The organism is Rhodospirillales bacterium (genome assembly GCA_016872535.1).
Lineage (GTDB): Bacteria > Pseudomonadota > Alphaproteobacteria > Rhodospirillales > 2-12-FULL-67-15 > 2-12-FULL-67-15.
Map to the genome: position 1 here is coordinate 1 of VGZQ01000004.1, position 53,784 is coordinate 53,784.

General features: G+C 66.7%; 59 protein-coding genes and 1 pseudogene (1 of these 60 only partly in view). 35 read left to right on the forward strand and 25 right to left on the reverse strand.

Going from position 1 to position 53,784, the window contains the following annotated elements; all coding sequences use genetic code 11:
• The 4 genes from FJ311_01590 to FJ311_01605 all read left to right on the forward strand — a co-directional run.
• On the forward strand, positions 1–1,017 hold a 1,017-nt coding region (locus tag FJ311_01590), incomplete at its 5' end, for a cytochrome C552 (GenBank protein ID MBM3950130.1).
• Between the two features lie 8 nt (positions 1,018–1,025).
• A complete protein-coding gene (locus FJ311_01595) occupies positions 1,026–1,436 on the forward strand; it encodes a copper-binding protein (protein MBM3950131.1) in 411 nt (136 codons plus the stop codon).
• Positions 1,437–1,600: 164 nt separating this feature from the next.
• Entirely contained in the window at positions 1,601–3,232 is a 1,632-nt protein-coding gene (locus tag FJ311_01600; GenBank protein ID MBM3950132.1) for a nitrite reductase, read from the forward strand.
• A gap of 149 nt (positions 3,233–3,381) precedes the next feature.
• The gene (locus FJ311_01605; GenBank protein MBM3950133.1) at positions 3,382–4,578 is read left to right on the forward strand and encodes an NnrS family protein; all 1,197 of its coding nucleotides are present in this window, start codon (positions 3,382–3,384) and stop codon (positions 4,576–4,578) included.
• Between the two features lies 1 nt (position 4,579).
• Here the strand turns inward: FJ311_01605 and FJ311_01610 are convergent, their stop codons facing one another.
• The 8 genes from FJ311_01610 to FJ311_01645 all read right to left on the reverse strand — a co-directional run bounded on the left by FJ311_01610 (position 4,580) and on the right by FJ311_01645 (position 11,525).
• Positions 4,580–5,314 carry a Crp/Fnr family transcriptional regulator gene (locus tag FJ311_01610; GenBank protein MBM3950134.1) on the reverse strand — a complete coding sequence of 245 codons (735 nt, stop codon included), beginning with the start codon at positions 5,312–5,314 and terminating at the stop codon, positions 4,580–4,582.
• Between the two features lie 48 nt (positions 5,315–5,362).
• The gene (locus tag FJ311_01615; protein ID MBM3950135.1) at positions 5,363–5,764 is read right to left on the reverse strand and encodes a bacteriohemerythrin; all 402 of its coding nucleotides are present in this window, start codon (positions 5,762–5,764) and stop codon (positions 5,363–5,365) included.
• Positions 5,765–5,782: 18 nt separating this feature from the next.
• On the reverse strand, positions 5,783–6,286 hold the full coding sequence (locus FJ311_01620) for a hypothetical protein (protein ID MBM3950136.1): 504 nt from the start codon (positions 6,284–6,286) through the stop codon (positions 5,783–5,785).
• Positions 6,283–8,463, reverse strand: a complete 2,181-nt coding sequence (locus FJ311_01625; protein MBM3950137.1) for a hydrogenase iron-sulfur subunit — start codon at positions 8,461–8,463, stop codon at positions 6,283–6,285. The genes FJ311_01620 and FJ311_01625 overlap by 4 nt, the downstream gene beginning before the upstream one ends.
• The gene (locus FJ311_01630) at positions 7,854–8,693 is read right to left on the reverse strand and encodes an SCO family protein (GenBank protein ID MBM3950138.1); all 840 of its coding nucleotides are present in this window, start codon (positions 8,691–8,693) and stop codon (positions 7,854–7,856) included. The genes FJ311_01625 and FJ311_01630 overlap by 610 nt, the downstream gene beginning before the upstream one ends.
• Positions 8,694–8,788: 95 nt before the next feature.
• Positions 8,789–10,483 (reverse strand): cytochrome C oxidase subunit I, encoded by a 1,695-nt coding sequence (locus FJ311_01635; protein ID MBM3950139.1) that lies wholly within the window; start codon positions 10,481–10,483, stop codon positions 8,789–8,791.
• Positions 10,484–10,492: 9 nt separating this feature from the next.
• A complete protein-coding gene (locus FJ311_01640) occupies positions 10,493–11,038 on the reverse strand; it encodes a cytochrome C oxidase subunit II (protein ID MBM3950140.1) in 546 nt (181 codons plus the stop codon).
• Positions 11,039–11,339: 301 nt separating this feature from the next.
• On the reverse strand, positions 11,340–11,525 hold the full coding sequence (locus tag FJ311_01645; protein MBM3950141.1) for a hypothetical protein: 186 nt from the start codon (positions 11,523–11,525) through the stop codon (positions 11,340–11,342).
• A gap of 89 nt (positions 11,526–11,614) precedes the next feature.
• On the opposite strand from FJ311_01645, the gene ald reads away from it, so the two are divergent.
• The 6 genes from ald (at position 11,615) to FJ311_01675 (ending at position 15,508) form a co-directional block, all read left to right on the forward strand.
• Positions 11,615–12,730 (forward strand): alanine dehydrogenase, encoded by a 1,116-nt coding sequence (gene ald, locus FJ311_01650; protein MBM3950142.1) that lies wholly within the window; start codon positions 11,615–11,617, stop codon positions 12,728–12,730.
• Between the two features lie 8 nt (positions 12,731–12,738).
• Complete coding sequence (locus tag FJ311_01655) at positions 12,739–13,587, forward strand: D-amino-acid transaminase (protein ID MBM3950143.1); 849 nt, start codon at positions 12,739–12,741, stop codon at positions 13,585–13,587.
• A 542-nt stretch (positions 13,588–14,129) separates the two neighbouring features.
• On the forward strand, positions 14,130–14,393 hold the full coding sequence (locus FJ311_01660; GenBank protein ID MBM3950144.1) for a type II toxin-antitoxin system ParD family antitoxin: 264 nt from the start codon (positions 14,130–14,132) through the stop codon (positions 14,391–14,393).
• 12 nt (positions 14,394–14,405) lie between these two features.
• Positions 14,406–14,753 carry a type II toxin-antitoxin system RelE/ParE family toxin gene (locus FJ311_01665; GenBank protein MBM3950145.1) on the forward strand — a complete coding sequence of 116 codons (348 nt, stop codon included), beginning with the start codon at positions 14,406–14,408 and terminating at the stop codon, positions 14,751–14,753.
• Positions 14,754–14,939: 186 nt separating this feature from the next.
• Positions 14,940–15,206 carry a type II toxin-antitoxin system ParD family antitoxin gene (locus FJ311_01670; GenBank protein ID MBM3950146.1) on the forward strand — a complete coding sequence of 89 codons (267 nt, stop codon included), beginning with the start codon at positions 14,940–14,942 and terminating at the stop codon, positions 15,204–15,206.
• Positions 15,206–15,508, forward strand: coding sequence for a type II toxin-antitoxin system RelE/ParE family toxin (locus FJ311_01675; protein MBM3950147.1), 303 nt, complete (start codon positions 15,206–15,208; stop codon positions 15,506–15,508). Before FJ311_01670 ends, FJ311_01675 begins: the two co-directional genes overlap by 1 nt.
• A gap of 222 nt (positions 15,509–15,730) precedes the next feature.
• Here FJ311_01675 and FJ311_01680 read toward each other — a convergent pair whose 3' ends face one another.
• The gene (locus FJ311_01680) at positions 15,731–16,837 is read right to left on the reverse strand and encodes a C4-dicarboxylate ABC transporter (GenBank protein MBM3950148.1); all 1,107 of its coding nucleotides are present in this window, start codon (positions 16,835–16,837) and stop codon (positions 15,731–15,733) included.
• A gap of 698 nt (positions 16,838–17,535) precedes the next feature.
• Here FJ311_01680 and FJ311_01685 point away from each other — a divergent pair.
• Both FJ311_01685 and FJ311_01690 read left to right on the forward strand, forming a co-directional pair.
• Positions 17,536–18,318 (forward strand): annotated as a pseudogene (locus FJ311_01685) (DUF2437 domain-containing protein).
• 30 nt (positions 18,319–18,348) lie between these two features.
• On the forward strand, positions 18,349–19,356 hold the full coding sequence (locus FJ311_01690) for a 2-dehydropantoate 2-reductase (GenBank protein MBM3950149.1): 1,008 nt from the start codon (positions 18,349–18,351) through the stop codon (positions 19,354–19,356).
• Positions 19,357–19,360: 4 nt separating this feature from the next.
• Here FJ311_01690 and FJ311_01695 read toward each other — a convergent pair whose 3' ends face one another.
• Both FJ311_01695 and FJ311_01700 read right to left on the reverse strand, forming a co-directional pair.
• Positions 19,361–19,684 (reverse strand): hypothetical protein, encoded by a 324-nt coding sequence (locus FJ311_01695; protein ID MBM3950150.1) that lies wholly within the window; start codon positions 19,682–19,684, stop codon positions 19,361–19,363.
• A 6-nt stretch (positions 19,685–19,690) separates the two neighbouring features.
• Positions 19,691–20,434 (reverse strand): RNA pseudouridine synthase, encoded by a 744-nt coding sequence (locus FJ311_01700; protein MBM3950151.1) that lies wholly within the window; start codon positions 20,432–20,434, stop codon positions 19,691–19,693.
• Positions 20,435–20,523: 89 nt separating this feature from the next.
• On the opposite strand from FJ311_01700, the gene FJ311_01705 reads away from it, so the two are divergent.
• Both FJ311_01705 and FJ311_01710 read left to right on the forward strand, forming a co-directional pair.
• Complete coding sequence (locus FJ311_01705) at positions 20,524–20,934, forward strand: hypothetical protein (protein ID MBM3950152.1); 411 nt, start codon at positions 20,524–20,526, stop codon at positions 20,932–20,934.
• 211 nt (positions 20,935–21,145) lie between these two features.
• Positions 21,146–21,925 carry an RNA methyltransferase gene (locus FJ311_01710; GenBank protein MBM3950153.1) on the forward strand — a complete coding sequence of 260 codons (780 nt, stop codon included), beginning with the start codon at positions 21,146–21,148 and terminating at the stop codon, positions 21,923–21,925.
• Here the strand turns inward: FJ311_01710 and FJ311_01715 are convergent.
• Together FJ311_01715 and FJ311_01720 are read right to left on the reverse strand one after the other, a co-directional pair.
• Positions 21,900–22,919: a HAMP domain-containing protein gene (locus FJ311_01715; protein ID MBM3950154.1), complete on the reverse strand. Its 1,020-nt coding sequence runs from the start codon at positions 22,917–22,919 to the stop codon at positions 21,900–21,902. The two genes, FJ311_01710 and FJ311_01715, sit on opposite strands and share 26 nt — an antisense overlap.
• 537 nt (positions 22,920–23,456) lie before the next feature.
• Entirely contained in the window at positions 23,457–24,185 is a 729-nt protein-coding gene (locus tag FJ311_01720; protein ID MBM3950155.1) for a response regulator, read from the reverse strand.
• Positions 24,186–24,383: 198 nt separating this feature from the next.
• Here FJ311_01720 and FJ311_01725 point away from each other — a divergent pair, with 198 nt between their 5' ends.
• The gene (locus FJ311_01725) at positions 24,384–24,845 is read left to right on the forward strand and encodes a hypothetical protein (GenBank protein MBM3950156.1); all 462 of its coding nucleotides are present in this window, start codon (positions 24,384–24,386) and stop codon (positions 24,843–24,845) included.
• 60 nt (positions 24,846–24,905) lie between these two features.
• Here FJ311_01725 and FJ311_01730 read toward each other — a convergent pair whose 3' ends face one another.
• Complete coding sequence (locus FJ311_01730) at positions 24,906–25,937, reverse strand: ABC transporter substrate-binding protein (protein ID MBM3950157.1); 1,032 nt, start codon at positions 25,935–25,937, stop codon at positions 24,906–24,908.
• A 201-nt stretch (positions 25,938–26,138) separates the two neighbouring features.
• Between FJ311_01730 and FJ311_01735 the strand changes: the two genes are divergently transcribed.
• Positions 26,139–27,209, forward strand: a complete 1,071-nt coding sequence (locus tag FJ311_01735) for an OmpA family protein (protein MBM3950158.1) — start codon at positions 26,139–26,141, stop codon at positions 27,207–27,209.
• 38 nt (positions 27,210–27,247) lie between these two features.
• Here FJ311_01735 and FJ311_01740 read toward each other — a convergent pair whose 3' ends face one another.
• The gene (locus FJ311_01740; protein MBM3950159.1) at positions 27,248–27,700 is read right to left on the reverse strand and encodes a hypothetical protein; all 453 of its coding nucleotides are present in this window, start codon (positions 27,698–27,700) and stop codon (positions 27,248–27,250) included.
• A 222-nt stretch (positions 27,701–27,922) separates the two neighbouring features.
• On the opposite strand from FJ311_01740, the gene FJ311_01745 reads away from it, so the two are divergent.
• The 9 genes from FJ311_01745 (at position 27,923) to FJ311_01785 (ending at position 37,057) form a co-directional block, all read left to right on the forward strand.
• Positions 27,923–29,074: an efflux RND transporter periplasmic adaptor subunit gene (locus FJ311_01745; protein MBM3950160.1), complete on the forward strand. Its 1,152-nt coding sequence runs from the start codon at positions 27,923–27,925 to the stop codon at positions 29,072–29,074.
• Positions 29,075–29,093: 19 nt separating this feature from the next.
• Positions 29,094–32,216 carry an acriflavine resistance protein B gene (locus tag FJ311_01750; GenBank protein ID MBM3950161.1) on the forward strand — a complete coding sequence of 1,041 codons (3,123 nt, stop codon included), beginning with the start codon at positions 29,094–29,096 and terminating at the stop codon, positions 32,214–32,216.
• Between the two features lie 142 nt (positions 32,217–32,358).
• The gene (locus tag FJ311_01755) at positions 32,359–32,565 is read left to right on the forward strand and encodes a cold-shock protein (GenBank protein ID MBM3950162.1); all 207 of its coding nucleotides are present in this window, start codon (positions 32,359–32,361) and stop codon (positions 32,563–32,565) included.
• A 92-nt stretch (positions 32,566–32,657) separates the two neighbouring features.
• Complete coding sequence (gene queA / locus FJ311_01760; protein MBM3950163.1) at positions 32,658–33,695, forward strand: tRNA preQ1(34) S-adenosylmethionine ribosyltransferase-isomerase QueA; 1,038 nt, start codon at positions 32,658–32,660, stop codon at positions 33,693–33,695.
• Complete coding sequence (gene tgt, locus FJ311_01765; protein MBM3950164.1) at positions 33,692–34,816, forward strand: tRNA guanosine(34) transglycosylase Tgt; 1,125 nt, start codon at positions 33,692–33,694, stop codon at positions 34,814–34,816. The genes queA and tgt overlap by 4 nt, the downstream gene beginning before the upstream one ends.
• Before the next feature lie 68 nt (positions 34,817–34,884).
• Entirely contained in the window at positions 34,885–35,163 is a 279-nt protein-coding gene (locus tag FJ311_01770; GenBank protein ID MBM3950165.1) for a plasmid maintenance system killer protein, read from the forward strand.
• Positions 35,164–35,174: 11 nt separating this feature from the next.
• Entirely contained in the window at positions 35,175–35,477 is a 303-nt protein-coding gene (locus tag FJ311_01775; GenBank protein ID MBM3950166.1) for a HigA family addiction module antidote protein, read from the forward strand.
• Positions 35,478–35,540: 63 nt separating this feature from the next.
• A complete protein-coding gene (queF, locus tag FJ311_01780) occupies positions 35,541–35,999 on the forward strand; it encodes an NADPH-dependent 7-cyano-7-deazaguanine reductase QueF (GenBank protein MBM3950167.1) in 459 nt (152 codons plus the stop codon).
• 77 nt (positions 36,000–36,076) lie between these two features.
• Positions 36,077–37,057 (forward strand): M20/M25/M40 family metallo-hydrolase, encoded by a 981-nt coding sequence (locus FJ311_01785; protein ID MBM3950168.1) that lies wholly within the window; start codon positions 36,077–36,079, stop codon positions 37,055–37,057.
• On the opposite strand, the gene FJ311_01790 is transcribed toward FJ311_01785, so the two are convergent.
• A complete protein-coding gene (locus FJ311_01790; protein ID MBM3950169.1) occupies positions 37,054–38,121 on the reverse strand; it encodes a sulfite exporter TauE/SafE family protein in 1,068 nt (355 codons plus the stop codon). The two genes, FJ311_01785 and FJ311_01790, sit on opposite strands and share 4 nt — an antisense overlap.
• A gap of 2 nt (positions 38,122–38,123) precedes the next feature.
• Positions 38,124–38,456, reverse strand: coding sequence for a hypothetical protein (locus FJ311_01795; GenBank protein ID MBM3950170.1), 333 nt, complete (start codon positions 38,454–38,456; stop codon positions 38,124–38,126).
• Positions 38,457–38,699: 243 nt separating this feature from the next.
• On the opposite strand from FJ311_01795, the gene FJ311_01800 reads away from it, so the two are divergent.
• On the forward strand, positions 38,700–39,539 hold the full coding sequence (locus tag FJ311_01800; protein MBM3950171.1) for a universal stress protein: 840 nt from the start codon (positions 38,700–38,702) through the stop codon (positions 39,537–39,539).
• Positions 39,540–39,564: 25 nt separating this feature from the next.
• Here FJ311_01800 and FJ311_01805 read toward each other — a convergent pair whose 3' ends face one another.
• Positions 39,565–40,059: a VUT family protein gene (locus FJ311_01805; protein ID MBM3950172.1), complete on the reverse strand. Its 495-nt coding sequence runs from the start codon at positions 40,057–40,059 to the stop codon at positions 39,565–39,567.
• A gap of 39 nt (positions 40,060–40,098) precedes the next feature.
• On the opposite strand from FJ311_01805, the gene queG reads away from it, so the two are divergent.
• On the forward strand, positions 40,099–41,073 hold the full coding sequence (queG, locus tag FJ311_01810; GenBank protein ID MBM3950173.1) for a tRNA epoxyqueuosine(34) reductase QueG: 975 nt from the start codon (positions 40,099–40,101) through the stop codon (positions 41,071–41,073).
• Here the strand turns inward: queG and FJ311_01815 are convergent.
• The 3 genes from FJ311_01815 to FJ311_01825 are packed head-to-tail and all read right to left on the reverse strand — an operon-like array spanning position 41,062 to position 43,702.
• Positions 41,062–41,469: a hypothetical protein gene (locus tag FJ311_01815; GenBank protein MBM3950174.1), complete on the reverse strand. Its 408-nt coding sequence runs from the start codon at positions 41,467–41,469 to the stop codon at positions 41,062–41,064. The genes queG and FJ311_01815 overlap by 12 nt on opposite strands.
• Positions 41,469–42,512 (reverse strand): phosphotransferase family protein, encoded by a 1,044-nt coding sequence (locus FJ311_01820; protein ID MBM3950175.1) that lies wholly within the window; start codon positions 42,510–42,512, stop codon positions 41,469–41,471. The genes FJ311_01815 and FJ311_01820 overlap by 1 nt, the downstream gene beginning before the upstream one ends.
• The gene (locus FJ311_01825; protein ID MBM3950176.1) at positions 42,494–43,702 is read right to left on the reverse strand and encodes an acyl-CoA dehydrogenase; all 1,209 of its coding nucleotides are present in this window, start codon (positions 43,700–43,702) and stop codon (positions 42,494–42,496) included. The genes FJ311_01820 and FJ311_01825 overlap by 19 nt, the downstream gene beginning before the upstream one ends.
• 152 nt (positions 43,703–43,854) lie before the next feature.
• On the opposite strand from FJ311_01825, the gene FJ311_01830 reads away from it, so the two are divergent.
• Together FJ311_01830 and FJ311_01835 are read left to right on the forward strand one after the other, a co-directional pair.
• The gene (locus FJ311_01830) at positions 43,855–44,142 is read left to right on the forward strand and encodes a hypothetical protein (protein ID MBM3950177.1); all 288 of its coding nucleotides are present in this window, start codon (positions 43,855–43,857) and stop codon (positions 44,140–44,142) included.
• The gene (locus tag FJ311_01835) at positions 44,139–44,501 is read left to right on the forward strand and encodes a transcriptional regulator (GenBank protein MBM3950178.1); all 363 of its coding nucleotides are present in this window, start codon (positions 44,139–44,141) and stop codon (positions 44,499–44,501) included. Before FJ311_01830 ends, FJ311_01835 begins: the two co-directional genes overlap by 4 nt.
• Before the next feature lie 32 nt (positions 44,502–44,533).
• On the opposite strand, the gene FJ311_01840 is transcribed toward FJ311_01835, so the two are convergent.
• The 3 genes from FJ311_01840 to FJ311_01850 are packed head-to-tail and all read right to left on the reverse strand — an operon-like array spanning position 44,534 to position 47,812.
• On the reverse strand, positions 44,534–45,304 hold the full coding sequence (locus tag FJ311_01840) for an SDR family oxidoreductase (protein ID MBM3950179.1): 771 nt from the start codon (positions 45,302–45,304) through the stop codon (positions 44,534–44,536).
• Positions 45,301–46,191 carry an alpha/beta hydrolase gene (locus tag FJ311_01845; protein MBM3950180.1) on the reverse strand — a complete coding sequence of 297 codons (891 nt, stop codon included), beginning with the start codon at positions 46,189–46,191 and terminating at the stop codon, positions 45,301–45,303. The genes FJ311_01840 and FJ311_01845 overlap by 4 nt, the downstream gene beginning before the upstream one ends.
• Positions 46,192–46,198: 7 nt before the next feature.
• Complete coding sequence (locus FJ311_01850) at positions 46,199–47,812, reverse strand: acyl-CoA synthetase (protein ID MBM3950181.1); 1,614 nt, start codon at positions 47,810–47,812, stop codon at positions 46,199–46,201.
• 129 nt (positions 47,813–47,941) lie between these two features.
• Between FJ311_01850 and FJ311_01855 the strand changes: the two genes are divergently transcribed.
• Positions 47,942–48,766, forward strand: coding sequence for a formylglycine-generating enzyme family protein (locus tag FJ311_01855; protein ID MBM3950182.1), 825 nt, complete (start codon positions 47,942–47,944; stop codon positions 48,764–48,766).
• 24 nt (positions 48,767–48,790) lie between these two features.
• On the opposite strand, the gene phaR is transcribed toward FJ311_01855, so the two are convergent.
• Positions 48,791–49,405 carry a polyhydroxyalkanoate synthesis repressor PhaR gene (phaR, locus tag FJ311_01860; GenBank protein ID MBM3950183.1) on the reverse strand — a complete coding sequence of 205 codons (615 nt, stop codon included), beginning with the start codon at positions 49,403–49,405 and terminating at the stop codon, positions 48,791–48,793.
• 201 nt (positions 49,406–49,606) lie between these two features.
• Between phaR and FJ311_01865 the strand changes: the two genes are divergently transcribed.
• The 5 genes from FJ311_01865 to FJ311_01885 all read left to right on the forward strand — a co-directional run.
• Positions 49,607–49,963 (forward strand): hypothetical protein, encoded by a 357-nt coding sequence (locus FJ311_01865; GenBank protein ID MBM3950184.1) that lies wholly within the window; start codon positions 49,607–49,609, stop codon positions 49,961–49,963.
• A gap of 64 nt (positions 49,964–50,027) precedes the next feature.
• A complete protein-coding gene (locus tag FJ311_01870; GenBank protein ID MBM3950185.1) occupies positions 50,028–51,203 on the forward strand; it encodes an acetyl-CoA C-acetyltransferase in 1,176 nt (391 codons plus the stop codon).
• Between the two features lie 37 nt (positions 51,204–51,240).
• Positions 51,241–51,966 carry an acetoacetyl-CoA reductase gene (gene phbB / locus FJ311_01875; protein ID MBM3950186.1) on the forward strand — a complete coding sequence of 242 codons (726 nt, stop codon included), beginning with the start codon at positions 51,241–51,243 and terminating at the stop codon, positions 51,964–51,966.
• A gap of 4 nt (positions 51,967–51,970) precedes the next feature.
• Positions 51,971–53,002, forward strand: coding sequence for a VCBS repeat-containing protein (locus FJ311_01880; GenBank protein MBM3950187.1), 1,032 nt, complete (start codon positions 51,971–51,973; stop codon positions 53,000–53,002).
• Positions 52,999–53,784 carry the 5' portion of an EamA family transporter gene (locus tag FJ311_01885; GenBank protein MBM3950188.1) on the forward strand. The gene runs 105 nt beyond the window's last position, so only the first 786 of its 891 coding nucleotides appear in the window; it begins with the start codon at positions 52,999–53,001; its stop codon lies beyond the right edge, outside the window. The genes FJ311_01880 and FJ311_01885 overlap by 4 nt, the downstream gene beginning before the upstream one ends.

Genomic DNA, 53,784 nt, shown 5'->3' on the forward strand with positions numbered 1-53,784 from the left:
ACCGCCGTCCCCGCGCCGGCGGCGGCACCCGCGCCGGCGCAAACCGCCGCCGCGCCGACCGGCGGCGCCGGGTCAGGCCCGGTCGATTGGGCCAAGGCGCCCGCTTTCGACGCGGTGCTGTTCTATCCCGGCCAGGCGTCGATCGAATGGCTGCTCAAGGGTACCGACCACGGCGGGGCGCGCAACATCCGGCGCAAGAACGAGCGCTGCTTCGAATGCCACGGCAAGGAAGCCGCCGAGATGGGCCAGAAGATCGTGACCGGGACCAAGGCCGAGACGACGCCGATACCCGGCAAGCGCGGGAGCATTCCCGTCAACATCCGCGCCGCCCACGACGGCAAGAACCTCTATCTTCGCTTCCAGTGGCCGGACGCGCCGCACGCGCCGGTTCCGTTCGCGCCGGGCGGCAAGATGGACCCCGACAATCAGGTCAAGCTCGCGATGATGGTCTCGGGCGAAGGCGTCGAGTTGGCCGCCATCGCCGGCTGCTGGGTGTCCTGCCACCACGATTCGCGCACCATGCCCGACGCGCCGAAGGACGACGCCCTCAAGGCGAGCCCGCTCAAGGACCGGTTCGACCTCGCGCACGGCGTCACCAAATACATCGGCGACACCCGTACCGAGCTTTCCGCCGACACGCCGCGCGGCGGCTGGGACAAGCTGAAACCCGCCGCCGAGATCGAGGCCTTGAAACAAAAAGGCGCGTTCATGGATATGGTGCGGTTCCGGAGCGGCGGCGCGCCGGAAAGCGGCCATGTTCTCGAACAGCGGGTCATGAGCGGCGGACAGCCGGTCAAATTCGAGGGCGGACTCGCGGGCGGTACCTGGACCGTGACGATGACGCGGCCGCTGAAGGCGGAGAAATCGGGCTATGCCTCGTTCGAGCCGGGCAAGCTTTATACCGTCACCTTCGCCATCCACGACGATCATACCGCCGCGCGGTTCCATCACGTCTCGCTCGATCTGCAGCTCGGAATCGACAACCCGCAGGCGCAAATCAACGCGGTCAAGCAGTAGGCGACGCGATGCGTCGGTGGAGCCTTGCCGTTTCGGTTGTTTTCCCGGTCGCTTTCGGCGTCGCGGCCCAGGTTCCGGTCGACAAGGACACCCAGGAAGTCTGCGCCGAGGCCGAACAGCGCTTCGCCGCGCAAGGGGGCAAGAAGGACCCCGGCGTGGTGATGGTGCTGATGTACAAGTACCGCTTCTGCCCGCCCAACCTGACGGTCAAGTCGGGCACGACCGTGCGCTGGATCAACGTCGACAAGCGCACCAGCCACAGCGTCTGGCTCAAGGAAGCGGGCCAGCCGGAATCCCCCCGGATGTTCAATTTCGAAACCTATGAGTTTCCGTTCACCATGCCGGGAAAATACCCCTATCTGTGCGGCCCCCACTGGGAGCAGGAAAAGATGGTCGGCCACGTCACGGTCACCCCGTGATCGGCCCGGCGATCCCGGGCCACGCGCGAACCGTCAATTGACCTCCGTCAAGGATTGCCCCTACCCGGTTTAGGTAAATTCACAAAAGTCGAAGGACGAGGGCCGGGTCCCGTGCGTCGCCCGGTTGGGGTTCGATCGGTGTCCCAAACATTTAGGAGCTGACCATGTGGAAAGGATTTCGTACCGCGTTGATGCTATCGGCGCTGCCGTTGGCGATCGGAACTGCGAACGCCCAGCAGGCCGCGCCCGCGCCGACACTCCCCAAGGAGGCCAAGGAAGCCAGCGCCAAGATTTACTTCGAGCGCTGCGCCGGCTGCCACGGCGTGCTGCGCAAGGGCGCGACCGGCAAGAGCCTTGAACCCGCGGAGTCCGAGAAGCTCGGCCAGCAGCGGCTCGAGAAAATCCTCTCCGACGGCACCGAAGGCGGCATGCCGAATTTCGACGACATCCTGACCAAGGACGAGATCAAGCATCTCGCCACCTATCTCCGCATGACCCCCGACGTTCCGCCGGAATGGGGCATGAAGGAAATGAAGGCGTCGTGGAAAGTCCTGGTCGCGCCCGACAAGCGGCCGACCAAGCAGATGAACAAGGTCAACCTCAAGAACGTCTTCTCGGTGACGCTCCGCGATGCGGGCGAGGTCGCCCTGATCGACGGCGACACCAAGAAGATCTGGGGTATCGTCAAGACCGGCTACGCGGTCCACATCTCGCGGCTCTCGTATTCCGGCCGTTACGTGTACGTGATCGGCCGCGACGGCCGTCTCGACATGATCGACATGTGGTTCGAGCAGCCGACCACGGTCGCGACCATCAAGATCGGCCTCGACGCCCGCTCGGTCGACACCTCCAAGTTCAAGGGCTACGAGGACAAGTACGCGGTCGTCGGTTCCTACTGGCCGCCGCAGTACGCGATCCTCGACGGCCAGACCCTGGAGCCCTTGAAGATCGTCTCGACCCGCAGCATCACCGTCGACGGCGAATACCACCCCGAGCCGCGCGTCGCCTCGATCGTGTCCTCGCAGATCAAGCCGGAATGGGTCATCAACATCAAGGAAACCGGCCTGATCAAGCTGGTGGATTATTCCGACATCAAGAACCTGAAGGAAACCACCATCGAATCCGCCAAGTTCCTGCATGACGGCGGGTGGGACGCGTCCAAGCGCTACTTCCTGGTCGCCGCCAACGCCTCCAACAAGATCGCGGTGGTGGACACCAAGGAAGGCAAGCTCGCCGCCCTGGTCGACACCAAGCCGATCCCGCATCCGGGCCGCGGCGCCAACTTCGTGCATCCCAAGTTCGGCCCGGTCTGGGCGACGTCGCACCTCAAGGCCGACGTCATCACCCTGATCGGCACCGATCCGGAAAAGAACAAGCAGCACGCCTGGAAAGTGGTCCAGGAACTGAAAATGCACGGGTCCGGTTCGCTGTTCGTCAAGACCCACCCCAAGTCCAACAACCTGTGGGCGGACGCGCCGCTGCACCCCGAACCCGAGGTCGTCGAATCGGTCACGGTCTACGACCTCAAGAACCTGGACAAGGGGCCGACCACCATCAACGTCGCCAAGATGGCCGGCCTGCCCAAGACCAAGGCGCTCCAGCGCGTCGTCCACCCCGAGTACAACGAGGCCGGCGACGAGGTCTGGTTCTCGGTCTGGGCCGGCAAGACCGACCCCTCCGCGATCGTGGTGATCGACGATAAGACCCTAAAGGTGAAGGCCGTGATCAAGGATCCGAAGATGATCACGCCGACCGGCAAGTTCAACGTCTACAACACGCAACACGACATTTACTAGCCGCGCGCGAGCGCGTATCGTCGGCCCCGGGGGTACTCCCTTCCCCCGGGGCTTTTTTTTATGATCTGAGTATTTAACCCCGGTCAATGTACGCCGGCGGCGCGCGGCTCATGGTTGCGCGACACTTGTTCAGATGGCGACCGAAGTCGATGCGCGCGTTTCTCCACGTATTCCTGTCCCACGGTTTCCGCCCGTTCTTCCTGTTTGCCGGCGCTTACGCGGTCATCGCCGCCGCGGCCTGGCTTGCGATCCTGCACCGGCTGTACACCGGCACGGCCGGTTCCTTTCCGCACGGCGCGATGCCGCCCCATTTCTGGCACGGCCACGAAATGCTGTTCGGCTACGTCGCTGCGGCCGTCGCCGGGTTCTTCCTGACTGCGGTTCCGAGCTGGACCGGCCGCGCCCCGGTGCGCGGCGGAACGCTCGGCGCGCTCGCGCTCGCCTGGATCGCCGGACGGATTGCGTTGTGGGGCGCGGCGGCGCTGCCGCCGCTGCTGGTCGCGATCCTCGATCTCGCCTTCGTGCCGTTTCTCGCAGCCCTGGTGATCCGGGCGCTGGCGGGCGGCTGGTCGAGGCGCAACGCGATCTTTCTTCCCGTGTTCGCGGCGCTGTTTGCCGCCAATCTTCTCTATCACCTGGATGCCGCCGGGATCGCTCCCGGTTATGCCGGGCGCGGCCTCAACCTCGCCCTCGACACCGTGCTGTTCCTGATCGCCGTGCTCGGCGGGCGGGTCGTTCCCGCCTTCACCACCAACGCGCTCCGGCGCGCGGGCGAGGAACGCCTGCCGGTCTCGCGCGCGCCGCTCGAAGCCGCCGCGCTGCTCGCCGTCGTCGCGCTCGCCGCGGTCGACTTTCTCGCGCCCGACGGACGCGCGGCCGGCGCCGTCGCCGCGATCGCCGCCGTCCTGCACGCGGCTCGATTCGCGGGTTGGCGCGGCCACCGCACGCTCGCCGAGCCGATCCTGTGGATCATCCATCTCGGCTATCTTTGGCTGATCGTCGGCTTCGCCCTCAAGGCGATGGCGCTGCTCGGCGGGTGGCTGCCGCCGACCGCGGCGAGCCACGCGCTCACCATCGGCGCGATCGGCTGCATGACGCTCGGCGTCATGTCGCGGGCGGCGCTCGGCCATACCGGACGCGAGCTGCGCGTGGCGCCGGCGATCGTCGCCGCCTATCTGTTGGTGACGGCGGCGGCGCTCGCGCGCGTCCTCGGGCCCGCGCTGCTGCCCGCGTACGCGCTCCAGGCGCTCGCCGTCACCGCGGTCCTGTGGATCGCCGGGTTCGGCCTGTTCACTTATATATATGTCCCGATCCTGCTTCGGCCGCGCGCGCGGGCCGAAGGATAGATCAGCGCGACGCGGCCATGTCGGTGCGATCGGCGCCGGCGCAGAACCGGGCCAGCCGGGCGACGTCGGCGACGATCACCCGGTGGTTTTCGGTCTTGACGCCGAGCTTGCGCAGCTTGGCCAGCACGCGCGACAGGCTTTCCGGCTTCATGGCGAGCCGCGCGGCGAGCAACGATTTGTCGTAGGGCAACGCGATCACCGCCGAACCTTCCCGCACCGGACAGCGCTTGAGGATGAATTCGGCGACTCGCTCGGTCGCGGAACGGGTCTGCAACTGCTCCGATTCGTTGATCAGGTGATGAAGACGGGCCGACAGCGACGCCAACATGCCGAGCGCGATCTCCGGTTCCGATTGGACCCATTGCCGGAACGGCTGATTGGAGATGCGAACCAGTCGGGCGTCTTCCGCGACCAGGGCGCTGGCGGGGTAGCGGCCGCCCAGGAACATGGCCGCCTCGGCGAAACACTCGCCACGGCTCAGGATGTGAATCACCGCTTCGTCGCCGTGGGGCGTCTGGCGAAAAAGTTTCACCCATCCCGACAGCACCACGAAGAAACCGTCGGCCGCGTCGCCTTGCTGGAACAGCAGATGCCCTTTCGGATAGGTGCGCGGGGCGGCGCCCTTCAGCAACGTCTCCAGCTTGTCGCCCGGAATCCTGTTGAAAATTGTCAGTTGGCGGACGATGTCGAGATCGTCATCCGTCATGCGCGGAAACCCCTCTTTTTTTTCCGCCATCCAGAATAGCGGCTTTGGGATGAAAATCCAGCCGAACCGACGGGGGGGCTACACGCCGAGGACGCGGTGGAGCCTCGCGTCCTGCTCGCGGAAGTGGTCGACGAACCAAGCCTTGAGGCGGCCGCCGAACTCGGCGCGGAACGTCTCGTCGTCCTCGCTGCCCTCGTAGCTGTCCATCAGGTCGCGGATTTCGTCGAGCAGACGCTCGTGATCGAACTTGTGCGCCGCGTAGCCGTCGTAGCGGCGCTCGCGCATGACCGATTCCTCCAGCGCGAAGTGGGCCGAGATGCGCGCGTACACCTCGCCGAGGAAGGCGACGATGTTTTCGCGCGAACCGTCCCCGGCCAAATCGGCATACAGGCTGTTGAGCAGATTGATCATTTCCTGGTGCTCGTGATCGAGCGCCGGAATGCCGGTCTTGAAGTCGTCTCGCCATTCGATCAGGGTCATGATTCCGTTTCCTCATCCTCAACGGAACACGAAGCCGCCGGTCGCGGCACGGAAGTCGACCGCCAGGCTCTGGCGGGGCGCCAGCGTCGCCTCGGTCGCGCCATGATAATCGAATCCCTCGCCGCGCGGAGAATCCCTGAGCCGCGCCTCTATGCGGTGCGTGCCCGGCGCGACGACGAACCGGCGATGAACGTTGGATGGAAAATCCTTGGCGAAGCCCTTGGGCGGAAGCGATTCGCGGAACAGGATCTTGCCGTCCACCTCAAGCTCGACCAGCAGCGCGACGCGCTCGCGCGGACACACCAGCTTGCGGCGCATGTTGGGGGCGAGCTTGGCCAGTTCGTCGGCCGCGCGCTCGCGGCATTCGCCCGCGGGCTTGCCGCCGTGGGTGAACGACAGCACGATCTGAGCTTGATCCGGCGGCGCGGGCGCGTAGGCCGGGCCGTTGGCAAACACGCCAAGTATCGCGGCGAAGATAGCGTAGGTGACGCCTTGTCCGACGAGCGCGAGGGGACGGATCATGCGCGCTCTCCCGCGGCTTCGGCGACGCGGCGTTTATCGGCGGGCGGAAACGACGGCGCCGGCTTGAGCGCCGCGAGCTGCGCTGCGAACGCCGACAGCTCGGCGGCGATCGCGCCCTTGTCCGATGTCCAGATCCTCACCAGACGATCGCGGGGGACGCGCGCGCGCAAGGCCGGATCGCGCGCGCCCTCGATCCGCTCCTCGGTCCAGCGCACGCCGAGGCGGGCGCGGCAATGGGCGTTGCGGCAGCCGGTCAGCACCACGCCGTCCGCCAGATCGCGACTCAGGATATAGTCCACGAACGGCGGCGGCAGCATGCCGGTGCACGGCAGACTGACGGCGGCGATGCCGGGGGCCGCGAAATTGGCGACCTTCGCGCCGTGGTCGCAACCGAAGACGAGGATGCGCGGGCGGGCGCGCAAGCCCCGGCTCGCGGCCTCGACCTTGTCACGCAGCGCGGCGGTGGTCAGATCCGGGATTTCGATCCCGGCCACCAATTCGCCCATGCGCCGGAACGGCATCGCCGTCGGGCACGCCCCGGCGCAGATGCCGCAGCCGACGCACAATCCGGGATCGACCACGGGTTCCTCGGGGAACGGCCGGTCATCGGTTCGGCGCCCCATGCGGATGGCGGCGAATGGGCAGTCGGTGGCGCACCGCCGGCAGCCGTTGCAGCTTTCGAGGTTGACGACGGCCGCGGCGACCTTCTTTTCGGGCGGCACCCACGGCAACGCCATCAGCGCGAAACTGCCGCCAACCAGGACGGCCCATGTGAACAGCGGCGACGTCGCCTCGATCAGCGGGTAGACCCACAGGTAATACCAGTCGAGCTTGACCGGCGTCGGCACCTGGGCGAGGTCCGCTGGCCCCTGGCTCATCGCCGGCACGACCAGCGAAAGAACCAGCAGCATCGCCGCCGTCCCGATCGCGAGCCCGCGCGCCGGGTTCACCTTGGCGTAGTTCACCCGCTGCAGGTGGAACCACATGATGAACAGCAGCACCAGCGGCACGGCGACGTGCATGAAGATCATCAGGGTGAAGAACCGGTCGCTGAGCTGGGCCGGCGAGGCGAAATTGCGCGCGATCTGCTCGCCGAACAGCGGCAGCGCGTCCAACCATTCGCTGGTGGCGATCGCGATGTATTGGGCGAGCCGGTCCCACACCATCCAATAGCCGGTGATCCCGGCGGCGAACAGGAACCAAAGGGTCGGAATGCCGGTCAGCCACGAATACCAGCGCGCGCCGCGATAGCGGTCAAAGGCGAATTCGCGCAGCATGTGCACGACCACCATCACGACCATCGCGTCGGAAGCGTAGCGGTGCAGGCTGCGCATCACGCCGGCGAGATACCACTGTTCGTGGGTCATGTACTCGACCGAGCGGTAGGCTTCGTGGACGCCGGTGTCGAAGAAGATGAAGAGATAGAGTCCGGTCCCGCACACGATCCAGAAATAGTACCAACCGAGCGCGCCCAGGCACGAAAACGGATTCCAGCGCGGCCCGAAAATCCGATCGAAGAGATTTTCGGCGTGTTCGAACAGGAAACGGAGCGGGGCGCGGACGGCGTTCACGCGGGAAACCGACGCCCGCCGGCTCGGCCCCCGCCGGGCGGCCGGAAATGCCTCAACCACGCGCGTGCCACCACGAAGCCGATAGCGAACAACGTCAACGCGCCGACGCCGACGATGATCGGTACCCGGTAATCGAACCGGTAGCGGCCGATCGACGGATCGTAGATGGTGCAGTAGAGCTTGACTCGTCCCACGATCCCTTCCCAACTCGCGAGCGACGAGAAGCGACCGAACACCAGATCCTTGAGCGGCTCGACCAGTTGCTGCGGCTCGAAATCGGCGCCGTAGACCTGGCGGTAGACCTTGCCCTCGGCGTCGAGCAGCGTCACCTGGGCGAGATGGTCGAACCCCTTGGCCGAGGCGAAGAAGATGAACCCGGTTTCCTCGGCGAGGCGGTCGACGGTCGCGGCGTCGGCGCTGAGAAAATCCCAGTTCGGCAGCCGGATGCCCTGGGCGCGGGCGAACGCCTTCATGCGTTCGGGCGTGTCGGCGCGGGCGTCGAATCCGATGGTTATCACCCGGAACGTGTCCCGGCCGATGGACTCCTGTGCCAGTTCGACGCCGTTGATCAAACTGTGGGTGATCAGCGGGCAGACGTCGGCGCAACTGGTGTAAATCAGGTTCATGACCACCGGCTTGCCGCGCAGGTCGGCCAGCGCCACGGGCTTGCCGGAACGGTCGCGGAATTCGTGCGCGCCGACGGTGCGGCCGATCGCCGCTTGGCTGAATTTGAATGCGGCCATGTCGTCGAAGGGCGCGCCGGCGGCCCGCGCGTCCGCGGAAGCGAACAGGACGGCCGACAGAGCCGCCCCCGCGACGATCCCCCACCCGCTCACGGATCGAAACCGATACGCCACCGACTTACCCCTCTCTCGTCCCGCCGGCCCGCCGCATCGCGGCGGGCCGGCCGAACGCTCGTCGAACGGCCGCGTCAGCGGAGCGGCCAAACCTCCGACAGGTACTTCCAGTTGATGAAATAGTAGAGCACGAAGGAGACGAAGAACACCGTTACCAGGATCGCCGTTCCCGGCAGCTTGAGCGTCGCCTCGCTGCCGTAGCTCGCGACCGCCGCGCCGCCGCCGGGATTGACGACCGGATTGCGCTTGATCGCGGCCTCGTCGCGGGGCCTGCCGAAGAACACCGAACCGACCACGACGACGACGAAGATGATTCCGCCCACGGTCGCCAACACCGCCGACAGGCCGTTCAGCCCCATCATCAGAAACGCGGCCGGCGGATGCTCGAACTTGAGCGCCGCGTCGGCGAAGGTCATGTCCCAGTGCCGGCGCGAAACCCCGAGCGTACCCGCCCCCATCATGAAGAAGCTGATGCCCATGACGCCGAGCCCGAACAGGTAAGGCTGCCATTTGGCGAGCGTCGGGAACATGATCTCCTTGCGGAAGATCAGCGGCACCACCAGGTACGTGACCGCCATGAACGCGAGCGTCGTGCCCGCGACCACGGTGGCGTGGAAGTGCCCGGGCACGTAGAGGGTATTGTGCATGATCAGGTTGAGCTGCTCGGAGCCCAGCACCACGCCGGAAATGCCGCCCAGGAACCCGAACATCACCACCGACATGGCCATGCCCGAGAACGCCGGGTTGCCCCAGGGTGCGCGGCGCAGCCAGTCGAACGCCCCTTGGGTGAAGCCGCGTCGGCGTTGCGCCGCCTCGACCGCGCCGGGAACGCTCATGCCGTGGATCATGGAGCCGAGCACCGCGAGATAGATGGCGTAGCTGGTGTTGAACACCTTCCAACTCGAACTGATGCCCGGATCGACCAGCAGGTGGTGCGCGGACGCAAGCTGGAGGAAGGCGATGTAGAGCAGGAACGCGCCCCGGCTCACCTTCTCCGACAGCGGCTTCGCGCCCAGCACCATCGCCGCGATCGTGTACCACACCGCGACGTGCGCGGAGACGTTGATCTGCTGGGACGAATGGCCCATCCCCCACCAAATCACCTTGTACATGAGCGAATCGAGGTGCGGGATGATGCCGATCGACCACAGGAACGTCGGCACCAGAATGATCGCGCCCGAGGCGATGGTGTAGACCGCGATCACCGCCGCCGTCACCGCGCCGAAGGTCACCAACGGGATCGAGCCTTCGTAAGTGCGCTCCTGCTTGGCGATCACCAGCGTGCCGAAGAAGACGAAGCAGGCGATCAGCGCCCCGACCGCGAACACGACCAGGCCGAGATAGAAGTGCGGCGCCGCCTTCATCGGCACGTAGGAGGTGAACATGACGCTCGATTCGCCCTGCAGGACGGCGACGTTGGCCATCAACGCGCCGACCAGCATCAGGACGAAGGCGAACCACGCCCATTTCGGCGCGGCGAGCCGCGAATTGAGCAGGATGGCCGACGCGAAATAGAGGATCGCGATCTCGAAGAAGATGATCCAGAACAGCAGCACGTCGGCACCATGCGCGGTCAGCGCGAGGTAGAACAAGTCGGCGGGCAGGATGTGCACCGCCGGCCAGCGCGTCAGCGCGACCAGCAGGCCGAACAGGCCGCCGATCGCCAGAAACACCACCGCGACCACGGCGTTGATCTTGATCAACGCTTCGGCGTGGCGGCAGACCTTAAGGCCGGTTTCGGGACAAACCCGATGCATGAAATTTGCCATGTTCGCCCCCTATTTCCGTTCAACCACGTGGATGCGGCCGAGCATGTTGTGATGGCCGATCCCGCAGAATTCGTTGCAGATGATGGCGAACTCGCCCGCCTGGGTCGGCGTCACGGTCAGCACCATCTCGTAATCGGGGTGGACCTGGATGTTGATGTTGGTCGGCTGCAGCGAGAACCCGTGCAGCCAGTCCATCGAGGACATGTGCAGCCGGTAGCTTTGGCCCTTCTCAAGCTCGAGGATCGGCCACCATTCCCACAGGCGCGCGATCAGGTAGGCGTCGCCGCCCGCGGGCGGCTTCACAACCGGGATCTTGGTATCGCCTTCCTCGCGCACTTTGTATTTCGCCACGAAGGCCTCGGCCTTGGCCGCGAACGCCTCGGGTTTGATCTTGTAGGCCTCGTTCGACAGATTCTGTTGCCCGGCGATGTGCCAATAGACCATCGTCAGAAACATGATGATGCCCCACAGGAAGGCGATCGTGATCCACACGATCTCCATCTTGTGCAGGGGCTCGTTCCACCACAGTTTGTTTTCCGGAGGTGTGAGTGCCATGATTCGCCCCCTGTCACTGCGCGATCGGGATCTGGGCGATCTCCATGATCCCCCAGATCGTGTAGAGGACCGCCGGCAGCGCGACCCCGATGAACAGAAGCGCGAACGGATTGTCGAGCAGAAGCTGCATCGGCGGCACTCGCTCGTCTTGCGGCGCGCCGGCGGCGCTTCCGGAACGGGTATCGGCCATCTTCGGTCTCCCCATGCGTTGCGAAGAACGCCCGAACGTCGCATGGGGAAGCGGACCGGTGCCTTGACTCACGTCAAATCGGTTAACTGCCTGAATAAATTCGATTTTTCATCATTGGCCGGTCAGGCGACCCAGCCCCCAGAAGCTCGCCAGGGCCAAGGCCAGAAGAATCCCGAAAAAGATCAGCGAACGGTGCTCGAAGCGGGCGCCGCGCCGCTCCTCGATGCGGAGCAGGATTTGATCCGAGACCCAGTACAGCGCGACGGCAACGACGAGGAAGGCGACGGTTTCGATCATGATTCTTCCATCCATCGAAATTGCGGTCGGCTTGCCCGGCCGGAAACGGACGCGTACATTCTAACCATATCCAAGCTCGGAAGCGACGGATGCGCGTCGGAATCCCCAAGGAAATCAAGACGGACGAGAACCGGGTCGGCCTCGTGCCGGGCAGCGTGCGCGAACTGGTCCACCACGGTCATGCCGTACTGGTCGAAACTGGCGCCGGAACCGGCATCGGTTTCGCCGACGACGATTACGTCCAGGCGGGCGCGCGTATCGCGGCCAACGCCGACGAGGTGTTCGGCCAATCTGACCTGATCGTCAAGGTCAAGGAGCCGCAGGCGGTCGAGATCGGGCGGCTGACGGCCAAACACATCCTGTTCACCTACCTCCACCTCGCCCCCGATCCGGCGCAGGCGAAGGGCCTGATCGCGTCGGGCTGCACGGCGATCGCGTATGAAACCGTCACCGACGAGCGCGGCGGCCTGCCGCTGCTCGCGCCGATGAGCGAGGTCGCCGGCCGCATGTCGATCCAGGTCGCCGCGCACTGCCTGGAAAAGCGCCAGGGCGGGCTCGGCGTGCTGCTTGGCGGCGTGCCCGGCGTGCCGCCGGCCAAGGTCGTCATCCTGGGCGGCGGCATTTCCGGCACCAACGCCGCCCGCATGGCCATGGGCCTCGGCGCCCAGGTCGTGGTCGTCGACAAGTCGCTCCGGCGCCTTTACGAGCTCGATCTCCAATTCGGCTCCAAGCTGGCGACCGCGTTCGCGACCCGCGACGCCATCGAGCGCCATGTGCTCGACGCCGACGTGGTGATCGGCGCGGTCCTGATCCCCGGCGCCGCCGCGCCGCGCCTGGTCACGGCCGCGATGGTCAAGCGCATGCGCAAGGGCGCGGTGCTGGTCGACATCTCCATCGACCAAGGGGGATGTTTCGAGACAAGTCGCGCCACCACCCACGAGAATCCGACCTACGTGGTCGACGGCGTCGTCCACTACGCGGTCGCCAACATGCCGGGCGCGGTGCCGCGCACGTCGGCCTTCGCCCTCAACAACGCGACGCTGCCGTTCGTGCTGGCGCTGGCCGACAAGGGCCTCGGCGCGCTCGCCGAGAACCGCCATCTGCTCGCCGGCCTCAACGTCCATCGCGGCCGCGTTACTCATCCCGCGGTCGCCGAGGCCCTCAAGCTCGAATACCACGAGGCCGCGCGCGTCCTCGCGTCCTGAAAGCGTCCATGACCCGCATCGTATTCCTCAACGGCGAATTCGTCCCCTACGAGCAGGCCAAAATCCCGATCATGGATCGCGGCTTTTTGTTCGGCGACGGCATCTACGAGGTCACCGCCGTGCTCGGCGGCCGGTTGCTCGACAACATCCCGCACCTCGCGCGGCTCGAACGTTCGTTGAAGGAAATCGCCATCGCCAACCCCTACAGCGACGCGGAATGGACCCGGCTGCAGACCGAACTGGTCCGGCGGAATGCGCTCGCCGACGGCCTGGTCTACATCGAGGTCACGCGCGGCGTGTTCGAGCGCGATTTCGTCTGCCCCGACGACCTGACCCCGACCGTGGTCATGTTCACCCAACCCAAGGAACTGCGCGATCCGCCGGCCGCGCGTACCGGCGTCGCCGTGATCACGGTGCCGGAGCTGCGCTGGAAGCGGCGCGACATCAAATCGGTCTCGCTGCTCGCCCAGGTGCTGGCCAAGATGGCCGCGCGCCACGCCGGAGTGGCCGAAGCGTGGATGATCGAGGACGATCACGTGACCGAGGGCGCGTCCTCGACCTCCTTCATCGTCACCAAGGACCGCCGGATCGTGACCCGGCCGCTGTCGACCGCGGTGCTGCCGGGAATCACCCGCGCGGCGGTGCTGAAGCTGGTCGAGCGGCACGCGCTCCGCCTCGACGAGCGCCCGTTCACCGTGCCCGAGGCCCTTCGGGCGGCCGAGGCGTTCCTGACCAGCGCGTCGTCGCTGGTGACGCCGGTGGTCAAGATCGACGGCGAGCCGGTCGGCGACGGCACGCCCGGCCCGCTGACCAGGGAACTGCGCCAGCTCTATCTCAAGATGGCCGAGGCGGGGTGAGCGGCGAAGGCCGGCGCGGGCGGGAGCACGCTGGCATCGACCTTGCGCGGGGTTGGCGCAAGGTAAAACGAGGCAAAACGGGCCTAAGGCCTTGATATTGCTCAAAACAGCCTTTTTTCTGTAGGCATCTGTAGGCATTTTCGACACCGGCCGAGGGCGAACGGGGGCATTTGGCCGCCAGCCATCGGCCGTTTTCAGCGGCGCGCCGAATGCTTCGGTCTTATTCACTTGTCCAAGAACGCGGGATCACTTTGTTGGAAACTATACCCTGAAATAGGAATATTGTCAACGAGCGGTCGACAGGTCGAGCACGGCGAAAACCCCGCCGCGCCAAGCGCAGAAAACCGACCCGCTAAAACCGTCCCTATTTCACCGAACGCCAATCCAGCGCTCAGGCCTTGGCCCTTTCGCCGGGCAATTCGTGGCCCGCCCGCGCTCGGTCCCCCGCATGTCGCACCCGTTATCCGGCTGGCGTGGGCAAAGCACCTACTGGCAATCTTTGCCAACTACGCTATGCTGGCCGGATCGAAGGGAGATTTCCCATGCCCACCAGAAACGTCAATCTGACCGACGACCAGGATGCTTTCGTCGAGAAGATGGTCAAGGCCGGCAAATACCAGAACGCCAGCGAAGCCGTGCGCGATGCCGTGCGCGGATTGCAGCAGCGCTGGAAAGAGGACGAACTGAAACTCGCGGCGCTGCGCAAACGGATCAAGGCGGGCGCCGAGGCCCTGGATCGCGGCGACTTCACCGAAGTGGACGACGCCGATCTCGACGCGGCCCTCGACAAGCTGGCCTCCAATTGAGCGCGGCCATCGATGGCGCGCTATCGGCTTTCCGGTCCGGCGAAGGCGGATATCTCCTCCATCCTGCGCGTGAGCGAGACGCGGCACGGCGGAGATGCACGCACCCGCTATCGCGGCTTGCTGGCGGCGGCGATGCGCCGGATCGCGGCCGATCCGCAAGGGAGATCGACATCGGACCGAAGCGAACTCCTCGCCGGACTGCGCAGTCTGCATATCCGCCATAGCCGCAACGAGAGCCGCGAAGCCCCGGTCGGCGAGCCGGCACACGTGATCTTCTACCGCGTAGCCGGACCCGGTGTTGTCGAGATTGTGCGCATCCTGCACGACCGGATGGAGCCGGGCTTGCATATCGGCTCGTAAGCCGCACCCCAAACCACCCGAGCGCGCCGGCTTGGAAAACGAAACGTTTCGACGTATGCCGACGCCCTTCCGCCGGGCGGCTTGTGGCCCGCCCGCGCTCGGTCCCCGCGCCCGCGCTCCGGCCCGCCTTGACGCGCCGTCCCGGTCCCGGCTTAATAACAATTATTAACTGTTAGGAGACCGGCCATGCCCACCAGCGTCGCCCTCAGCCGCCATTTCGAAAACTTCATCCAGGAACAGGTGAAATCGGGGCGCTACAACAACGCCAGCGAGGTGGTGCGCGCCGGGCTGCGCCTGCTCGAGGATCAGCACGCCCTCGCCAAGATGCGGCACGAGGAAATGCGCGCGGCGATCGCGGCCGGCCTAGCGAGCGGCCCGGGGCGGCCGGCCGAAGCCGTGTTCGACCGATTGGAAACGAAGTATCGCAAGCTCGCCGGCAAACGCGCCGCATAATGCGCGTTACGCTGTCCCCGCTCGCCGAGCGAGACTTGGAAGCGATCGGCGACTATATCGCCAAGGATAACCCGTCCCGGGCGCTGAGCTTCATCGCCGAACTTCGCGCCCGGTGCGCGACGATCGCCAAGGCGCCCAGGGCCTATCGCGCCCGCCGGGAACTGGGCGAGGGTCTGCGCTCGTGCGCCCACGGCGACTACGTGATTTTCTTCGCCGCCGCGAAAGGCCGGCTTACCATCGTCCGCGTGCTGCACGGCGCGATGGATGTGGCGGCGCGCTTTCCCGGAACGCCGGACGAATAATCGCGTGAGCGAAGCCGAGGCCCGCGCCGGGCACATCGACCCCGCCCTGATTCGGGCGGCATGTCCGGCGCGGCGGTTCGAGGATTTGAACGGAGACGTTCTACTTCACCGAATCCTAGAGCGTATCCCGATTAATTGAAACACCCCCTTCCCCTACCCCCTCCCGCGAGGGGAGGGGGCTCTACAAAAACCTCCCCCCCCTTGCGGGGGAGTGACCTTCTCCTAAATAGGCCCACTCAGAGGGTGCGCGTCTTGTGTCGGTCGTGACCTGCGGAGGACGCCGCCTTTGTCGCGTTGAGACGGCTGTCGACCAACCCGATGAAGGTTGCCCCCCCAGGCGACGGCGGCGATGATCATGAACGCGAACGACAGCGGCATTAAGAATGGAGCGTCGAGAACCTTCGCCAAGTGGTAGGTGCACACCGAGAACATGCCGAGCGGGAAGACTCCTCCCCAATACAGCGGGTCATAGGCGAACGGGACGCCGCGAATGAGGTAGCGCCACACATCCAAGACGAACAGCATGGGAATCCACCAGATCCCAATGGCCCAGAAGAACAGGGTCAATCCCTTGATGAAGGGCGCCAAGCCGCCGACGATCGAAGACAAGGCCTCGTGCTCGAGCAAGGTGGCACCGGCAAGCGTCGAGATGGCCACGGCGCCCATATTGATCCAGTAGGGCGGCGTGAGGTCCTCCGGCAACATCCGCAGGAACGTGTAGCGGAGGAAGATCAGAGTCATCAGCCACAAATAGAGCGCGCCCCCACCGAGCCAGAGGGCCAGCGCGACGAACATCAGAAGTTGCCGAAATTCGCCGAAATTCCCCGAGGACAGCACCAGGACGGTCAGCGCGGATACCGATTGGGTGGCGACGACGCTGACAAGCCAAGCCCCGTTCAAACCGTCCTCCAGACTGGGCTTGTCGACCTTCACGATCAGGATCGCGAGCAACATGTACATGACCAGCAACCAAAGCGCGCCGGCGATGATCCAGAAGACGGTGGCCAGACCGCCGGCGTCCATTTGCAATACGAGTTGGCTACCGAACACGCCGGACGCCGCCACCGCCGTGAAGAATCCGACGCCGCGGCTGTGGCTGCGGATATCGGCCATGAATGCCCTTGGGTAGCGGATGATGCGCAGGCAGGTCGCCGCCGCCAGAAGGATGAAAAATAAAGCGTTGAGCCAAAACAAGATCGCGGGCACCACCGGCACGCCGTGCAAGTCCACGGCAATGGAAACGATGCCGGTGGCCATGACCAGCGCGAAATATCCCGGATGCAGGGTTTCCAGGTCGTCGGGGCGGCCTCGTTGGAAACGGAATCTCATGACGGGACATCCCCTACGTTAGGCACGGCGGAAGGCACCTCCCTTGCTTCGCGGCGCGGGCGCACCGCGACGGAACGCGCCCTTTCGGCCGCCGGGTCGATCGTGAGCCTCTCGTCCAACTCTCCTGATCGATTTTATACCGGGTCGATTGTTAGTCTACCGCATGATTTGGTGTCGATCGGGTGGCGTCGGGATCGGGCCATGGGCCACCGGCGCCGGTGGTCTATAGCCGAGGTGATCCCAACGGGGCGTTGGATACTTTCCGTCTAGGCCATCGCATATTGCATGGCCTGACTATCATGGGCCCGCGTTTTAATTAATATAGAGCGTGGACGGCAAGGTTCACATCACCTCGTCCTCCACGGCGTCCGTCATGGACGAAACCGTCGAGAAATACCGGACGACCCTGAAGCGTCTTGCCGGGCGGTAAGCGGCACTATCGCATCACTCTCGCCGACGCGCTCAGCGCCCACGACCGCGCCCTGAAATTCGGTTTCGGGGATCTGGTCCGATGGTTCGAGGCCCGAATCCGCCGGATGAACTGATCCGCCTCATTCGAGCGAAGACTTTCTACTTCACCGAACGCTAATCCAACGCCTGGGTCCTGCCCTTCCGCCGCGCAACTTGTGACCCACCCGTGCGAATCGATAGTATGCAAAACGCGGGGGGCGACGCGTTGCAATCCGGGAGGACGGCGCATGACCAAATGGGTGCGATTCGCGCATAACGGCGAGATCGGATTCGGCGCCATCGACGGCGACGTCATCGCCGTGCACGCGGGCGACATGTTCGCCGGCGCGACGCCGACCGGCGCCAAGCTTCCGCGCGCGGCGGTCAGGCTGCTCACGCCCTGCGTGCCGGGCAAGATGGTCGCGCTCTGGAACAATTTCCACGCGCTGGCCGAAAAGCTGAAGGCGGCGAAACCCGACGAGCCGCTCTATTTCATCAAGGCGCCCAACAGCTATCTCGCCGCCGGCGAGCCGATCCGGCGGCCCAAGGGCTATGCCGGCAAGATCGTCTACGAAGGCGAACTCGGCATCGTCATCGGCAAGCGGTGCGCGGGCGCCGACGAGGCCGAGGCGGCCAAGGCCATCTTCGGCTACACCTGCGTCAACGACGTGACCGCCGCCGACATCCTCAACAAGAACCCGGCGTTCGCCCAATGGACGCGGGCGAAAAGTTTCGACACCTTCGGCGTGTTCGGCCCAGCGATCGCGACCGGGCTCGATCCCTTGAAGCTCTCGGTGCGCACCGTGCTCAACGGCCGCGAAGTGCAGAATTATCCGGTCGCCGACATGATTCTGCCGCCGGCCAAGCTGGTCAGCCTGCTCTCGCGCGACATGACCCTGCTGCCGGGCGACGTGATCGCTTGCGGCACCTCGGTCGGCGTCGGCGCGATGAAGGAAGCCCGCAACGTGGTCGATGTCTCCATCGACGGCATCGGCACGCTCTCCAACCCGTTCGACCAGGAAGTGCCGAGCGCGTTCCTGGCCGGCGGCCCGCCCGCACCGATGCGCATCTGCGTCGTCGGCGCGGGCGCGATCGGCGGCCTGATGGCGGCCAAGCTCGCGCTCGCCGGCAATCCGGTGACGGTGGTCGACATGGGCCGCCACCTCGCCGCCATCCGCGACAAGGGCCTCAAGCTGGTCTGGGAAAACGGCAAGGAATTCGTCGCCAGGGTGCGCGCGGTCGAATCGCTCGCCGAGGCCGGGCCGCAGGATCTCGTCATCCTCGCGGTCAAGGCGCATTTCCTCGAACAGGCCGCGCGCGACATCGAATCCGTGCTCGGGCCGGAGACGATGGTGATGACCATCCAGAACGGGCTGCCGTGGTGGTACTTCCAGCGCCTGGGCGGCCCGCACGACGGCCACAAGCTCGAATCCCTCGATCCCACCGGCGTGCTCGGGCGCAAGATCGATCCGAAGCGCCTCGTCGGCTGCGTCGTCTATCCCGCCGCCGCCGTGGTCGAGCCCGGTGTGATCCACCACGTCGAGGGCGATCGCTTCCCGATCGGCGAGCTCGACGGCCAGGAAACCGGGCGGGCCAAGCGCCTGCACGACGTCCTGGTCGCGGCCGGACTCAAATCGCGCGTGCTGACCGACATCCGCTCCGAAATCTGGCTCAAGGCGTGGGGCAACCTGTCCTTCAACCCAATCAGCGCGCTGTCGCACGCGACGCTGGCCGACATCTGCCGCTTTCCCGAAACCCGCGCCCTCGCGGCCGACATGATGCGCGAAGCGCAGGCCGTCGCCGAGAAACTCGGCGTCACCTTCCGCCATACGATCGAAAAGCGGATCGAGGGCGCGGAAGCCGTCGGCGCGCACAAGACCTCGATGCTCCAGGACGTGGAGGCGGGCCGCTCGCTGGAGACCGAGGCGCTGATCGGCTCGATCCTCGAAATGGCGAAAATCACCGGCACGCCCGCGCCCGCGATCCAGGCGGTCTACGCGCTGGTCAAGCTGCTCAACCGCACCATGCTGATGGAAAACGCCGCGGTGCGGATGGAAAAGGTGGCGTAACGCCTTAGCGGCGCGGTCTTTTGCGGCGGTTCCGATACTGCGCGAGCAGTTCGTCGCGGCGGCGGATCATCTCCTCGACTGAGGCGAGTTGCGCGGCGGCCTCGCATTCGGCGCGAAAGCGCGAGGATTCCTCGAAGCGCGCGCCCGCCTTGGCGCATTCGCGCTGCACGTGCCGCAATCCTTCGACGGCGTTTCGCAGATGCTCCGCCGCCCGGCTGCCCGCGGCGGCGATGCGGATAAGTCCTTCGACCGCCGTCTTGCGGTTTTGGCGCGCGCGCGCGAGCAGCAACCGTTCGTAACTCACCAAGTTGTCCTTGTCGCGGGTCATGAACGTTCATCCTCGGGACGGCGGCCGCGGTTGCCCGCCGCCGATGGTAACAGTTTCGACGATCGATTGCAGCCCGCCGGCCGTATTCCAACCGCGCGCGCGCATCGTTGCGCTCATGTGATCGGGCGGCGGAGCCACGACGACGATCGGCTCGCGATTCGCATAGAGCGGCACCGCCACCGCGCGCGCGTGCAAATGCAGGGGCGGAACGATCCCCGTTTCGCGCCCGTAGAGCGCATCGCCGAGCACCGGGCAGCCGAGCGCCGCGCAGTGGACGCGGACCTGATGGGTGCGTCCGGTGCGCGGACGAAGCTCGAGCCAGGCGAGGCCGTCGGCCTCGGCGCGCACGCGCCAATCGGTGACGGCGGCGGCTCCGCCCGGATCGATTTCCATCCGCCAGCCCTTTCCGCGTTCGGTCCGCTTGCGTAACGGCGCCTCGATTCGGCCCTCGTCGCGCGCGGGACGGCCGCGGGTCACGGCCCAATAGACTTTTTCGATCCTTCCGCTCGCGAACAGACGCCCGAGTTTGCGCAGCGCCTTGCGATGCCGCCCGAGCACCAGGCAGCCCGAGGTGTCGCGGTCGAGCCGATGCGCGAGCGCGGGATCGCGCGCCTGGCCGAAGCGGAGCGCCCCGAACTCGTCCTCCAGGCTCGGCGCGCCGCCGGGCCCGGCGTGCACCGGAATCCCGGCCGGTTTGTCGAGCACCAGCATCAGCGGGTCCCGGTAGAGCACGCGGCTGCGAATATCCATGAAATCGACTTCCGGCGCGAGGCGGGGATGGGCGAATCTTAGCCGACGTTATATACAGTATGCCGCGCCCCGTCAGGAGATCGCGCCGCATGTCCGTCATCTACGTCGCCCGCAGCAAGGGACTTTGCGAATGGGCCGGGGACGTGGGCCTGACCAAGCACGTGTTCAAGGTCGGCGTCACCGAAAACGCCAAGGCCGCGATCAAGGCGCTCAACGATTCGCGCGCCGCCGGCCAGGACGACTGGACGCTGGTGCGCGACGCGGACGCGGGCGGTGTGACCGAGACCGAAGCGCTCGCCCGCCTGGCCGCCAAGGAAAAGGCGGTCGATCCGGTTCTCTATCCCCGCCTCAAGGGCGAGGGCGGCGTGTTCAAGGTCAAGCCCGCCAACGTCGAGAACCACGTCCTCGTCAAGCGCGCGCTCGCCAACGAGGAAAATCTCGCGGTCAAGATCGGCAATGCCGAGATCGCCGCCTACCTGATCGAAAACGCGCGGCGCTAGGTCTACCCGTTCAGGCCCTCCCATGAAAGCACGCGACGACAAGCACCGGCGGTTCGGGCCCAAGCGATCGAATACCGGGCGGCCCGACTTCAAAAAACCGGGTATCGACCGATCGGGTTTCAAACGCTCGGGCTTCAAGCGATCCGATGCGCGGCGCGCGCCCGATAGGGACGACTTCGCCCATCGGCGCGATCTCGCGCGTGTCGCCGGCATGAACGCGGTCAGGGCGCTGTTTGCGCACGCGCCCGAGCGCGTCGAGCGGCTGTTCTTCGCGCGCGGGGCGAAGGAGTCCGCGACCGGCTACTGCCGCGTGCTGGCCAAGGCGCGCAAGATTTTCCGCGAGGTGCCGGACGAAGACTTGGCCCGCATCGCCGGCACGCCGATGCACGGCGGCATCGTCGCCGTCGCCCGGCCGAAGCCGATTCCTCCGTTCGACCCGGAGGAAGCCGCGCGGCGCGCGGACGCGGTGCCGCTGCTGCCGATCCTGCACGGGATCGGCAACCCGCACAATCTCGGCGCCATCGCGCGCACGGCGGCGTTCTTCGGCCTTCCGCGTCTGGTGTTGACCGACCATCCGGCGCAAGCCGGGCTCTCGGACGCCGCGCTTCGGGTCGCCGAGGGCGGGTTCGAGGCGCTCGACGTTTTCCGCGCGACCGATCTCGCCGCCGCGCTTGCGCGCCTCAAGGCCGGCTACCGGGTACTCGGCGCCGCCCCCGGGCGCGCGGGCGAATCCCCGCGCGCGCCAAATATTGCGCCCCTACCGGGGCGCGGAGTGTCGCCGGAGCGGATTGCCCGCGACCGGCCGATCGCGCTTCTCCTCGGCAACGAGGAAACCGGGCTCGACGCCGCGACGCTGGCGCTGTGCGACGAGGCGGTGACGATCCCGGGCGTGAATTCGATTGAAGGCAGGGGCGGCGTGCAATCCCTCAACGTTTCGGTCGCGGCCGGCATTCTCCTGTTCGCCTTCACCCCAACGGCAAAGTCACGCTGACGCGCAAGCCCCCCTCGGGCCGGTTGGCGAGCGCGATCGCGCCACCGTGGGCGAGAATCGCCGAGCGCGCGGTCGCGAGCCCGAGGCCGACCCCGCCGGTTTCGCGCGAGCGCGAGCCTTCGAGGCGATAGAACGGCCGGAACACGTTGTCCTGCTCCGCTTCGGGAATGCCGGGACCGTCGTCGTCGACGACAACCTCGGCCGCGCCCGAGCCCGCCCGGAGCGCAACCCGCGCCGCGCCGCCGTAGCGCCAGGCGTTTTCGAGCAGATTGGCGAACGCGCGCTTCAAGGCAAGCTCGTCGCCGGTCACGGTCAGCGAGGAAGGACCCGCATAGGCCGACTCTAAGCCGCCCGCATCGCCATCGGCCACCAGCCCGCGGAGCAAGCCCGCGAGATCGACCGGCGCCCGCATTTTCGTTTGCGCGTCGTCGCGCGCGAACGCCAGCGTCGCCGACACCATCCGCTCCATCTCGTCCAGGTCGGCGAGCATCTTGGTCCGCGCCGGCCCTTCCTCCATCAGTTCGGCGCGCAAGCGCAGCCGCGTGATCGGCGTGCGCAAATCGTGGCTGATGGCGGCGACCATGCGCGTGCGGTCCTCGACGAAGCGGCGGATGCGCTCGCGCATGCCGTTGAAGGCGCGCGCCGCGTCGCGCACCTCGCTCGGGCCGCTTTCGGGCAGCGGCGGCGCGCTCGCGTCCGCGCCTAAGTCGCGCGCGGCCGCGGCGAACGTCTTGAGCGGCCCGGTCGCGCGCCGAACCGCCCACACCGACAGCAGAAGCGCGAGCGCCGCCAGCACCAGGAACGAGAATCCGAAGCGCGGCGCCCAGAGCGATTCGCCCGCCTCCAACGGTACCGTCAGGTTGAGCCAGCGCCCATCCGGAAACCTGGCGTCGGAAAAACCGACCGACGCCCATACGGCGACTCGGTCGGGCGCGCCGTGCATCGCCTCGTGCATGCGAAAGCCGAACCAGCCGCCGCCGCGCGGAGCGCCCATGCGGCCCGGCCCAAAACCCTCGCCCGGCGCGAAATCGGGCGCGACCGCGCCCGGTCGTTGATCCGGACGGCCCGGGCCGCCGGGCGCGAACGGTCGTTCCGTACCCGCGCCGCCGGTGACGGCGACGCGCACGGTCGCTTCCGGCCCGAGCGCGCGCGCGAGCCGCTCGCGCACGATGCGGGCGAGCCGCGTGTCGCTTTCGACCGCGACCAGGGGTCTCGCCGACCACGCCAGGCGCAGCTCGGGCCCGCCCAGCAGACGGGCGGCGCGCAGCTCGTCGCGGCTGGTCGCGATGCGCGCGGCTTCCGCCACCGCCGCCAAGCGATCGGCGGTGGCGCTTCCGCCGAGCGCGAGCAGCGTCTCCAGCCGATTGCCGCTGTAGAGCGAGAGCGCGACCGCGTGCGACAAGGTGAGCCCGACCACCAGGGCCAGCACGGTGCGCCCCACGATGCTGCCGGGAAGAAAGCGGGCGAAAAAGTTTCTCATATTGTCTTCTCCAGGCCTCCGCGCGGCCGCGCGTTTCGCTCGCAATCCCGCCTACCGCTCGACCGTTGCGGCGAACACGTAGCCGCCGCCGCGCACCGTCTTGATCAGGGCGGGCTCATCCGGGTTCCGCTCGATCTTGTGGCGCAGCCGGCTGATCTGGATGTCGACGCCGCGATCGAACGGCCCGGCCGCGCGGCCGCGGGTGAGATCGAGAATCTGGTCGCGGCTGAGCACACGCCCGGCGCGCTCGACCAACGCCAGCAGCAGGTCGTATTCGCCCGCGGTCAGGGTTATCTCGTTGCCGTCCGCGCCGACCAAGCGACGAGCGGCCGGATCGAGCGCGAACCCGGCGAACCGGTAGGCGGGTCCCTTGGCGTTGGGCGCGGGCCCTTCGCCCGCCCGGCGCAGAATGGCGCGCACGCGCGCGAGCAATTCGCGCGGGTTGAAAGGCTTGGGCAAATAGTCGTCGGCGCCGACCTCGAGGCCGACGATGCGGTCGACCTCTTCGCCCTTGGCGGTCAGCATCAGCACCGGCACCTCGGAATCGGCGCGCAGCTTGCGGCAGAGCGTCAGCCCGTCGTCGCCAGGCAGCATGAGGTCGAGAATAATCAGGTCGATCCGCCATTGGGCCAGCGCGGCGAACATTTCGACGCCGTCGCGCGCGCCGGTGACGCGAAAGCCGTTCTTGGCGAGAAAGCGCGCGAGCAGATCGCGGATTTCCCGGTCGTCGTCCACCACGAGCAGGTGAGGCGTTGCGTTCGGCGGCGAAACGGTTTCCATGGCCGAAAGTCTAGCCCCGGCGGAAACCGCCCGCCAGCCGCGCACGACGGCCACTGCAACGAAGCGCAACGAAGGCCGGCCTCGTTACGTTTCGTTACGCCCGGCCTTCCGGCCGACATCGGCCCGTTACACCGACCGGTTCTAATACCGCCATCGGGACCGGGAATGTTCCCGGGCCCACCGGAATAGGAGGACACCATGACACGCTTCACCAAAATCGCCACACTGGCGCTTGTCGCCACCGCGCTTGCCACCGGCATCGCCGCCGCGCAGCCTTATGGCGGCGGACGGGGCCCTGGAATGGGCATGGGCGGCCCCGGCATGGGCATGGGGATGGGTCCCCGCGCCGATTGCCCGTTCGCCGGCGAACAGGCGGCGGTCGATCGCGCGCTGACCGTCGAGAAGGTCAAGTCGATCCTCGAAGGCCGGCTCGCCTGGCACAGCAATGATCGGCTGAAAGTCGGCAAGGTGGCCGATAAGGACGACAAGACCATCACCGCCGAGATCGTGACCGTCGACGGCTCGCTGGTTCAGACCCTCACGATCGACAAGGCCACCGGCCAAGGCTTGCACGGCCGGGGCGGCTTCGGACCGGGTCGGGGCGCCGGCCTCGGCTATCGCTGGCAAACCCCGCAGGCGCCGCAGCCGAAGGTCCAGTAAGCGGATCCTCGCGATCGGAGGGAAGACGGGGCGTCCGGAAAAAGGGCGCCCCTTTTCCGTTCAGCCGCCGTCGAACGCGTGGGCGGGTTCCCAGAAATAGTCCCGCCACGAGGAAGCCCGGGTTTTGATCGCGCCGAGGCGTTCGAGAAAGGCCGCGATCGGCAGCGTGTTGCGCGGCACGGGGCCAAACATCGACTCGCCCATGGCGGCGAACATGGCCTCGATTTCCGAAATGTCACGTTTCGATTTCGTCTGCTCGCGGAAGAATCGCGCGGCGCGCGGGGAGTCACCTTCGATCCACCCTTGCGCTTCGATCATCGCGTCCGCGACCGCGCGGAAAAGTTTCGGGTTGCGCTCCTTCCACGCGCGCGCCGCCATCAGAACGGCGCTCGTGTGCGGCCCGCCGACGATGTCCGGGGAACGGACGACGACGCGGCCGGGTCCGGCGGAAACTTCCCAAAACGAATGAGGCAGAGAGGCGACGTGGGTGCGGATCTGGCGGCCGCCGGCCGCGATCGCCGCTTCCGCCCCGGCCGGCGTCAACGCCGTCAGCAATGGATCGAGCCGACGCGCCCCGCCGGGGCCGAACGTCCGCTCCGCTCCCATCCGCACCAGCACGGCCGGAAGGGAGACGAGCACATCCGGCACCGCGATGCGGTGGTCGGCGAGGCCGTCGTAATCCTTGAACCCGCCGACGCGGGGATCGACGGTCACGAACGCGAGCGGCACGGCGGCGAGCGCGAGCATGGCGCGCGCCTCGAACGGCGTTCCCCGGGTGCGGTCCCAGAGCGCCAGCATGGCGACCAAGTCGGCGCCGCCGACGTCGGCGTGCCCGGAGAAGATCGCCTGGTTGACGGCGATGCCCGAGTCGAAGCGGCGGACGACGACCTTGACGTCGCCGAGACCCGCGTTCTTGGCGTGTCGTTCGATCATCCGGCCGACCACGGCGGCCCGGATTGGCAGGAAGTCGAAGCCGGCGGGCTCGGCGATGCGGACGGACGCGGCCTCGGCCATTGCCGGCCGAGGGGCGATGGCGAGTACCGTAAGCGCGGCGGCGAGCGCGACGCGGGGCCAAGCGGCGATCAGCGACATGGACGTTTCGGAAAAGGCATTTCGGGCCGGCAGGCCGCGTACCTTAATGGCCGCGCGCGTCCCTCGCAACCTGAGCCCCACAACCCGGGCCGCGCACCCCGGTCCGCCTCGACAAACGGGTCGAAATTAACCCCGCGTTCGTCTTATATTAAGACCCGCCGGCTATCGTGACGGTTTGGCCGACGCTTAGGAGATCATCGCATGCGCGTACCTGGGAAATCCCGCAACGCCGCCGCCCTCTGCCTCGGTGCCGCCTTGGCCGCCGCTCTGCCGTTTGCCCTCCAGGCCGCCGACAAGGGCGCCTATGTCGGCATCGGCGTCGGCCCCAACTGGACCCGGGATTCCGACATCACCGGCAACGCCATCAACAACACCGCCGACTTCGACACCGGCATTGCCGCCGCGTTGAGCGCGGGCTGGGCCTACGGCAACGGCGTGCGTTCGGAAATCGAAATCGGCCATCGCCGCAACGACGTCGATTCCATTACCGGCGTGACCAACGGTACCGGCCACGCAAGAGCCTGGAGCGGCATGCTCAACGTCCTCTACGACTTCAACACCAATTCGCCGTTCACGCCCTACATCGGCGGTGGCATCGGCATGGCACGGGTCGACGGCAAAGGCAGCGCAGTCGGCACCACCAGCGTCAACGATTCCGAAAACGCTTTTGCCTACCAAGGCATCGTCGGCGTCGGCTACCGCCTCAACGAAAACGCGACTCTCTTCACCGACTACCGCTATTTCGCGACGAGGGATCTGGACTACATCACCGCCGACGGCAGGTCGGTGGACGCCGATTACGGCAACCACACGGTGCTGATCGGGCTCCGCTACAATTTTGCCCCGCCGAAGCCTGCGCCCAAGGAAGAGCCAAAACCGGCCGCCGCCCCGGTCGCGCCGCCGCCGCCGGCGCCGGCACCCGCGCCCGCCGCGCGGGTGACTCCACGCAACTATCTGGTGTTTTTCGATTGGGACAAGGCCGACCTGACGGCCGAGGCGAAGCAGACCATCGCCCAGGCCGCGGCCGACGCCAAGAAGGGCAACGTCGCGCGCATCCGCGCCACCGGCCACGCCGACCGCTCGGGTCCCGACGCCTACAACATGCGGCTTTCCATGCGCCGCGCGGTCGCGGTCAAGGCGGAACTGGTCCGGCTCGGCGTCGCCGACAAGGACATCGCGCTCGTTGCCAAGGGCGAGACCGAACCGCTGGTGCCGACGCCCGACGGCGTGCGCGAGCCGCAGAACCGGCGCGTCGAGATCGTCTTCCAGTAAGTCGAACAGAGAAAGTCGGGAGAGGAACGAGCGCGAAATCAGCGTTCGGCCGAATCGCGTGCGCCGCATTCGGCGAATTCATGCCGGCCGGCGAATTCGGGTCCGGCGACGAACGCCAGGAATTCGGACCCGCTCATGATCAGCACCCGGTCGAGCACGCGGGCGGTCCCGACGCAAAAATCCGTCTTTTCCACCGCGCTGCGCGTCGCCGCTTCATTGGCGAGCGCGGTGACAAACTGGCCGAGCCGAGTATCGCCGGCGGTGCCGTAGGCCTGGCGGAAGATTCGTTTGAGGACGACGCCATTGGCCGCGATTTCGGCCTGGAAGCGACGAACCCAGGTGTTGTAGCGGGCGGCTTCCTCGCAGGCCAGCGCCGATACCATCAACTCGCTCTGCAACGCCTTGGAATTGAGTGCGGCTTCGTCGCCGGGCCGGAGGCAGACGGACGCCTGCGCGCCGGCGCTCGCGGTCAACGCAAACAACAACGCCATTATGGTTAACCGGACCGTTGTCCGAAGTCGTCCGCGCGACGCCACCGCTGCCCGCCCCCGAAATTATTTCTTATGACGAATCAAGACTATGCCGGAACGCGGATTCCCCGCAACCGAAAAACGCCGAGAGGAGGCATGGTTAACCGCCCTTTTGCCGCCCGGCCGCTTGGGGTAGGGTAGCGCCCGTCGTCAACCTGCCGCGCCGGCGCGGTATTGAAAATCATGTCCAAGTTCAGGACGCGGGCTGTCGTTGCGGTCATCGCCCTCGTCGCGATCACCGGCGGACTCTATTACATCTCGCGCGCCGAAAGCGCCCCCAAGAACGCGTCCAAGGGCCCGCCGCCGGCGCCGGTCCTGGTCGCCAAGGCCGAGACGGCCGACGTGCCGGTGGTCCTTACCGCCATCGGCACCGTCCAGGCGCGCGCCTCGGTCGCGGTCAAGTCGCGGGTCGACGGCCACATCCTGGAAACCCACTTCCGCGAAGGCCAAACAGTCGCCAAGGGCGATCTGCTGATCCGCATCGACCCGCGCCCGTTCGCCGCGCAACTCAAGCAGGCCGAGGCCAACGTCGCGCGTGACCGCGCCCAACTCGCCAAGGTGCGCGCCGATCTCACCCGCTACGGCCAGCTTTCCGAGCGCGGCGTCGCCTCGGTCCAAAGGCACGAGGAAGCCCAGGCGGCGGCCAACTCGCTCGAAGCCACCATCCGCGCCGGCGAGGCAGCGATCGAACTTGCACGCCTCCAGCTCGAATACAGCGCGATCCGGTCGCCGATCGACGGCCGCGCCGGCAGCCTTCTGGTGTCGGTCGGCAACCTGGTGCGCGGCACCGACGCCGCGCCCTTAGTGGTGATCAACGAAACCCGCCCGGTCTACGTCTCGTTCACGTTGCCCGAACAGCATCTGGCCGAAATCCGTAGGCGCACCAGCCAGGGTGGCATGACCATCGAGGCGCGCCCGTCCGAGGACCCCGGCCCGCCCGCGACCGGCAACGTCGATTTCGTCAACAACGCGGTCGACCCCGCAACCGGCTCGATCGGGTTGCGCGCCACCGTCGCCAACGAGGACGAACGCCTGTTGCCCGGCCAGTTCGCCCACGTGCGCGTGACCATGGATACCCTTAAGAGCGCGACCGTCGTTCCCGCCCAGGCGATCCAGAACAGCCAGAAGGGTCAGTTCGTGTTCGTCCTCAAGGCGGGCACCATCAAGGACAACCAGGGCGAGGTCGAGCAACGCTACGTCAAGACCGGCGTCACGCACCAGGACATCATCGTCGTGCGCGAGGGCCTGGCCGCGGGCGAGACGGTCGTCACCGAAGGCCAGCTCCGCCTGCAGCCGGGCAGCCGGGTGGTGATGCGTCCGCCGACGACGTCCTGAGATCGGGATCGGGCGAGCCATGAACCTTCCCGAAATGTGCATCCGCCGACCGGTGATGACGACGCTGATGATGGCGTCGTTCGTCGCCTTCGGCCTGCTCGCCTACCGCCTGCTGCCGGTGAGCGAGTTGCCCAACGTCGATTTCCCGACCGTCGAGGTTTCGGCGCGGCTGCCCGGCGCCAATCCGGAATCAATGGCGTCCTCGGTGGCGACGCCGCTGGAAAGCCAGTTTTCGCGCATCGCCGGGGTCGAATCGATGACCTCGGTGAGTACCCACGGCATTAGCCGGATCACCATCCAGTTCGCGCTCGACCGCGACATCGACGCCGCCTCGCTCGACGTGCAATCGGCGATCTCGACTGCGCTCCGCAGCTTGCCGCCCGAAATGCCGGCGCCACCCTCGTTCCGCAAGCTCAATCCGTCCGATTTCGCCATCATCTTCATCGGCCTCTCATCCGATATCTTGCCGCTGTCGGCGATCAACGAATACGCCGATCCCGTGCTGGCGCAGCGGATTTCGACCATCGACGGCGTCGCCCAAGTCAGCGTCTTCGGCGCCCAGAAATACGCGGTCCGGGTCCAGGTCAATCCCGACGCGCTGGCCGCGCGCGGGCTCGGCATCGAAGACATCGCCCGCACCATCCGCGCCGGCAACACCAACCAGCCGACCGGAACGTTGAGCGGGTCGCACCGCGTTTTCACCATCGAAACCACCGGCAAATTGTCCCAGGCGGCGGGCTATGCCGAGGAAATCGTCGCTTGGCGCGGCGGTGCGCCGATCCGGCTCAAGGAAGTCGCCACCGTTATCGATTCGGTCGAGAACAACCGAATCGCGACCTCGGTCGGCGACAAGCGCGCGGTGGTGCTGGCGGTCTACCGCCAGCCCGGCAGCAATACGGTGAAGATCGCCGACGCGGTCAGGGAAACCCTGCCCGCGTTCCGCCAGATGCTGCCGCCGTCGGTCAACCTGACCGTGATGTACGACCGTTCGGTCCTGATCCGCGAATCGATCAACGACGTGCAGTTCACGCTGGTGCTGGCGGCGTCGCTGGTGGTGATGGTGATCTTCCTGTTCCTGCGCAACCTGTCCGCGACCTTGATCGCCAGCCTTGCGCTCCCGATTTCGGTGATCGGCACATTCGCGCTGATATATCCGTTCGGGTTCAGCCTCAACAACCTGTCGCTGATGGCGCTGACGCTGGCGGTCGGGTTCGTGGTCGACGACGCCATTGTCATGCTCGAAAACATCGTCCGCCACATGGAGCGGGGCGAAAAACCGATGGAAGCGGCGCTCAAGGGCTCGCGCGAGATCGGCTTCACGATTCTCTCCATGACCGTCTCGCTGGTCGCCGTATTCATCCCAATCGCGTTCATGGGCGGCATCGTCGGGCGCCTGCTGCACGAATTCGCCGTCACCATCAGCGCGGCGATCCTGGTGTCGGGCTTCGTCTCGCTGACGCTGACGCCGATGATGTGCGCGCGCTTCCTGAAGCCCGAATCCGAGGTCAAGCACGGCCGGCTATACACCGTCACCGAGCGGGCTTTCGAGCGCCTGCTCGCGCTCTACCGCGTGACCCTCGACTGGTCGCTCAAGCACCACCGCGTCACCTTCGCCACCTTCCTCGCCACCATCGCCGGCACCGGGCTGCTCTACGTCGTGGTCGCCAAGGATTTCCTGCCGAGCGAGGATTCGGGGCGCCTGTTCGCCTTCACCGAGGGCGCCCAGGACACCTCGTTCGACTCCATGTTCCGGCTGCAATCCCAGGTCGCGGCGATCGTCGCCGCCGATCCGGCGGTCCGGACCCTGATGTCCTCGGTCGGTGCCAGCGGCAACCGCGTCACCACCAACACCGGGCTGATCTTCATCGCCCTCAAGCCGCGCAAGGAGCGCAAGGATTCCGCCGACGAAGTGATGAAGCGCCTGCGCCCCAAGCTGAACCAGATTCCCGGCATCCGCGTGTTCGTGCAAAACCCGCCGGTGATCCGGGTCGGCGGGCGCCTCAGCAAGGCGCAGTACGAGTACACCCTGCAGAGCCTCGACCTCGACGAACTCTACAAGTGGGCCGGCATCCTGGAGGAGCGTTTCCGCAGCCTTCCCGCCCTGGTCGACGTCAACAGCGACCTCGCCGTCACCAGCCCGACGGCGGTGGTCAACATCAACCGCGCCAAGGCGGCGACGCTCGGGATTTCCGCCGAACAGGTGGAAACCGCGCTCGCCAGCGCCTTCGGCACCCGCCAGGTGTCGACCATTTACACCGCGGCCAACCAGTATCCGGTCATCATCGAGGTCGATCCCAGGCATCAACTCGATCCCTCGGCGCTGTCGCGCCTGTACCTCCGCTCCTCGACCGGACAGTTGGTGGCGCTGGACGCGATCGCGTCGATCACCCAAAACGTCGGGCCCCTGACCATCAACCATCAGGCCCAGTTGCCGTCGGTGACGATCGCGTTCAATCTGGCGCCGGGCATCGCGCTCGGCACCGCGTCCGACCAGATCCGCGCGCTCGAGCGCGAACTGCGCATGCCGCCGACCGTCGCCGGCGCCTTCGCCGGCTCGGCGGACGCGTTCCAGAAGTCGCTCCAGGGCATGGGCTGGCTGCTGGCGCTCGCCATCTTCGTCGTCTACGTCGCCCTCGGTATCCTTTACGAAAGCTTCATTCACCCGCTGACAATCCTGTCGGGCCTGCCGAGCGCCGGCGTCGGCGCGCTTTTGGTGCTGATCCTGTTCGGCACGCCGCTCAGCCTTTATTCCTTCATCGGCATCATCATGCTGGTCGGCATCGTCAAGAAGAACGCGATCATGATGATCGATTTCGCGATCGAGGCGCAGCGCCGCGAGGGCAAGGCGCCGGCCGAGGCCATCCGCCAAGCCTGCCTGATCCGGTTCCGCCCGATCATGATGACGACCATGGCGGCGTTCATGGGCTCGTTGCCGCTGGCCGTCGGCATCGGCGCCGGCAGCGACGCGCGCCAGCCGTTGGGACTGGCCGTCGTCGGCGGGCTTCTGGTGTCCCAAATCCTGACCCTCTACATCACGCCGGTACTCTATCTCTATCTCGAGCGCGCACAGGAACGGCTGAGCGCCCGCCCGGTGCCCGAGATCGACGGCGCGATCGACGGCACGCAAAAACCCGCCGAATAGCATTCGATTACCCTATCTGGTTGTGGATTTCTGATCGGGGCACACATGTTGGGTTGGAGCCTGTAGCGAATCGGGCTAGGATTTCGCCGCCGTTCCGCGCGGGGATCGTTTCGCGCGGGTGGCTTGCGAAAGGACTGCAGGAATGCCGCAAGGTACGGTCAAGTGGTTCAATCCGACCAAGCGCTTTGGGTTCATCGAACCCGAGGGCGGCGCGAAGGACGTCTTCGTGCACATGTCGGCGGTGGAAAAAGCCGGGCTCAAGACCCTGTCCGAAGGACAAAAGGTCAAGTTCGAGCTGGCGACCGACGACAAGGGCAAAGTGTCGGCCGTGAACCTGTCGCTCGCCTAAGGCCCAATCCGCATCGACGGAATCGGCCCCCCCGAATCCCGGTCCCGCCGGCCGGGGCGGCTTTGCGTGTGTCCTCGGCACGGCGTGCGTCCATGAAAGTCTCCGATTTCGATTTCGATCTGCCGGCCCGCCTGATCGCGCAAGCGCCGATAGCGCCGCGCGACGCCTCGCGGATGCTGGTGATCGAGGACACGTCGATCGAGGACGCCTGGGTTCGCGACCTGCCGGGGCGGCTCGACCCCGGTGACCTGCTCGTCGTCAACGACACCCGCGTCATTCCCGCCCGGCTTGCGGGCCGGATCGACAAGGCCGTGGCCGAGGCGACCCTGATCAGGCGCGAGGGTCCGGCACGCTGGCGCGCGCTCGCCAAGCCGGGACGCAAGTTCAAGCCGGGCGCGCGGGTCGAATTCGCGCCCGATCTCTCGGCCGAAGTCGTCGGCCGGGGCGACGGCGGCGACGTGACGCTCGCGTTCGACCGCAGCGGCGCCGCGCTCGACGCCGCGCTCGCGCGCCACGGAATCATGCCGCTGCCCCCCTACATCAAGCGGCCCAAGACCGGCGATCCCGCCGACCGGCGCGATTACCAGACCCTGTTCGCCGCCCGCGACGGCGCGGTCGCGGCGCCGACCGCCGGGCTTCATTTCACGCCCGCGCTGGTCGATGCGCTGCAAGCGCGCGGGGTCGCCATCGCCGTCGTGACCTTGCACGTGGGAGCGGGTACGTTCCTGCCGGTGAAAACCGAAACGGTGGAAGAGCACCGCATGCACGCCGAATGGGGCGAGGTGAGCGCAGCGACCGCGCACGCCGTCAACGCCGCGCGCGCGGCGGGCCGCCGGGTGGTCGCCGTCGGCTCGACCTCGCTCCGGCTGCTCGAATCGGCCGCCGCCGCGGACGGGGCCGTCGCCCCCTTCGCCGGCGAAACCGACATCTTCATCGTGCCCGGCTACCGCTTCAGGGTCGCCGACCGGATGCTGACCAATTTCCACCTGCCGCGCTCGACGTTGTTCATGCTGGTCTGCGCCTTCGCCGGAACCGAGATTATGAAACGCGCCTACGCCCACGCGATCGAACGCGGCTACCGGTTCTACTCCTACGGCGATTGCTGCCTTCTGGGGCGGAACCCGGCGTGAGCCTCGATTTCGCATTGCTCGCCCGTGACGGCCGCGCGCGACTTGGCCGGATCGAGACCGCGCACGGCCCGGTCGCCACGCCCGCCTTCATGCCGGTCGGCACCGCGGCAACGGTCAAGGCGATGACGGCGGATGCGGTGCGCGCCACGGGCGCCGAGATGGTGCTCGCCAACACCTACCACCTGATGCTGCGCCCGGGGGCCGAACGGATCGAGCGGCTCGGCGGCCTGCACCGGTTCATGGATTGGCCCGGGCCGATCCTGACCGATTCCGGCGGCTTCCAGGTGATGTCGCTCGCCAAGCTCCGCACGATCACCGAGGCGGGCGTCACCTTCCAATCCCACGTCGACGGCAGCACTCACGAGCTTTCGCCCGAACGCGCGATGGATATTCAGCGCCAGCTCGGCGCCGACGTGACCATGGTGCTCGACGAATGCACGCCCTTTCCCGCCGACGAGGCGACGGCGGCGGATTCCATGCGCCGGTCCATGCGCTGGGCGGCGCGGTCGAAGGATGCATTTGTCCGCAGGTCCGGCTACGGCCTGTTCGGGATCAATCAGGGCGGGGTTTACGAAAATTTGCGCCGGGAATCGGCCGAGGCGCTCAAGGCCATTGGTTTCGATGGCTACGCCGTCGGCGGGCTCGCGGTCGGCGAGGGCCAGGAAACGACTTTCCGGGTGCTCGATTTCACCCTGCCGCTGCTGCCCGAGGACCGGCCGCGCTATCTGATGGGCGTCGGCAAGCCCGCCGACCTGGTGGGGGCGGTCGCGCGCGGCATCGACCTGTTCGACTGCGTGCTGCCGACCCGCTCGGGGCGGACCGAGCAGGCGTTCACCCGTTTCGGCCCGGTCACCCTTTCGAATGCCCGCCACCGGGACGACCCCCGGCCGTTGGACGACCGGTGCGCCTGCCCCGCCTGCCGCAAGCATTCGCGCGCCTATCTCCACCACCTCATCAACGCCAAGGAGATACTCGGCGCCATGCTGTTGACCTGGCACAACCTACACTATTATCAGGACCTGATGCGGGAGATGCGGACGGCTATCGCGGCCGGACGGTTCGCGGCGTTCGCGGAAACGTTCGCCGCCGAGCAGGAGAAAGGCGATATGCCGTCTTTGTGAACCCACGCGGTGGCGCAAGGGTTGACCTCGATCTTGGCACCCTATAGTGTAACCTATAAGGTAACGAAATGCCGATTGCCAGTTTCCGGAATAAGGGGCTCCGGGAATTGTTCGAGACGGGACAGACCAGGCGGATCGCCGCGCCGTTTCACCGCAAGGCCGTGTTGATCCTCGATCTGTTGGACAACATGGAAAGCCCGGCGGATTGCGCGGGAGCGTGGAAGTTTCACGCCCTCAAGGGCGACCGGGAAGGAAGCTACGCCCTTTCGGTCTCGAAAAACTGGCGCATCACGTTTTCCTGGCGAAATAGCGCCGCCTGCGACCTCGATTTCGAGGACTACCACTGAGAAGGCTTGGCATGTTCAAGATCAAGCGCCGTCCGACGCCGCCGGGCACGATGCTGCGGGAAATGTACTTAAAGCCGCGCCGCGTCTCGGTGGCCCGTTTCGCCGCCGCCGTGGGATGCTCGCGCAAGCACATGAGCGAGATCGTCAACGGCCGCGTCCGGCTGAAGCCGGACATGGCCGCGCGCATCGCCCGCGTTCTGGGAACCAGCGTCCGGCTGTGGATCAACCTGCAAGCCAACGTCGACGCCTTCGACGCCGAACGCGCGGCGCGGAAATGGAAGCCCTCGGCGACTTACCGCGCCCAGGCGGCGTGAAGAGGCCTTCGCCGCCGATCAGGCGAAGAGCGATATTTTACCGTTGTGACACGGAAACCGGACATGGCGCGTAAGACCCGATTGACCCAACTCGGACGCCCGGCCCCGATCCCCGCCTCGCCCGACAAGGCGCGCCTGGAATGCGTCGCCAATCCGCACCCGGGTGAAACCTACCTCGTGCGCCTGGTCTGTCCCGAGTTCACTTCGCTCTGCCCGATCACCGGCCAGCCCGATTTCGCGCACCTGGTGGTCGACTACGCGCCCGGGCCCCGGATCGTCGAAAGCAAATCTTTCAAGCTTTATCTCGCCAGTTTCCGCAACGTGGGCGCCTTCCACGAGGACTGCACGCTCGCCATCGCCAAGAAAATCCGCGCCGCGGCCCGGCCGATGTGGCTGCGCATCGCCGGCTACTGGTATCCGCGCGGGGGCATTCCGATCGACGTGTTCTGGCAGTCGGGTCCGCCGCCCAAGGGGCTCTGGCTGCCCGATCCCGGCGTCGCGCCCTATCGCGGGCGCGGCTAGTGAGCCGCGACATCGCGGGCGCGGCTAGAAGGGCGCGCGACGTGCGGCGCGCTCTGATCCTTGTCGGAGTTCTGGTCATGAGCGCGTGCGCGAACCCGACCAACGCCCCCTTGCCGCCGCTCGACCCGGTCGAGCGGGACTTGCGAACGCGGCTCCAGGCCCACGTGGTCATGCTCGGCCTGACCATCGGCGAGCGCAACGCCTGGAAACCGGAGGGCGCCGAACGCGCCGCCCAATACATCGAAACGTCTTTCGCCGGAATCGGACTCGATCCCAAGCGCCTGCCCTACACTGTGCCCCGTTCGGCGGTCGGCGGGCCGTTCGGTTTCGTCGGCGCGCTCGCCGAGCGGCTGCCGGCCGAACAAACCCACGTCAATCTCGAAGCCGACATCGCCGGCAAGGCCAAAGCGAACGAGATCGTCGTGGTCGGCGCGCATTACGATTCGCTCCACGGCACCAAGGGCGCCAACGACAACGCGACCGGTGTCGCCGCCGTCCTGGAAATCGCGCGCGACCTGAGGGATTCGCGCCCCGCCCGCACCATCCGCTTCGTCGCCTTCGCCAACGAGGAACCGCCCTTCTTCAAGAGCGAGGCCATGGGCAGCCGCGTCTACGCGCGCGACGCGCGGGCGCGCGGCGACAATATCGTCGCCATGTTTTCGCTCGAAACCATCGGCTACTACTCGAATGCGCCGGGCAGCCAGCGAGCACCCTTCCCGCTCGGGCTCTTTTACCCCACCGCCGGCAACTTCGTCATATTCGTCGGGAATTTTTCGTCGCGCGCGCTGGTCAACCGGAGCGTCGCCGCGTTCCGCCGGGCGACGCCATTTCCGGCCGAGCGTTTCTACGGCCCCGCCTTCATCCCCGGCGTCGACTGGTCGGACCAATGGAGTTTCTGGCGCGAAGGCTATCCGGGGGTGATGGTGACCGACACCGCGCCCTACCGTTATCCCCACTATCACCTGGAGTCCGACACGCCGGACAAGATCGACTACGATTCGTTCGCCCGCGTGGTCGCCGGCCTAGTCGACGTGGTGCGCGCGGCGGCGAACGATTAGGCCGCGGCCGCCTTGAGCGCCTGTTCGCGCGCGTGGTCGCGCATGCCGGTATAGAGGGCGTAGCCGATGATGGCCGCGCCGAGCACCAGCGCGAACACCATGATCGCGAAGCTGATTTTGCTCAGGATCGGTGCCGCCCGCCCGAGCGAACCGATCAGGCCGAGATCGGCCATGTAAACCGGCACCACGAACAGGCGGCTGAACAGCACCGTGATCATGATCGCGCCCATCACCACCTTGACCATGTAGGGCTTGACGTAGGTGGTGCCGATGGCGCCGACCTGGATGCCGAACAAGGACCCGGCGAGGATGATCATGGCGAGGCGCACGTCGACGAACCCTTCCCATGCGAACTTGATGGTGCCGCCGAGACCCATAACGAAGGCGATCACCAGTTCGGTCGCCGAGGCCATCAGGCTGGGCACGCCGAGCACGTAAATCATGGAAGGCACGCCGATGAAGCCGCCGACGGCGATGGTCGCGGCGAGCAGCCCGGTCGCGAAGCCCATCGGGATCGTGACCAAAAACGAAACGCGGGCGTCGATGCTCTTGAAGTAAACCATCGTGCCGGGAATGTGGAGCGAGCGGACCCAGAGCGCGAGCTTGCCGGCGGTCTCCTTCTGGTCGGTCAGGCCCGCCCGGTGCAGGCGCCAGGCGTCGCGCAGGACGAACCCGCCGACGATGCCGAGCACGATCACGAACGCGACCGAAACGTAGAGGTTCGAGCCGGCGTCGCCGAACGCCTCCTTGACGTTCTGCTGGATCTGGGCGCCGATCAGCACGCCGGCCTCGGCCGAGGCGCCCATGATCAGCCCGAGCTTGACGTCGACTTGGCCGAACTTGGCGCGCTTCATGGCGCCGACCAGCGCCTTCGGGAACTTGTGGCAGATGTTGCTCGCGACCGCGACGATGCCGGGCACGCCCATGCTCATCATCGCCGGCGTCAGCACGAAGGCGCCGCCCGAGCCGATGAAGCCCGAAACCATGCCGCCGACGAAACCGACGACGAACAGGGCGGCGACATTGAGCGGATCGAGGGCGATGAAACCGGACAGGTCGGGCATGGCTACTTCCGCGCCTTGAGGCCGAGGGTGTCCCAGAAGCGGCCGGTGAAGGCGCCGTGGACGGCCGAAAAGGCGAACGCGATCGCGATCACCAGGAAAAGCGAATAGCCACCCTCGGCGGTCATGGCGAGGATTGGCCGCTCGAACGCATAGAGCGCGCCGTAAAGCGCGGCGCTCGCAAGCCCGAGCCCGGCGGTCTTGACGATGCGACCGAGCGAGCGCGGGCCGCCGGCGGTCAGGCGACTGCCAAGGCTGGAAAGAATGGACTGCGCGGTGGCCACCTCGCCGCGTTCGGCGAAGACGACCGCCGTCATAAGCGTGTCGAACTTGGTCATGACGCCGTTCGCCGGGCCCGAAAAAGCGAGGCGCGGTTTGAAAGCCCCGACAGGCAGGCGAATGGCGGCTTTTAGCACGTGCAGCAATCCTTTCGCAACGGTTTGATCGACAAGGATGATCAGGTATTTCTTATATTCCGTTAATAATTGAACCTGCGCCTGAATTATGGCGATATTGAGGGTGAAAAATTCGGCGTCCGATAGCTCCGGTCGATAACGAAATCGAACAAAGTTGGGGGAGAGATGGTCGCACACGAGCTTTCGCCCGTCGGTCGGTTCGACAAAATCCTGCTCGCCACCGACGGCTCCGACTACAGCGCCGGCGCCACCCGCATCGCCATCGCGCTCGCCGCCAAGGCCGGCGCCCAGTTGGTCGCGCTTACCGTGCTGCCCGACCCCGACGGCGTTGCCCCCGAACTCAACGAGGAAAAACGCAGGGCGGCGGAAGCCATCCTCGACCGGGTCCGCCAGGCCGCCAAGGCGGCGAAGGTGCCGTGCGACGCCAACGCCCGCTACGGCCACGATCCCTACGAAGTCATCGTCAAGGAAATCCGGGAGACCCATCCGGACGTGGCGGTGCTCGGCCGGCGCGGGCGCCGGGGCCTCGCCCGCCTCGTCCTCGGCGACGCCACCGCCAAGGTGATCGGCCACGCGCCGTGCAGCGTCCTGGTGGTGCCGGAAACCGCCGAGATGTGGAGCAAAATACTGGTCGCGACCGACGGATCGCGCTCGTCGGACGCAGCCTGCGTGACCGCGGCGCGCCTCGGCCACCTCGACAATTCGCCGCTTTCCGTGCTGTCGGTGATGGTGCCGAGCCACAGCGACGCCCGCCAGGCGGAAGCACCTCAGATCGTCGAACGCGTCGTCGCCGCCCTGAAGAAGGACGGCGTCGCCGCCGAGGGCCTGGTCGAACGCGGCATCGCCGAGGAAGCGATCATCGAGACCGCCAAGCGCCGCAACGTCGGCCTGATCGTGCTCGGAAGCCACGGCCGCACGGGGCTCGGGCGCATCCTGTTCGGCAGCAAGGCCGAGCGGGTGATCGAAGCGGCGCCCTGCCCGGTAATGATCGTCAAGGCGATGTGACGGATACCGTCGCCGACTCGCGGTCTTAAATATTCGCCGCGAAGATTCGCTCGCGGCGGCGCACCAGCCACCAGACCGCGAACGCGCCCACCATCTTGCTCGCGGTCATGAGGGCGACGCCGGCGGCCGAAGCGGCCCCGATCAAATAGAGAAAGACCAGACTGTCGAGGGGCGTCGAGACCGCGCTCGAAATCAGGATGCGTTCGGAAAACCGACGCCCGCTGAAGCTGTAGATGCACCAGTCGGCGAATTCGCTGACCAGGAAGGCGGCAACCGAAGCCGCCGCCACCACCGGCCCGGCCATGACGTAGCTGATGGCACCCGCGAGCAGCATGGCGACGATGACCCTGTGGCCGATCTCGCGCTGGGCGAAGTCGCGGGCGACGAAGACGAGCCCGGTGATGACCGCCGCCGGGGGCCATTTCTCGCCCCCAGGCAGATCGACCAGCGGAACCGCGTCGAACGTCCAGTTCACGAATACGATCAAGACGATGTAGAGAATGGTGTAAGCGAACGGCATGGCGTGGAACACTAGGGACCGATGACGACGGGAAAGAACATGGGCGGCGACGCGCGTACGGTCAAGGCCCGCGTGGTGGACAAATCACGCATCGCGGACAAGGCACGCATCATGGCCGAAGCGCGCGCGCTCGGCTTCGCCGCGGTCGGCGTCGCGCGGGCCGAAGGCGCGGGCGAGCGCGCCGGATTGGAACGCTTCCTGGCCGAAGGCCGGGCGGGCGACATGGCCTGGATGCGCGATCGGCGGGACGTGCGCGGCCGCCCCGAGGCGATCTGGCCCGAAGCGCGCTCGGTGATCGTGGCCGCCGCGTCCTACGCGCCCGCGGAGGATCCGCACGCCGATCCGACCGAGGCCCGGATCGCCCTCTACGCGCTCAGGCGCGATTACCACGACGTCCTCAAGAAACGCCTCAAGGCGCTCGCCCGCTGGATGGTCGAATCGTTCGCCTGCGAAACGCGGGTGTTCGTCGATACCGCCCCGGTGATGGAAAAGCCGCTGGCGCAACGCGCCGGCATCGGCTGGCAGGGCAAGCACACCAATCTGGTCTCGCGCGAGCACGGCTCCTGGCTGCTGCTCGGCGAGGTGTTCACCGACCTCGATCTTCCGCCCGACGCCCCGGCCGAGGACATTTGCGGAAGCTGCGACGCCTGCGTGCGCGCGTGCCCCACGGGCGCGCTCGACGCGCCCTACCAAATCGACGCGCGCAAATGCATTTCCTATCTCACCATCGAGCACAAAGGCGAGATCGCCCCCGAATTGGCCCGACAGATGGGCAACCGGGTGTTCGGCTGCGACGATTGCCTCGCCGCCTGCCCGTGGAACAAGTTCGCCCTGCCCGCGCATGACCCCGCATGGCCGGAGCGCGCCGACCTCGGCCGCTTCCGGCTCGCCGACCTCGCCCGCCTCGACGACGCGGCATTCCGCAAGGCCTTCGCCGGCACGTCCGTCAAGCGCACCGGCCACGCGCGCATGATGCGCAACGTTGCGATCGCGCTCCGTAATTCAGGCGACTGACGGCGGCAGCGCCTTGGGATTGCTTTCGCGGAGCCGGTCGAGGGCTGTTCGGCGGAGATGGGCGAAGATCGCGCGATGGCGATCCGTCTCGGGCACGATCCTGCCCGCCCGCAGTTCGTCGCACAAGCGGCCGTAGAGAACGCCGAGCCGTTCACGCACCGCCACCGGCTCGGAAGGAATGGCGCCGCCCGTCTCACCCATCAGTCGGGCGAGGGCGGCGAGTTCCTCGCGCTCGGGCTCGACCCCGCGTTCCAGAACGCGCCCGGCGATGGCGACAGCGTTGGCGACCATCAGCGCCTCGTAACGCCGGGATTCGGGCAACGCGGCCAGCAGATCGCCACGCAGCGTCCGGCGCGCGATCTCCAGCAGTTCGGCGGCGGACGGCTTCGGGCGCATCACGCGCCCTCCCGGGTTCGTTCGAGGATTTCCCATTCCAATTCCGGCACCACGTGGGCGGTGAGCGCGAGTTCGAGGGATTCTTCCGCGCCCGAGGCGTGGCGGTCCGCCTGCTGGAGCGCGATCACCGCCCAGCGCACATGCGCCATCGTCTCCCAGTAGCCGAGCCGCGTGCGATCCACCGTCCGGCCCGCGCGGCGCTCGTAGGCCGCAAGAAACGCGTCGCGCGAACCGATGCCGCCCGCTTCGCGCGCGACTTGGCCGAAGCGCCAGCATTTGGCGAGAAACCAGCCCAAGTCTTCGTCGGGATCGCCGATACCCGCGAACTCCCAATCGAGCACGGCGGCGAGTCGCCCGTCCGCGACCAGGTAATTGCCGGTGCGGAAATCGCGGTGGCAAAGGGCGAGTGGACCCTGAGGCTGGGCGTGGCGTTCGAGCCAGGCGAGCCCCCATTCCACCGCCGGCGCGGGGTCGGGAAGATCGTCGAGGAAATCGCGATAGGTCATGACCCGGTCGAGCCCCGGCGCGCGCGACGGGGCCGCGAGAAAGGACAACTCGGGAGCGGCGAACGGGACGGCATGAATTTTCGCCAACTCCTCGCCCAGCTCGGCCGCCAGCGCGTCGCCAAAGCCATGCTCGGCCGCCGTCTTCACCAACCGATGGCCCAAGGCTTCCCCTTCAACCCGGCGCATGATGAAAAAGGATCGCCCGAGAACGGCCGCGTCCGCGCACAGCCACAGCGGTTCCGGCACCCGCACGCCGGCCGCGAACATCCGCCTTAACAGCGCGAATTCCGAGGCCCGGTCGTGGCTGACCGCGACGCGCGACGGGGCGTCCATGCGCACGACCGCATCCAGCCGCCCGGCGCTCGGCCCGCCCTCGATTTCGGCCGCGAGCCGCCGGTTATCCTGGATCGCGCCGCCCGCAAGCGGCTCGAACGTCTCGACGCGGACACGCGTCGCACCCGCCGCGCGCGCGAGAAAGGCCGCGAGCCGGCCGGTGTCGATGGCGGTGGCGCCGTCGTTCACGCGCCGCGTCCCCATCGCCAGAAGTCGCGACCCTGGTCGAGGAAAAAGCGCGCGAGCACCATCTTGTGCACCTCGGAGGCGCCGTCCACCAGCCGCGCCTGGCGGGCGTAGCGGTAGATCCATTCGAGCGGCGTGTCCTTGGAATAGCCGCGCGCGCCGCAGAGCTGGATCGCGGTATCGACCGCCTTGTGCAGCACGTCGGCGACCGCGATCTTGGCCATGGACACCTCGGCCTGGGCGCGCTCGCCCCGGTCGATCAACCACGCCGCGTGCATGACCAATAATCTTCCGGTTTGGATCGCCATCGCCGCTTCGCCCAGCATCCACTGCACCCCTTCGTGGTCGGCGAGCTTTTCGCCGAAGGCTTCGCGCTCGGCGACATAGGGCGCGGCGATTTCGAGCGCGCGCCGGGCCAAGCCCAGCCAGCGCATGCAATGGGTGAGCCGCGCGATTCCGAGCCGGATCTGGGTCGCCTTGAGCCCGTCGCCCGCGTTCATCAGCCGGTCCGCGTCGGGGATTTCGAAACCGTCGTATTCCACTTCGCAATGGCCGCCGTGCTCCTCCGGCCCCATGATCGGAATCCGGCGAACGATCTTGAATCCCCTGCCGCCGGGGCCATGCAGGAACGCCGTCATGTTCTTGCGGCCGGAATCGGAAGTGCGGGCGACGACGATGAAAGTTTCCGCGCCCTCGGCGCCGGTGATGAACCATTTGCGGCCGGTAATGACCCATGTGTCGCCCCTTTTTTCGGCGCGGGTTTTCATCATGCCGCCCGGGTCCGAGCCCGAACCCGGCGCCGGTTCGGTCATGACGAAGGCCGAGCGCGCGCGGCCCTCCACGATCGGTTTCAGCCATCGTTCCTTCTGCGCGTCGCTCGCGACCTTGTTGAGCAGGATCATGTTGCCGTCGTCGGGCGCGGCGCAGTTGAAGACGACGGGGCCGAAGATCGAGCGGTTCATTTCCTCGTAGGCCGCCGCCATGCCGACGGTGGAAAGGCCCTGGCCGCCGAGCGCCTTCGGCATCTGCGGCGCCCACAGGCCGGCGGCCTTCGCTTGGGCGCGGAGCCGGGCGAGCGCGGCTTCGGAAATATTGTCGTGCGCATCCCAGATGGCCCGGTCGGCTTCGACGGGCAGGATCCTGTCCGCGACGAAGGCGGCGACGCGGGCGCGGAAATCCTCGATCTCGGGGGAAAGGGAAAAATCCATGCCGAATTCCTTTGCCGGACGTCAAAGGGCGCCGTCCATGTGAGCGTTCGCCCACATCTTATCGCTCCGCGCAACGGAACGATGCTGGATTTCGCCCCAAGTACATGTTGTCGTATTTGACAACATCATGGATTGTTGGCATATTTGTCAACATGAAGGCTCGGCTCGTCTGGAGGTCGAAAAACGTCCTTTCGGACGGCGCCGTCCTCGAAATGGTGATCTGGCAAGTGCCTCGACCCATCGAGGGCAGCGTCCATCGATACAAATATCGATTGTTCTACGGTCGCGACGGCGTGCGGATCGTCGGTTATGACAACGAGCGCCCCAAAAGCGACCACTGTCATTTGGACGGACGCGAACAGCCTTATAGGTTCACCACCGTCGAAGCCTTGATCGGAGATTTTCTTGCCGAGGTTCGCAAGCGGAGGACAACGAAATGAGAAAAGCGACAATTCAGATTCGCAAGGATGACGAAACCGTCATCGAGGAGGCGGCGCGGGGCTTTGTCCGCGCGTGGAAGACGGGCAAATCGGACGCCGACGTGTTCACGTTCGGCTCGCCCGCCCAGCTCTTCGCGGTCCTGACGCCGAAACGCTGGGCGATGATCGAACGCTTGCAGGCCGTCGGCCCCATAAGCCTGCGCGGCCTTGCCCGCGCGCTCGGCCGCGACGTCAAGCGCGTGCACGAAGACGCGGCCGTGCTGATCGAATGGGGATTTATCGAGCGGACCGCGCAGCGGAAAATTCACGTGCCGTTCGACGTGATTCACGCCGACTTCGATTTGCGCGCGGCGGCGTAAACGAGCAAACGATAGTTTTCCTTTTTTGATCCCTAAAGCGAACTCGCCACGTGCCCGCCGTCGACGACCACCGTCGCCCCGGTCATGAACCGTCCGGCGTCGGACGCGAGCAGCAACAGCGCGCCGTCAAGATCGGCGGGCTCGCCGAAGCGGCGCATGGGAATGCGCTGCTTGATCGCCGCGCCCGCCTCGCTCGCGAGGAACTCGCGGTTGAGGTCGGTTGCCATATAGCCGGGCGCGAGCGCGTTGACGCGAATTCCGTAGCGCGCCCATTCGAGCGCCAGCACCCGGGTCAGATGGTCGAGCCCCGCCTTGGCGGCGGCGTAAGGCGCGATCCCGCCCGCGGCGCGGATGCCGGCGATCGAGGCGATGTTGACGATGGCGCCGCCCTTGTCCGCGCGCGCCATGCGGCGGGCCGCTTCGGTCGCGACGAAGAACGCGCCCTTCAGATCGACATCCAGCACCCGGTTCCATTCGTCCTCGGGCGTGTCCAGCGCCGGCCGGGTCGTGGCGACGCCGGCGTTGTTGACCAGCACCGTGATCCGCCCCAGGGCCGCCTCGGCGGCGGAGAAGCCGGCGGCGACGGATTTCACGTCGCTCACGTCCATCGCCACGGACGCCGTTCGCGATCCCGATTTTGCGATTTCGGCGGCGGCTTTGTCCAAGCGATCCTTGCGCCGCGCGGCGAGCGCGACCGAAGCCCCGGCCCGGGCCAGTACTTCGGCGAAGCGCCGTCCCAAGCCGGACGACGCGCCGGTGACGAGGGCGACATGGCCCCTGAGCGAGAACAAGGATTCGGTCATGGGTTGCCCCCCATGAAATCGAGCAGCAATTTCGCCACCGCATCCGGCGCCTCGCGCGAGGGGAAATGACCGATACCGGCAAGCACTTCGCGCCGGTAGGGCCCCGCGAACCACTTTTCCTTTCCGGCCGAGGTTTCGGGATGATTGGCGCCGTCCGAATCGCCGTGAATCACCAACGTCGGCACCGACAGCACCGGCGCTGGCGTCAATGCCTTGTCGTCCGTCGCATAACACGGATCGCCGGCCGCATGTCCCCAACGATGGCGATAGGAGTGGAGAGTAACCTCGGGCCAGTCGTCGCCGTCGAACGCCTCGGCGGTGGCCTGAAATTCCGCGTCGTCGAACCATCCGGGCGGCGACCACGTATCCCACATTAGGCGGGCGAAGTTGCGGCGATCCTCGCGCACGGCACGCGCGCCGCGCTCGGTCGCCATGTACCAATGGTACCAGTAGTTGCGCGCCTGCGCGAGCGATAGGACCTGGTTCGGATCGTTGGTGCCGTAGCCGACCGAAACCATGACCAGGCCGCGCGCAATCCCCGGCTTCAGGCCGCAGGCGTTAGCGGCGGCGCGCGCGCCCCAATCGTGACCAACGAGATAGGGCCGATCAAGACGCAGCGCCGAGATGAATTCGATCAGGTCGCGGCCCAAAGCGGCGAGCTGGCCCGAGCGCATGGTGTCGGCCGACAGAAACCGGGTCGGCGCGAAGCCGCGGAGCGCCGGCACGATCACCCAATAGCCGGCATCGGCCAGCCTGGGCGCCACCTGGCGCCAGCAGCGGGTGCTGTCGGGCCAGCCGTGCAGCAGCATCACGACCCGTCCGGAAGTTTCGTTCCAATCCTCGTAACCGACCCGCAACACGGGGGTATCCGCGAATTTCACGGTCATGGCCGCCTCAGATGTCTTTCGCCCGTTCGCGCAGGACGTATTTCTGGATCTTGCCGGTCGAGGTCTTGGGCAACGGCCCGAAAACCACGTAACGCGGCGCCTTGAAGTGGGCCATGCGCTCGCGGCAATAGGCGATGATCTCGTCGGCGGCGACGGCGGCCCCCGGCTTCAACGCGACGAACGCACACGGCGTTTCGCCCCACTTGGCGTCCGGTTTCGCCACCACCGCCGCTTCCATCACCGCCGGGTGGCGATAGAGCTTTTCCTCGATCTCCAGGCTGGAGATGTTTTCGCCGCCCGAGATGATCACGTCCTTGGCGCGGTCCTTGATCTCCATGTAGCCGTCGGGGTGCATGACGCCCAAATCGCCGGTACGGAACCAGCCGCCGCGAAACGCCGCCGCCGTCGCCGTCGGGTTCTTGAGATAGCCCTTCATCACCGTGTGCCCGCGCACCACCACCTCGCCCAGGGACTGCCCGTCGGCGGGCAGAAGCGCATCGCCCGCCGCGTCGGCCACGGCCAGCTCGCCGAGGGTAGGATAGGCGACGCCCTGGCGGGCGGCGAGCTTGGCGCGCGCGTCGAGGTCGAGCGCCGACCACTCGTCGTGCCAGGCGCACAAAGACGCCGGGCCGAAGGTTTCGGTCAGGCCGTAAAGATGAGTCACGTCGAAACCCATTGCCTCCATCGCCGCGATCACCGCCGACGGCGGCGCGGCGCCTCCGGTCGCCACCTTGACCCGCTGCGCGAACGCCGTCTTGGCTTCGGCCGGCGCGTGAATCAAAGTATTGAGCACGATCGGCGCGCCGCACAGGTGGGTCACTTTTTCGTCGCGGATCAGGCGAAAGATCGGAACCGGATCCACCTTGCGCAAACACACGTGCGTGCCCGCGGCCGCGGTCACCGCCCAGGTGTAGGTCCAGCCGTTGCAGTGGAACATCGGCAGCGTCCAGAGATAGACCGTCCGGCGGTCGAGCCCGAACGCCATGACGTTGCCGAGCGCGTTCAGATAGGCGCCGCGGTGGTGATAGACGACGCCCTTGGGATTGCCCGTCGTTCCCGAGGTGTAGTTGAGGGCGATCGCGCGCCACTCGTCATCGGGAAGTTTCCAGGTGAACGCCGGATCGCCCGAAGCGAGAAAAGATTCGTAATCGGTCGCGTCGAGGCCGTCGCCGGCGGGACCCGCCGGATCGACCACTTCGACCACGCGCGGCCCGGCCTTGGTCCGGGCGAGCGCCGCCTTGATCACGCCCGCGAATTCCCGGTCCGCGATCAGAACCTTGGCCTCGCCGTGTTCGAGAATGAAGGCGATGGTTTCGGCGTCGAGCCGGATGTTGATGGCGTTCAGCACCGCGCCGGCCAGCGGCACGCCGTAGTGCGCCTCGAGCAGCGCCGGAATATTGGGCGCCATCACCGCGACCGTATCGCCCGCGCTTATGCCGGCCCGTCCAAGGGCCGAGGCGAGGCGCGCGCAACGCTCCCGGAACCGGCGATAGGAATAGCGCGCGGTCCCGTGCACCACGGCGGTCTTCTCCGGGTAGACGGCGGCCGCCCAGGCGAGGAAATCGAGCGGGCTCAACGGCCGGAAGTTGGCCGCGCCGCGCCCGAGATCCCGCTCGAACATGTCCCCCGTCACGAACTTGCCCCCATGAATTGCCGCCACGAGGGTAGCGTCTTTTTTCGCCGTCGGCCAAGGGCGGCCCTTGACGACAGAATGGGCGCGAGGGCACGGTTGAACGGCGAGAGAACCGCCATGATCCGTCTTTTCGTCTTTATCCTTGCCGCCGCCGTGGCGACACCCGCCGCCGCGCAGGCCCCGGCGCCGCCGGCCGCACCGGAGCCGACGTTTCCGAAGCCCGGTACCGTATTCCGCGATTGCCCCGCCTGCCCGGAGATGGTCGTGGTGCCGCCCGGCATTTTCATCATGGGCTCGGCCAAGGGCGAAAAACACGAGAAACCGACCAAGCCGGTGCGGATCGCCAAGGCGTTCGCCATCGGCAAGTACGAAGTCACTTTCGACGAATGGGAAGCGTGCGTGCGCGAAGTCGGCTGCGGCGCGGTGCCCAACGACCACGGCTGGGGCAAGGGCCGCCGCCCGGTCATGAACGTCGAATTCGATACCGCCAAGCAATACACGCGCTGGCTCACGAAAAAAACCGGGCATGTTTATCGCCTGCCTTCGGAAGCGGAATGGGAATACGCGGCCCGCGCCGGCACCACCAGCGAGTTCCCGTGGGGCGATACGATGGAGCCTAACCGGGCCAATTGCCGCGAATGCGGTACCGAATGGAGCGGCGCCAAGACCGCGCCGGTCGGCTCGTTCCCACCCAACGCCTGGGGACTGCACGACTTCAACGGCAACGTCTGGGAATGGACCGAGGACTGCTGGAACCCCGACCATGAGGGCGCGACCGGCAACACCCAACCGCGCGTTTCGGGCGAATGCCATTTCCGCGTGATGCGCGGCGGGTCGTGGTACTATTTCGGGCGACTGTCGCGCAGCAGCTATCGCTTCAAGAACGCCGCCGAAGTGAAAAGCTACAACATCGGCTTCCGCGTCTTGCGGGATCTTCAGTAACCGCCGCGCGCGTGAATTAAAAGGCTACTTCTTATCGCCGGTGAGCTGGTCGAGCTGGCGCTGCATGCGATCAAGCTTGGCGCGCAAGTCCTCGATCTCGGCCTCGCCGCCCTTCGTTTTTTCGCCCGCCGTGTCTTTGCCCGCCGGGGCGCGGCCCTGTTCGCCGGGGAAGAATGGCGTAAACATCTTCATGGCGTTTTCGAACAGCGCCATGTTCTGCTTGCCCATCTCCTCGAAACGGCCGAACGGCATCAGGCCGCTGAAGGCGTCGCGCATGTAGGTGCGCATCTGCTCCTGATTGCGGGCGAACGCCTGCATGCTGTAGTCGAGATAGCGCGGCACGATCGCCTGCAAGGAATCGCCGTAGAAACTGATCAGGTGGCGCAGGAAGCTGAGCGGCAGCAGGTTCTGGCCCTTGGCCTCTTCCTCGACGATGATGTGGGTCAACACCTGACGGGTGATGTCCTCGCCGGTCTTGGCGTCGTAGACGGCGAAATCCGCTCCGTCCTTCACCATCTGGGCGAGATGATCGAGGGTGACATAGGTGCTGGTCGCGGTGTTGTAGAGCCGCCGGTTGGCGTATTTCTTGATCGTGATCGGCGGCACTTCTTTCGGCGGCGCAGCGGCGGGTTCGGCCATCGGCGGGATCCTTGCCGTTTCAACGTTAGCCCTTACATAAAAGGGGCAAACATGCTGCAATGCAAGAAATGTTACGCCGCCGCAAACGGTCCGCTATAGTGGCCGACAACCGGGCGGACAAAGGCCGATATTCCGGCCGTCCCGTCCCGGATTAACCAAGATCTTCCTTCTCGCGCCCGCGCCCCGCCCGGAGCCCGCACCATGGCCGATACGCCCAACCCCGAAGACCTCGCCAAGCTCTACCTCGAATTCTGGCAACGCCCGTTGGCCGGTCTCACGCGTGATCCCCAGGTCGCGGAAAGCATCGCTCGCATGTTCGATCTGATGACCGCCGGCGCCGCCACTTTTGCCAAGGTGGTCGCCGGTCAGGCCGAGGGCCAGGGTGGCGCCCAAGGAACGTCCGTTCCGGCCGAGCCCGCGCGCGCCGATACCCGGCTTGATCAAATCGCAAGGCGGGTTGCCGAACTCGAACGCCGCGTCGCCCGGCTCGAGCCGCGCGCTTCGGCCCGCCGGTCCGGAACCCCATCCCGACCCCGCCGTCCGCGCCGGCCCGGTTGACCCATATCAAGGATCTACAACCCGCGTCGCCGTCACATACGCGACCCTCAGGAGGACCTCCACCATGACCGACATCGTCATCGCCGGCGCCGTTCGTACCCCGATCGGTTCGTTCAACGGCGCACTCGCGTCCCTTTCCGCCCACGCGCTCGGCCAGATCGCCATCGTCGAGGCGATGAAACGCGCGAAGGTGGAGCCCGCCGACGTGGACGAAGTGGTCATGGGCCAGATCCTGATGGCGGGCGAAGGCCAGAACCCGGCCCGCCAGGCCGCCGTCGGCGCCGGCATTCCGGTCGAGAAAACGGCCTATGGCATCAATCAACTGTGCGGCTCGGGCTTGCGCTCGGTCGCGCTCGGCTTCCAGGCAATCAAGCTCGGCGATGCCCGTATCGTCGTCGCCGGCGGCCAGGAAAGCATGAGCCAGTCGCCGCACTGCACGCACCTGCGCAACGGCACCAAGATGGGCGCGGCCGAACTGGTCGACACCATGATCAAGGATGGCCTGTGGGACGCCTTCAACGGCTACCACATGGGCAACACCGCCGAAAACGTCGCCAAGCGCTGGCAGATCACCCGCGAGGACCAGGATTCCTTCGCCGCCGCCTCGCAGCAAAAGGCGGAAGCCGCGCAGAAGGCCGGACGCTTCAAGGACGAAATCGTCCCCGTGGTCATCAAGGGCCGCAAGGGCGACACCGTAGTTACCGACGACGAATACCCGAAGCACGGCACCACCGTCGAATCGCTGGCCAAGCTCCGGCCCGCGTTCGACAAGGAAGGCACCGTGACGGCGGGCAACGCGTCCGGCATCAACGACGGCGCGGCGGCCGCGGTCCTGATGACCGCCGACGAAGCCAAGCGCCGCGGCATCAAGCCGCTCGCGCGCATCGTTTCCTGGGCGACGGCAGGCGTCGATCCCGCAATCATGGGCACCGGGCCGATTCCGGCGAGCCGCAAGGCGCTGGAAAAGGCGGGCTGGAAAGTCCAGGACCTCGATCTGATCGAGGCCAACGAGGCCTTCGCCGCCCAGGCGATTTCGGTCAACCGCGAGCTCGGGCTCGACACCGGTAAGGTCAACGTCAACGGCGGCGCGATCGCGCTCGGCCACCCGATCGGCGCGTCGGGCGCGCGGGTGCTGGTGACGCTGCTGCACGAAATGAACCGTCGCGGCGCGAAAAAGGGCCTCGCCACGCTCTGCATCGGCGGCGGCATGGGCATCGCCATGTGCCTGCAGCGCGACTGATCGACAGACAAAAAACGCCAGGTACGGGGAGTGTAATATGGGACGTGTCGCGCTGGTTACCGGCGGAACCCGAGGCATTGGCCGGGCCATTTCGATCGCGCTGAAGGACGCCGGCCACAAGGTCGCCGCCAACTACGGCGGCAACGACGAAGCGGCCAAGGCCTTCACCGCCGAAACCGGCGTCAAGGCCTACAAATTCGACGTCGGCGACTTCCAGGCGTGCGCGGATTCGGTGAAAAGAATCGAGGCCGACCTCGGCCCGGTCGACATCCTGGTCAACAACGCCGGTATCACCCGCGACACCATGTTCCACAAGATGAAGCCGGAACAATGGTCGGCGGTGATCCGCACCGACCTCGACAGCCTGTTCAACGTCACCCGCCAGGTGATCGAAGGCATGCGCGAGCGCGGCTTCGGCCGTATCATCAACATCGGTTCGGTCAACGGCCAGAAGGGCCAGATGGGCCAATCCAACTACAGTTCGGCCAAGTCGGGCCTCTACGGCTTTACCAAGGCGCTCGCTCTCGAAAACGCGAACAAGGGCATCACCGTCAACGCCATCGCGCCGGGCTACATCGCGACCGAGATGGTCCAGGCGGTGCCCGAAGAAATCATCAAGACCAAGATCATTCCGCAAATTCCGGTCGGACGGCTCGGCCACGCCGAGGAAATCGCCCGTTGCGTGCTGTTCCTCGCCGCCGACGACGCCGGCTTCATCACCGGCTCGACGCTGACCGCCAACGGCGGGCAGTATTTGATCTAGCCCGATGCGCGTGGTTTGCGCGGCCGTTCTGATCGGCACGGCCGCCGGCGCGGCGACCTTCGCGCTCGCTCAAGAAAATCGCGCACCGCATGTTCTGACCGAGCGGTTGTCGGAAGGCGTGGCGCGCGTGTACGCCGCGCCGACGGCCACGGGAATCGGCGTATTTGTTCAAAGCGCCAAGGAACGCGCCTTTCGCATTCGCTTGGCCGATGATGGCGCGCTCCGACTTGTCGACGCGCCACCGCCGCCCCCGGACCGGGTCGAGGCCGGCATACTGCCCGATGGCGCGATTACGCGCGGCGCGCGCAACATCCGCGCCGCGTGGCTGGTCGGTGCGACCGATCGCTACGCCCACGGCGTGCTCGGCGACGCGATCGAGGCCGAAGGCGTCGCCGTCGAGACCGCCGACGGCCGGCGCCTCGAATTCCGCCTGCCCGCCGATTCCGTCTTCGAAGACCGTTATCCCCGGCTCGCCGACATCGACGGCGATGGGGAGGACGAGGTCATTGTCGTACGATCTTATCTCGATCACGGCGCGGCGCTGACGGTGCTCAAGGCGCGGCCGGAAGGTTTGTCCATCGTCGCCCAAACGCCCGCGCTCGGGCTCCGCAACCGCTGGCTCAACCCCGTCGGCGCCGCTGATTTCGACGGCGACGGCCGGATCGAGGTCGCGCTGGTGGAAACCCCACACATCGGCGGAGTGCTTAAACTGTACCGCTGGAACAAGGACCGATTGTCGCTCGTGGCAGAGTTGCCGGGCGTTTCCAACCACGTCCTCGGTTCGCGCGCGCTGGGGCTATCCGCAATCTTCGACGCCGATGGCGACGGCCGGCCCGATATTCTGGTGCCCGATCGATCGCGCCGAACGCTCGTGATTTTTCGTTTCACGGATGGCCGCTTGGAAAGAATGACCGAGGTCGCCCATCCGAGTCCGATCGTATCCGACTTCGTGGTGGCCGACCTGGGCGACGGGCGCTCTCGCATCGTCTATGCCTTGGCGGACGGAACCGTAGTCGCCGTCGGCTTTGCCCCATGACGACCGAAATCCGCCGCGCCACCCTGGTCGGTTCGGGCGCGATCCTGCTGTGGTCGGCGCTGACGCTGCTGGTCACGTTCGTGCCCGGCGTGCCGCCGTTCCAGCTGGTCGCGCTCACGTTCCTGATCGGCTCGGTCGTGGTTCTGCTCAAGTGGTATATGGCCGGGCAATGCACGATCGAGCGGCTGATCCACCCCTGGCGCGTCTGGCTGCTCGGCGTCGGCGGGATTTTCGGCTATCACGCGTTCTATTTCGCCGCGCTCTATCTTGCGCCGCCCTTGGAAACGAGCCTGATCAACTACCTCTGGCCGCTCCTGATCGTGCTCTTTTCCGCCCTGCTCCCCGGCGAGCGGCTGCGCTGGTTCCACGGTCTCGGCGCGGCGCTCGGCCTCGCCGGCACCGCGATCCTGGTCGCGGGCGACCGGAAGCTGGCGTTCGCCTCCGAACACTTCGCCGGCTACGCCTGCGCGCTCGGCGCCGCCGTGACCTGGGCGGCCTATTCGGTGCTGTCCCGGCGCGTCGCGAGCGTGCCGAGCGATTCGGTCGGCGGCTTCATGGCCGCGACCGCGTTCCTAGCTTTCGTCATTCACGCGAATTTCGAAACCACGGTCTGGCCGCAAGGCACGCTGGCCTGGACCGCCGTCGTCCTGCTCGGCCTGGGCCCACTCGGCGCCGCCTTTTTCCTCTGGGATCACGGGGTCAAGCGCGGCGACATCCGCGTGCTCGGCGCCGCGTCCTATGCCGCGCCGCTGATCTCGACCCTGCTGCTGGTCGCCTTCGGC

What these genes read in the sequence shown, in the direction of transcription:
- FJ311_01595 (MBM3950131.1), top strand. Translation starts at nt 1,026, where the DNA reads ATGCGTCGGTGGAGCCTTGCCGTTTCGGTTGTTTTCCCGGTCGCTTTC.
- FJ311_01600 (MBM3950132.1), top strand. Translation starts at nt 1,601, where the DNA reads ATGTGGAAAGGATTTCGTACCGCGTTGATGCTATCGGCGCTGCCGTTG.
- FJ311_01605 (MBM3950133.1), top strand. Translation starts at nt 3,382, where the DNA reads ATGCGCGCGTTTCTCCACGTATTCCTGTCCCACGGTTTCCGCCCGTTC.
- FJ311_01610 (MBM3950134.1), bottom strand. Translation starts at nt 5,314, where the DNA reads ATGGCGGAAAAAAAAGAGGGGTTTCCGCGCATGACGGATGACGATCTC.
- FJ311_01615 (MBM3950135.1), bottom strand. Translation starts at nt 5,764, where the DNA reads ATGACCCTGATCGAATGGCGAGACGACTTCAAGACCGGCATTCCGGCG.
- FJ311_01620 (MBM3950136.1), bottom strand. Translation starts at nt 6,286, where the DNA reads ATGATCCGTCCCCTCGCGCTCGTCGGACAAGGCGTCACCTACGCTATC.
- FJ311_01635 (MBM3950139.1), bottom strand. Translation starts at nt 10,483, where the DNA reads ATGGCAAATTTCATGCATCGGGTTTGTCCCGAAACCGGCCTTAAGGTC.
- FJ311_01640 (MBM3950140.1), bottom strand. Translation starts at nt 11,038, where the DNA reads ATGGCACTCACACCTCCGGAAAACAAACTGTGGTGGAACGAGCCCCTG.
- FJ311_01645 (MBM3950141.1), bottom strand. Translation starts at nt 11,525, where the DNA reads ATGATCGAAACCGTCGCCTTCCTCGTCGTTGCCGTCGCGCTGTACTGG.
- ald (MBM3950142.1), top strand. Translation starts at nt 11,615, where the DNA reads ATGCGCGTCGGAATCCCCAAGGAAATCAAGACGGACGAGAACCGGGTC.
- FJ311_01655 (MBM3950143.1), top strand. Translation starts at nt 12,739, where the DNA reads ATGACCCGCATCGTATTCCTCAACGGCGAATTCGTCCCCTACGAGCAG.
- FJ311_01660 (MBM3950144.1), top strand. Translation starts at nt 14,130, where the DNA reads ATGCCCACCAGAAACGTCAATCTGACCGACGACCAGGATGCTTTCGTC.
- FJ311_01665 (MBM3950145.1), top strand. Translation starts at nt 14,406, where the DNA reads ATGGCGCGCTATCGGCTTTCCGGTCCGGCGAAGGCGGATATCTCCTCC.
- FJ311_01670 (MBM3950146.1), top strand. Translation starts at nt 14,940, where the DNA reads ATGCCCACCAGCGTCGCCCTCAGCCGCCATTTCGAAAACTTCATCCAG.
- FJ311_01675 (MBM3950147.1), top strand. Translation starts at nt 15,206, where the DNA reads ATGCGCGTTACGCTGTCCCCGCTCGCCGAGCGAGACTTGGAAGCGATC.
- FJ311_01680 (MBM3950148.1), bottom strand. Translation starts at nt 16,837, where the DNA reads ATGAGATTCCGTTTCCAACGAGGCCGCCCCGACGACCTGGAAACCCTG.
- FJ311_01690 (MBM3950149.1), top strand. Translation starts at nt 18,349, where the DNA reads ATGCGCATCTGCGTCGTCGGCGCGGGCGCGATCGGCGGCCTGATGGCG.
- FJ311_01695 (MBM3950150.1), bottom strand. Translation starts at nt 19,684, where the DNA reads ATGACCCGCGACAAGGACAACTTGGTGAGTTACGAACGGTTGCTGCTC.
- FJ311_01700 (MBM3950151.1), bottom strand. Translation starts at nt 20,434, where the DNA reads ATGGATATTCGCAGCCGCGTGCTCTACCGGGACCCGCTGATGCTGGTG.
- FJ311_01705 (MBM3950152.1), top strand. Translation starts at nt 20,524, where the DNA reads ATGTCCGTCATCTACGTCGCCCGCAGCAAGGGACTTTGCGAATGGGCC.
- FJ311_01710 (MBM3950153.1), top strand. Translation starts at nt 21,146, where the DNA reads ATGAACGCGGTCAGGGCGCTGTTTGCGCACGCGCCCGAGCGCGTCGAG.
- FJ311_01715 (MBM3950154.1), bottom strand. Translation starts at nt 22,919, where the DNA reads ATGGGCGCTCCGCGCGGCGGCGGCTGGTTCGGCTTTCGCATGCACGAG.
- FJ311_01720 (MBM3950155.1), bottom strand. Translation starts at nt 24,185, where the DNA reads ATGGAAACCGTTTCGCCGCCGAACGCAACGCCTCACCTGCTCGTGGTG.
- FJ311_01725 (MBM3950156.1), top strand. Translation starts at nt 24,384, where the DNA reads ATGACACGCTTCACCAAAATCGCCACACTGGCGCTTGTCGCCACCGCG.
- FJ311_01730 (MBM3950157.1), bottom strand. Translation starts at nt 25,937, where the DNA reads ATGTCGCTGATCGCCGCTTGGCCCCGCGTCGCGCTCGCCGCCGCGCTT.
- FJ311_01735 (MBM3950158.1), top strand. Translation starts at nt 26,139, where the DNA reads ATGCGCGTACCTGGGAAATCCCGCAACGCCGCCGCCCTCTGCCTCGGT.
- FJ311_01740 (MBM3950159.1), bottom strand. Translation starts at nt 27,700, where the DNA reads ATGGCGTTGTTGTTTGCGTTGACCGCGAGCGCCGGCGCGCAGGCGTCC.
- FJ311_01745 (MBM3950160.1), top strand. Translation starts at nt 27,923, where the DNA reads ATGTCCAAGTTCAGGACGCGGGCTGTCGTTGCGGTCATCGCCCTCGTC.
- FJ311_01750 (MBM3950161.1), top strand. Translation starts at nt 29,094, where the DNA reads ATGAACCTTCCCGAAATGTGCATCCGCCGACCGGTGATGACGACGCTG.
- FJ311_01755 (MBM3950162.1), top strand. Translation starts at nt 32,359, where the DNA reads ATGCCGCAAGGTACGGTCAAGTGGTTCAATCCGACCAAGCGCTTTGGG.
- queA (MBM3950163.1), top strand. Translation starts at nt 32,658, where the DNA reads ATGAAAGTCTCCGATTTCGATTTCGATCTGCCGGCCCGCCTGATCGCG.
- FJ311_01770 (MBM3950165.1), top strand. Translation starts at nt 34,885, where the DNA reads ATGCCGATTGCCAGTTTCCGGAATAAGGGGCTCCGGGAATTGTTCGAG.
- FJ311_01775 (MBM3950166.1), top strand. Translation starts at nt 35,175, where the DNA reads ATGTTCAAGATCAAGCGCCGTCCGACGCCGCCGGGCACGATGCTGCGG.
- queF (MBM3950167.1), top strand. Translation starts at nt 35,541, where the DNA reads ATGGCGCGTAAGACCCGATTGACCCAACTCGGACGCCCGGCCCCGATC.
- FJ311_01785 (MBM3950168.1), top strand. Translation starts at nt 36,077, where the DNA reads ATGAGCGCGTGCGCGAACCCGACCAACGCCCCCTTGCCGCCGCTCGAC.
- FJ311_01790 (MBM3950169.1), bottom strand. Translation starts at nt 38,121, where the DNA reads ATGCCCGACCTGTCCGGTTTCATCGCCCTCGATCCGCTCAATGTCGCC.
- FJ311_01795 (MBM3950170.1), bottom strand. Translation starts at nt 38,456, where the DNA reads ATGACCAAGTTCGACACGCTTATGACGGCGGTCGTCTTCGCCGAACGC.
- FJ311_01800 (MBM3950171.1), top strand. Translation starts at nt 38,700, where the DNA reads ATGGTCGCACACGAGCTTTCGCCCGTCGGTCGGTTCGACAAAATCCTG.
- FJ311_01805 (MBM3950172.1), bottom strand. Translation starts at nt 40,059, where the DNA reads ATGCCGTTCGCTTACACCATTCTCTACATCGTCTTGATCGTATTCGTG.
- queG (MBM3950173.1), top strand. Translation starts at nt 40,099, where the DNA reads ATGGGCGGCGACGCGCGTACGGTCAAGGCCCGCGTGGTGGACAAATCA.
- FJ311_01815 (MBM3950174.1), bottom strand. Translation starts at nt 41,469, where the DNA reads ATGCGCCCGAAGCCGTCCGCCGCCGAACTGCTGGAGATCGCGCGCCGG.
- FJ311_01820 (MBM3950175.1), bottom strand. Translation starts at nt 42,512, where the DNA reads ATGGGGACGCGGCGCGTGAACGACGGCGCCACCGCCATCGACACCGGC.
- FJ311_01825 (MBM3950176.1), bottom strand. Translation starts at nt 43,702, where the DNA reads ATGGATTTTTCCCTTTCCCCCGAGATCGAGGATTTCCGCGCCCGCGTC.
- FJ311_01830 (MBM3950177.1), top strand. Translation starts at nt 43,855, where the DNA reads ATGAAGGCTCGGCTCGTCTGGAGGTCGAAAAACGTCCTTTCGGACGGC.
- FJ311_01835 (MBM3950178.1), top strand. Translation starts at nt 44,139, where the DNA reads ATGAGAAAAGCGACAATTCAGATTCGCAAGGATGACGAAACCGTCATC.
- FJ311_01840 (MBM3950179.1), bottom strand. Translation starts at nt 45,304, where the DNA reads ATGACCGAATCCTTGTTCTCGCTCAGGGGCCATGTCGCCCTCGTCACC.
- FJ311_01845 (MBM3950180.1), bottom strand. Translation starts at nt 46,191, where the DNA reads ATGACCGTGAAATTCGCGGATACCCCCGTGTTGCGGGTCGGTTACGAG.
- FJ311_01850 (MBM3950181.1), bottom strand. Translation starts at nt 47,812, where the DNA reads ATGTTCGAGCGGGATCTCGGGCGCGGCGCGGCCAACTTCCGGCCGTTG.
- FJ311_01855 (MBM3950182.1), top strand. Translation starts at nt 47,942, where the DNA reads ATGATCCGTCTTTTCGTCTTTATCCTTGCCGCCGCCGTGGCGACACCC.
- phaR (MBM3950183.1), bottom strand. Translation starts at nt 49,405, where the DNA reads ATGGCCGAACCCGCCGCTGCGCCGCCGAAAGAAGTGCCGCCGATCACG.
- FJ311_01865 (MBM3950184.1), top strand. Translation starts at nt 49,607, where the DNA reads ATGGCCGATACGCCCAACCCCGAAGACCTCGCCAAGCTCTACCTCGAA.
- FJ311_01870 (MBM3950185.1), top strand. Translation starts at nt 50,028, where the DNA reads ATGACCGACATCGTCATCGCCGGCGCCGTTCGTACCCCGATCGGTTCG.
- phbB (MBM3950186.1), top strand. Translation starts at nt 51,241, where the DNA reads ATGGGACGTGTCGCGCTGGTTACCGGCGGAACCCGAGGCATTGGCCGG.
- FJ311_01880 (MBM3950187.1), top strand. Translation starts at nt 51,971, where the DNA reads ATGCGCGTGGTTTGCGCGGCCGTTCTGATCGGCACGGCCGCCGGCGCG.